Here is a 55,405-nt window from a genome sequence, read left to right on the forward strand (position 1 = left end):
CGAAGGCGCGAAAGGCTTTGTTCATAAGGGCGCGGCTTTCAGCAAATCCATAAACACAACCTAGACTCCGGGCGCGGGTTCCCGAAGCGTTTACACAGCTTATGGTTGCCAAAAGTTTAATATGTCTCTTTTTCGTGACGGCTCAGCGGCCGGTCTCGATCCAGCGCCAGTCGCGCATCCGGCCGCGAAAGAAGCTGCGCTGCGCCTTGGCATATTGCCGGGTGGCGGTGATCGCCCGCTCTGCCGCCTCGTCGAGGCCGAGCGCGCCTTGCAGATGCGCCACCAGCTCGGGCGCGCCGATGGCCTTGGCCCAGAGCGCGTCGGGGTTCCAATGCGGCAGCATCGCCCGCACCTCCTCCAGCGCGCCCTGGTCGAGCATCAGGCGAAAGCGCCGGGCGATGCGCCCGGCCAGCCAGTCGCGATCGGATTGCAGCACCAGCCGATGCGCGGCGTCAGGCGCGATCAGTGGCGGCGGCGTTTCCGCCTGCCATGCGGCGATGCCGCGGCCGGTGGTCCTGAGCACCTCCCAGGCGCGCTGCACGCGCACCGGGTTCTGCAGGTCGATACGCGTTCGGGTCGGCGAATCGAGCCCGGCGATCATCTGCGCCAGCCCGTCGGGTTCGCGCAGAAGCGCGTCGGCGCGGGCGCGGATCTCGGGCGGGGTGGGCGGGATGACGGCCAGCCCGCGGGTCAGCGCGTTCAGGTATAGGCCGGTGCCGCCGACCACGATCAGCCGGCCGCGCAGCGCAGCGACCTCGGCCAGCCATTCGCCCACGGAATAAAGCCGCCCCGGCGCGACATGGCCGTAGAGCGCATGCGGCGCGCGGGCCTCGTCCTCGGCCGGCGGACGCGCGGTCAGCACCCGCCAGCAGGACCAGACCTGCAGCGCATCGGCATTGACCACGGTGCCGCCCTGCGCCTCGGCGATCTGCAGCGCCAGCGCGGATTTGCCGCTGGCGGTCGGCCCGGCGATCAGCACATGACGCGCGGGATCGAGCTCGGCCAGGATCTGGTGACGCAGGGTCATTTCGGCATCCGTCGGCGGCGGTTGAACATGGGGCCTGTTTGCGACATTTTGCGCGCCGATGAAACTCCCGCGAAAAAGGTGAACCCATGTCGGAAAGCGCGTCCAAGACCCCCGGAAGCTATTCGCGCGTCATGCTGAAGATTTCGGGCGAGGCGCTGATGGGCGACCAGGGCTACGGCCTGCATCCGCCGACCGTCGCCCGCATCGCGCAGGAGGTCAAATCCGTCCATGACATGGGCATCGAGATCTGCATGGTCATCGGCGGCGGCAACATCTTCCGCGGGCTGCAGGGCAGCGCCCAGGGCATGGAGCGGGCGACCGCCGACTACATGGGCATGCTCGCCACGGTGATGAACGCGCTGGCCATGCAGGCGGCGCTGGAGGCGCTGAAGATCCACACCCGGGTGATCTCGGCCATCCGCATGGACGAGGTCTGCGAGCCCTATATCCGCCGCCGCGCCGTCCGCCACCTGGAAAAGAAGCGCGTCTGCATCTTCGCTGCCGGCACCGGCAACCCCTATTTCACCACCGACACCGCCGCCACCCTGCGCGCCAACGAGATGAATTGCGAGGCGATCTTCAAGGGCACCAAGGTCGACGGCGTCTATGACAAGGACCCGAACAAGTTCGCGGATGCCAAGCGCTACGAGGACGTGACCTATGACGAGGTGCTGCAGAAGCATCTGGGGGTCATGGACGCTTCGGCCATCGCGCTGGCGCGCGACAACGACCTGCCGATCATCGTCTTCTCGCTGGACGAGCCGGGCGGTTTCCGGGGGATTCTGGCCGGCAGCGGCACATATACGCGCGTGCACGGGTAAAATCCCCGTATAGGCTTTGCCATGCGGGCGTGGCTCGGCTAAAAGCCCTGAAAACCACAGCACAGAGGCCATGACCGAGCATGTCCGACGAGATCGAGATCGATACCGACGACCTGGAACGCCGCATGAAGGGCGCGATGGAATCCCTGCGCCATGAATTCGCGTCGCTGCGCACCGGCCGCGCCTCGGCCAGCATGGTCGAGCCGATCATGGTCGATGCCTATGGCTCGCCCACGCCGATCAACCAGATCGGCACGGTGAACGTGCCCGAGCCGCGCATGGTCACGATCAACATCTGGGACAAGGCGCTGGTCGGCAAGGCCGAGAAGGCGATCCGCGAATCGGGCCTGGGCATCAACCCGCAGCTCAACGGCACCATCATCATGCTGCCGATCCCCGAGCTGAACGAGGAGCGCCGGCGCGAGCTGACCCGCGTCGCCGCGCAATATGCCGAACATGCCCGCGTCGCCATCCGCAACGTGCGCCGCGACGGCATGGATCAGATCAAGAAGGCCAAGTCCTCGGGCATGTCCGAAGACGACCAGAAGTTCTGGGAAACCGCGGTGCAGGAGCTGACCGACAAGATGATCGCCTCGGTCGACCAGGCGCTCGAGGCGAAGCAAGCCGAAATCATGCAGGTCTGATCGCATGGCCGAGATCGCAGCCAGCCTGGCGAAGTCCGAGGGACAGGGACAGCGGCCCCGTCACGTCGCCATCATCATGGATGGCAACGGCCGCTGGGCCAAGAACCGGGGCTGGCCGCGCCTCGTCGGCCATCGGCGCGGCGCCGAGCGCGTCAAGCAGATCGTCCGCGCCTGCCCCGATCTCGGGGTGAACTGGCTGACGGTCTATGCCTTCTCGACCGAGAACTGGAAACGCTCGACCGAGGAGGTGCTGGGCCTGATGGCCATCTTCGCCCGCTATATCGAGCGCGAGGCCGACGGGCTTTCCGCCGAGGGCGTGCGCATGCGCTTCATCGGCGGGCGCGAGCGGCTGGAGCCCAAGCTGCAGCGGCTGATGAACGGGATCGAGGCGCGCACCGCCGGCAACACCCGGCTGAACCTGACCGTGGCGATCAATTACGGCGGCCGGGACGAGCTGACCCGGGCGGCGGCGCGGCTGGCGGCCCGCATCGCCCGCGGCGAGATCGCCGAGCCGACCGAGGCCGATCTGGCCGATTGCCTGGACACCGCCGGCCATCCCGATCCCGATCTGGTGATCCGCACCTCAGGCGAGACGCGGACCTCGAATTTCCTGCCCTTCCAGGCCGCCTATTCGGAATATGAGTTCACGCCGACGCTCTGGCCGGATTTCACGCCCGACCACCTGGCCGAGATCCTGGACCGCTACGGGCTGCGCGAGCGGCGCTTCGGCGGCGCATGAGCGGCAAGGGGCCACAGCCGGGCCGGTTGCGCGGCGCCCTGCAGCGCGGGCGCGACAAATGGGCCGACCTCTGGCCGCGCGTCCTGTCGGGCGCGGTGCTGGCGGTGCTGGGGCTCTTGCTGCTGCTGTCCTCGGGGCTGTGGATCCGGCTGGGCGTCTCGGCCGTCATCGGCGTGATGATGTGGGAGCTGGCGCGGCTGACCGGCTGGCGCCACCCCGAGTTCCACAGCCCGCGCCATCCGGTGCTGATCGGCATCTTGTCGGGGCTGGTGATGCTGGCGATGCTGGTGCTGCCCGGCGACTGGCCTATGGCGCTGGCGCTGGTGCCGATGCTGGCCGGCTGGCACGGCACGCATGAGCACGAGCGGCCGGCCTATCTGCTGTTCACCCTGGCGATCCTGGGCTCGGGCTATGCGCTGGTGGTGATCCGCGAGGTGATGGGCCTGCCCACCCTGGCCTGGATCGTCGGCACCGTGGTGCTGTCCGACCTGCTGGGCTATTTCGCCGGCCGCAAGCTGGGCGGGCCGCGCTTCTGGCCGGCGATCAGCCCCAAGAAGACCTGGAGCGGCACCGTGGCCGGCTGGGCCGGGGCGCTGGCTCTGGCGCTGGCGCTGGTGCTGGCCGGGCAGGCGCCCTGGCCGGTGCTGATCCTCGGTCCGCTGATCGCGGTGGCCGGGCAGTTCGGCGACATCGCGGAAAGCTGGCTCAAGCGCCGGGTCGGGGTCAAGGACAGTTCCGAGCTGATCCCCGGCCATGGCGGCGCCATGGACCGGTTCGACGCCATGGCGGGGGCGCTGCTGGTGGCGCTGGTTCTGCTGGTCGTCAATCTCTTGCCAGTGATCGGAGGCTGAGACGATGCGCAGCATATCGGTGCTGGGCGCGACCGGGTCGGTCGGCGAAAGCGCGTTCGATCTGTTGATGCGGGCCGGCGGGCCGGAGCGATTCCGCACCATCGCCCTGACCGGCGGCGGCAATGTCGCGCGCCTGGCCCAGATGGCCCGGGCGCTGCGGGCCGGGATCGCCGTCACCGCCTGGCCGGAATGCCTGCCCGCGCTGCGCGCGGCGCTGGCCGGCAGCGGCATCGAGGCCGCGGCCGGGGCCGACGCCGTCGCCGAGGCGGCCGCCCGTCCGGCCGACTGGACGCTGTCCGCCATCGTCGGCGCGGCGGGCCTGCCGCCGGGGCTGGAGGTGCTCAAGCGCGGTGGCACGCTGGCGCTCGCCAACAAGGAAACCCTGGTCGCCGCCGGGCCGCTGGTCATGGCCCGCGCCCGCGAGACCGGCGCGCGCATCCTGCCGGTCGATTCCGAACATTCCGCGATCTTTCAGGCGCTTCAGGGCGAAGACCTCGATTCCGTCGAGCATGTGACCATCACCGCTTCGGGCGGCGCCTTCCGCGACTGGCCGCTGGAGCGGCTGGCACAGGCCACGGTGGCCGAGGCCAGCCGGCATCCGAACTGGGACATGGGCCAGCGCATCACCATCGACAGCGCCAGCATGTTCAACAAGGCGCTGGAGGTCATCGAGGCGCATGAATTCTTCGGCCTCGGCATCGACCGGCTGCGGGTGCTGGTGCATCCGCAATCGATCATCCACGCCATGGTCACGCATCGCGACGGCGGCAGCATCGCGCATCTGGGGGCGCCGGACATGCGCCACGCCATCGGCTATGCGCTGAACTGGCCGGCGCGCGCCGCCCTGCCGGTGCCGGCGCTGGATCTGGCGGCGCTCGGCAGCCTGACCTTTGCCGAGCCGGACGAGGCGCGCTGGCCGGCGCTGCGCCTGGCGCGCGAGGCGATCACCGCCGGCGGCGCCGCCGGAGCGGTGCTGAACGCCGCCAAGGAGCAGGCGCTGGACGACTTCATCGCCGGCCGCATCCGCTTTACCGACATGGCCCCGGCGGTCGAGCACGCGCTGGAACAGGCCGCGCGCGAGCCCGGCTTCGCCCGAAGCCCGCGCGATCTCGGCGAGGTGCTGCACTGGGACGGCTTCGCCCGGCGGGCGGCGGCGCAATGGCAGGGGGCGGCATGAGCCTGGCTCTGGACATGATGGGCGGTTTCCTGTGGACGGCGGCGGCCTTCATCGTGGCGCTGTCGGTCATCGTCACCGTGCACGAATACGGCCATTACATCATCGGCCGGCTCTGCGGCATCAAGGCCGAGGTGTTTTCGCTGGGCTTCGGGCCCCGGCTCGCCGCGCGGCGCGACCGGCACGGCACGGTCTGGCAGGTGGCGGCGATCCCGCTGGGCGGCTATGTGCGCTTTCTGGGCGATGCCGATGCGGCCAGCGCCGGCTCGGTGCCGGTCGAACCGGCCCGCGCGCGTCAGAGCCTGACCGGCGCGCCGCTCTGGGCGCGCTTCGCCACCGTGGCGGCGGGGCCGGCGTTCAACTTCGCCCTGTCGATCCTGGTCTTTGCCGGCATGGCGATCTGGCAGGGCCTGCCGGTCGACGAGGTCGAGGTCGGCCGCCTGCACCCGACCCCTCCGGGGGTCGAGATGCAGCTGCAGCCCGGCGACCGCATCCTGGCGCTGGACGGCCGGCCGGTCGCAAGCTGGCGCGATCTGGGCGCGGCGGCGGCCGATCTGCCCTCGCGGCCCGTCCATGACTGGACCGTGCTGCGCGACGGCGCCGAAATCACCGTGCCCGGCCCCGATCCCATGCCGCCGCTGGTCACCGGCATCGCGCCGCGCAGCCCGGCGGCCTCGGCGGGGCTGAAGCCGGGCGACGTGATCCTGGCCATTGACGGCGCGCCGGTTTCGCGCTTCGACGAGCTGCGGGCGCATGTGGCCGAGGCCGAGGGCCGGCCGGTGCTGCTGAAGGTCTGGCGCGAGGGCGAGGGCGTGGCCGATTATACCCTGGCCGCGCGCGAGCAGGACCTGCCCACGGATGAGGGCTATACCCGGCGCTGGCTGATCGGCGTGACCGGCGGCGGCACCTATTTCGAGCCGGCGACCCGTCCGGCCGGCCTGGCCGAGGCGCTGGGGATCGGCGCCGCGCGCACCTGGGACATCATCGCCTCGTCGGTCTCGGGGCTCTGGGCGATGATCAGCGGGCAGATCGGCAGCTGCAACCTCGGCGGCGCCATCTCGATCGCCGAGACCACGGGGCAGGCGGCCTCGGCGGGCGGCGGCAATTTCATCTGGTGGATCGCGGTGCTGTCGGCGGCCATCGGTTTCCTGAACCTGCTGCCGGTGCCGGTGCTGGATGGCGGGCACCTGATGTTCTATCTCTACGAGGCGGTGGCGGGCCGGCGGCCGTCGGACCGGGTGATGGACATCCTGTCGGCTCTGGGGCTGGCGGCGGTGCTGTCGCTGATGGTTCTGGGCCTCACCAACGATCTTTTCTGCCCCTGACCGGCCCTGACCTTTTGACAGTCCCGCCCGCTTCGCTGTATCCATCGGGGCAAATCCGGTGGGGCCAACCCGCCGGGCAACGCATTACTCGCGAGGGGCGGCGATGACGGACAGGAAACTCGGCAAAGGCGCACTGGCGCTGATCTCGGCGCTGGCAGTGGCCGCGCCTGTCGCAATGACGGCCGTGCCCGCCTCGGCCTATGTCTTCAGCAACGTGCGGATCGAGGGCAACCAGCGGATCGAACCCGCGACCATCCTGTCCCATCTGGACCTGCCGCGCGGCCAGGACGTTTCGGCGGGGGCGCTGAACGACGCGCTGCAGCGGCTGCAGAATTCCGGCCTGTTCGAGACGGTCGAACTGGTGCCCTCGGGCGGCACGCTGGTCGTGCGGGTGGCGGAATATCCCACCATCAACACCATCGCCTTCGAGGGCAACAAGCGGCTCAAGGACGAGAACCTGGCGGAAATCGTCAGGTCGCAGTCGCGCCGGGTCTATTCGCCCGCCCAGGCCGAGGCCGACGCCGCCGCGATCAGCCAGGTCTATGCCTCGCAGGGGCGCTTGGCCGCCCGGGTCGATCCGCGCATCATCCGCCGCGGCAGCAACCAGGTCGATCTGGTCTTCGAGATCCGCGAAGGCGACGTGACCGAGATCGAGCGCATCGGCTTCGTCGGCAACCGGGCCTTTTCCGACCGCCGGTTGCGCAACGTGCTGCAGACCAAGCAGGCGGGCATCCTGCGCACCTTCATCCGCCGCGACACCTTCGCCCCCGACCGCATCGCGCTGGACGAGAAGCTGCTGACCGATTTCTACCGCTCGCGCGGCTATGCCGATTTCCGCGTCCAGGCCGTGGCGCCCGAGCTGGCGCGTGAACGCGACGCCTTCTACATCACCTTCCAGATCCAGGAAGGCCCGCGCTATACCTTCGGCAATGTCACCACCGTCAGCGAGATTCCGGGCGTCGATGCGGCCGAGTTCGGGGCCCAGAACCGGGTCAAGCGCGGCGCCGTCTACAACCCCACCGTGATCGACACCACCATCCGCCGGATGGAGGCGCTGGCGCTGCGCAAGGGGCTGGATTTCGTCAATATCGAGCCGCGCATCACCCGCAACGAGCGCAACCAGACGCTGGACCTGACCTTCGCCCTGACCCGCGGCCAGCGCGTCTTCGTCGAGCGCATCGACATCGAGGGCAACACCACCACGCTTGACGAGGTGATCCGCCGCCAGTTCACCACGGTGGAGGGCGACCCCTTCAACCCGCGCGAGATCCGCAATTCCGCCGAGCGGCTGCGGGCGCTGGAATATTTCTCGGACGTGCAGGCCGAAAGCCGTCCCGGATCGTCGCCCGAGCAGGTCATCGTCGACGTGAACGTCGAGGAGCAGCCGACCGGCAGCCTGAGCTTCGGCGTCAGCTACGGCGTGGCCAGCGGCGTGGGCTTCAACGCCGCGCTGTCGGAAAAGAACTTCCTGGGCCGCGGGCAGGAGGTGAGCCTGTCCTTCGCCACCGGCTCGGGCACGCAATCCTCGGGCCTGACCTTCATCGAGCCGTATTTCCTGGGCCGCAACCTCAAGGCGCGGGCGCAGGTCTGGTACAACACCACCGACCGGCTGAATTCGGATTACAACACCCGCACCGTGGGCGTGCTGACCGGGATGGAGTTCCCGATCTCGGAAAACGGCCGGCTCGAACTGCGCTACAAGCTCAGCAAGGACACGCTCTTCGACGTGGACCCGATCCATGTCGATCCGGAAAGCGGCCGCATCGTCGGCTCGTCGCCGATCCTCTACAACGAGCAGGGCGGTTTCTTCACCTCGGCGGTCGGCTATACCTACAGCTATGACAGCCGCATCGCCGGACTCGATCCGCTGACCAGCTATCGGCTGCGCTTCAGCCAGGATTATGCCGGCCTGGGCGGCGACGTGAAATCGGTCACCAGCACGCTTTACGCCGGCGTCGAAAGCCGGGCCTGGCGCGAAAGCGTGACCATGCTGGCCGAGTTCGAGGCGGGCGCCGTGCATATGCTGGACGACCAGAGCAGCCGGTTCATGAACCGCTTTACCGGCAACAGCAAGGTCCGCGGCTTCGAGCCGAACGGCTTCGGCCCGCGCGACCTTGAGGCGCCGAACCAGGACGCGCTTGGCGGCAACTATTTCTGGGCGCTGCGCACCGAGCTGCAGTTCCCGCTGGGCCTGCCCGAGGAATACGGCATCACCGGCGGCCTGTTCGCCGATGCCGGTTCGGTCTGGGGGCTGGACAACCGCATCGGCGCCAATGGCGTCGAGGTCGACGACGGCATGAAGATCCGCGCCGCGATCGGCGCCTCGGTCTTCTGGACCACGCCGATCGGGCCGCTGCGCTTCAACTTCGCCAAGGCCCTCAAGAAAGAGGACTATGACGAAGAGCAGGCCTTCGACCTGACCATCTCGACCCGGTTCTGATGTTCCGGCGGCGGGGCATCGCGGCGTTCCTGGCGCTGGCTGCCCTGCTGGCAGCCGGGCCCGGCGCTCTGGCCCAGCAGCAGGGCGCATCGCCGCCCCCTGCCGACTCTCCCGGCCGCTCGGTGCCGCCCATCGTCGTGGACACGCCGCCGCCCAACGGCGATGCGGTGCTGCCGGTGCTGACGCTGGACCAGGATACGCTTTACCTGCGGTCGCAATGGGGCCAGCGCGTGCAGGACGAGCTGGAGCAGCGCGGGCGCGAGATCGCGGCCGAAAACGACCGTCTGGCCGATCAGTTCTCGGCCGAGGAGCAGCAGCTGACCGCCCTGCGCCAGACCCTGCCGCCAGACGAGTTCCGCCAGCGCGCCGACGAATTCGACAAGCGCGTGGTCGAGGTCCGCCGTGCCCGCGACGCCGCCGCCCGCGAATTGCAGGCCGAGGCGGATGAGGAACGCCAGGCCTTCTTCCGTGCCGCGCTGCCGGTGCTGGCGGCGCTGATGCGCGAGCGGGGCGCGGTGGTGGTTCTGGACCAGCGCGCGATCTTCGTCGCCGCGCAAGCCATCGACGTCACCGAGCTGCTGATCGAGCGCATGGATCGCGAGGTGGGGCCGGGCCCCTTGGATGAGCCGGCCGAAAGCGAGGCGCCGGACCCCGCCACGCCCGGCGAAGCGCCTGCCGAGTCCCCGGCCGAAGCACCTGCGGAAGCGCCCGGGGAGGGTGGCCCGCAGCCGGAGGCGCCGGATACGCCCGAGGCGGCGGAGCAGTAGGCGGCGGATCTTCAGCCTCGCCGCGACGGCTGCGGCCGGAACCGACCGGCAGGCCGGGGCAATGGCGAGGCGCGGATTTTCTGCCGCATCCCGGCCCCGGGGGCGGCAGGCCCCCGGAACGCGGACCTAGCCGACGCGGCGGTCCAGCGCGCCGATGCGTTCCGTCAGCAGGGAAAAGAAGCCCTGCGGCTCGACATCGCGGATGAAGGTGGCGTTCGGGGTCCGTCCGCTGACCCGCCACCAATCGGCGACGGTCATGCCCAGCGTGTATTCGCCCTGAGTCTCGATCTCGACATTGATGTAGCGGCCCGAGAACAGCTCGGGCTGCAGGAGCCAGGCGATGGTGCAGGGGTCGTGCAGGGGGGCGCCCTCGCTGCCGTATTTCTCGCGGTCGAAACGCTCGAAGAAATCGGTCCAGCTGGCGACCGCCTGGCCGACCCGGCCCATGGCGCGCATGCCCTCGACCCAGGCGCGGCTGGTCAGGGCGCGGTGCGTCACGTCCAGCGACATCACCGTCAGCGGCGCGCCGCTGGCAAAGACCAGTTTTGCCGCCTCGGGATCGACATAGATGTTGAACTCGGCGGTGGGGGTGATGTTGCCGACCTCGAAATAGGCGCCGCCCATCAGCACGATCTCCTGCACGCGCGGGACAATGTCGGGCGCGCGCCGGAAGGCGGTGGCGATATTGGTCAGCGGGCCGATCGGCACCAGGGTGACGCTGCCCGGCTTCTCGCGGCGCAGGGTCTCGATCAGGAAGTCCACGGCATGGCCCGGGGCGAGGGGCATGGCCGGCTCGGGCAGGGTGACGCCGTCGAGCCCGGTCTTGCCGTGCACGTGCTCGGCGGTGACCAGCTTGCGGCTGAGCGGCGCGTCACAGCCGGCATGGACCGGCAGGTCCGGGCGGCCGGCCAGCTCGCAGATCATCCGGGCGTTCCGCTCGGTGTGGTGCAGCGGCACGTTGCCGGCGACCACGCTGAGGCCCAGCACCTCCAGCTCGGGGCTGGCCAGCGCCAGCAGGATGGCGACCGCGTCGTCCTGGCCCGGATCGGTGTCGATGATGATCTTGCGCGCCATGGGTTTCCCTTTGCTGCGTTTGCGGGGGCAGGGAAGCCCGGCCGGAGCCGGGATGCAAGCCCCCTGTCTAGCCGCCGGCCGGCCGCAGATGGGTGATGCCCGCAGCCGCCGCCCGCGCCAGCGCCGGGTCGAGCGACATCACCACATATTCGCCGCGCCGCCACAGCTCGGCCATGTCGTCGTAATGGCGCGAGAGCGGATGGCCGGACTGCCCGGTCGAGATGATGAAGACCGAGCTGTCGGGATCGGCCAGGTCATAGACCCCGCGATAGGCCGCGCCCGTCACGTTCAGCCAGGGATTGCGGCCATGGCCGAGGAACCCGGCCTGGGCGATGGTGGAACTGCCGCCCGAGGTCGGCTGGATCAGGTTCACGATGTAAGAGATGCCGCGCATGTCCCCCAGCGCCGGATGGACGTGCCGGGCCCGGTGCAGGTCGCCCCAGCGCCAGCTGGCGAGGTCGGGCCCGAAGCGCGCGACCAGATCCAGCAGCGCCGCGTCGAGCGCCTGCCGGGCGATCTGGGTGCAGGTCTCGACCGGGGCGGATTGCCGGATGTCGCACCAGGCCGAGGCGCCTCCGATGTCGCGGAACACCCGGTCGATGAAATCGGGATAGAGCTGGGTCAGCGCGTCGGCCAGCGGCCCGAGATCGTCGCGCACCAGCCGGTCCTGCAGCGCCCGCATCCAGGCGGCATAGATCATCGGCTCGGGCAGGTGCTCGCTCATGGCGCCGTCCCAATTGGCCAGCAGCGCCAGCGCGTCCTGGCGCAGCCGTTCGGGCGTGCCCTGGGCGGCGGGCTCGCCGGTGAACCACAGCTCGGCGCCGACCAGCGGCAGCAGGGCGCGGGCGACCGGGCTGACGATGTCGTTCTGCGCGGCGATGAAGCTGTCGCGGGAATGCACCTCGCGCGTGTCGATCAGGTGGCGCAGCCGGTTCAGCCGGTGGCCGTCGCCCCAGTCATGGCCAAGCCCGCCCGCGCCCGGCGGCGCCGCGCCGGTCGCGGCCACGATGCCGCTGTCCGGGCTGAGCCGGGTCAGCTCGGCGGGGGCGGGGCTGAGCCCCTGCCAGCGGTTCTCGGCGATCCAGCCCGGCGCGGGGAGGCGTCCCGCCGTCTGGTGGCCCGGCGGGCGATGCGGCACGGCGCCGGCCAGGACCTCGCCCACGCCTTGCGCGTCGGCCAGCGTCACCGTCAGGGCCGGGGCGATCATCTCGTGCAGCGCCCCGGCCGCCGCCTGCCGGTCCTGCGCCCGCATCAGCCCGACCAGCGCCGTCATGCTGCGGTCGTTGCCATAGCCGCCGGTCCAGGCCAGCGCCGCGACATGGCCGGCGGGCAGGATGGTGGCGATGTCCAGATGCGCGCCGGGAATGACCGGGCCGTTTTCGGTCTCGCGCAGGGTGATGGTCTGCGGCTCGGCGCCGCGGATGCGCAGGGTCTCGCGCCGGGTGGTGAATTCGGTCCAGCCGCTCGCGCCGCGATAGCGGTTCGGGTCGCCGGGCTGCACTTCCTCGATATAGAGGTCCTGGTCGTCGATCTGCGCCGGGGTGATGCCCCAGGCAAGGCCGGTGTTGCGCCCGGACAGCACGGCGGGAATGCCGGGGATGGTGCCGCCGATCACCCCGCCCGAGCGAAGCTCGATCCGCGCCAGATACCACAGGCCCGGCGCGGTCAGGGCGAATTGCGGGTCGTTGGCCAGAAGCGCGCCGCCCGCCGCCGTGCGCCCGGCCGCGGCGGCAAAGCCGTTGGCCGAGGCGCCCGCCGCCGGCGCGAGGTAGCCCGCCAGCGTCGCGGTCCAGTCCCGCGGCCCGGTGCCGCGTTCCGGCGCGGCGAATCGCGCGCCGGGGAATAATGTGGCATAGGCCGGCAGGGGCGGCTCTCCGCGCATCGCGACCAGCTCCTGCCCGCGTTCGGGGACGGCCAGAGACAGCCGCGCCCGCAGCACCTCGCGCCGCATCTGCACGCTGGACGAGGCGGCCAGCAGCTTCAGGATCGCCAGCGAATCCGCCGGTTCCCAATAGGCGATATCCTCGGGATAGAGGAAGAATTCCGGCGCGCCGCGCCCGCGCGCGCCCAAGTTGACCTGTTCGATCCAGGCATTGACGCCCGCGGCATAGGCCTGCAGCGCCTCCAGCACCTCGGGGTCCTGCGCCTGAAGCGAGGCGCGGGCATTGCGGTAAAGCCCCAGCCGCCGCGCCAGGTCGTCGGCCGAAAGCGCGCCGATGCCATAGATCTCGGCCAGCCGGCCCTGCGCGGCGCGGCGCAGGACGGTCATCTGGAACAGCCGGTCCTGCGCATGGGCAAGGCCAAGCGCGAAGAACACGTCGCGGTCGCTTTCCCCGAAGATATGCGGCACGTCCTCGGTGGTGCGCACGATCTCGACCGGGGCCGAAATGCCCTCGACCGCATAGCTGCCGTCGTAATCGGGCAGCGAGCGGATGGCGAAATACCAGGCCAGCGCCACCAGCGCGACGGTCAGAAAGATCAGCCCGACCGTCAGGCGCACAAGCCAGCGGAAAAGTGTCACCATGAAAAGGCGCGGTCCCGAGCTTGGGCGCGAGAGGTTGACCCCCGCGCCGGGTGATGAAATTCATCGGGGTGAATAGGGCAGGGCGCGTGCCGGATCAACGCGCCTTTACGAGATGAGGGAGAGAATCTGATGGCACGCGTGGCATTTCTGGGACTTGGGGTGATGGGCTTTCCCATGGCGGGGCATCTGGCCGCCGCCGGGCACGAGGTGACGGTCTGGAACCGCAGCCCCGCCAAGGCCGAGGCCTGGGCCGGGCGCCACAAGGGCCGTGTGGCGGCCACCGCCCGCGAGGCGGCCGAGGGCGCGGAATTCATCATGGCCTGCGTCGGCAATGACGACGACCTGCGCCAGGTCTGCCTGGGCGAGGCCGGCGCCTTTGCCGGCATGGGCAAGGGCGCGGTCTTCGTCGATCACACCACGGTTTCGGCGTCGGTGACGCGCGAGCTTTCGGCGCTGGCGGCTGAGGCGGGGCTAGGCTTCGTCGACGCACCGGTCTCGGGCGGGCAGGCGGGGGCCGAGAACGGCCAGCTTTCGGTGATGTGCGGCGGCACGCCGGCCGATTACGCCCAGGCCGAGCCGGTGATCGCTGCCTATGCCAAGATCTGCAGGCTCATGGGCCCTTCGGGCGCCGGGCAGCTGACCAAGATGTGCAACCAGATCGCCATTGCCGGGCTGGTGCAGGGCCTGTCGGAATCGCTGCATTTCGCCGAGAAGGCGGGGCTGTCGATTCCCGAGGTGGTCGAGGTCATCAGCCAGGGCGCCGCCGGCAGCTGGCAGATGGCGAACCGTCACCAGACCATGGCCGAGAACCGCTTCGACTTCGGCTTCGCGGTGGACTGGATGCGCAAGGACCTGGCCATCTGCCTCGCCGCCGCGGACGAGACCGGCGCCAGCCTGCCGGTGACGGCGCTGGTCGACCAGTTCTACAAGGAGGTGCAGGCCATGGGCGGCGGGCGCTGGGACACCTCGTCGCTGATCGCGAGGCTGCGCAAGTGACGCCCGCGCTTGCCAAGGGCGCGGGGATCGCGCTATCAGCCGGCTCGGGGGCGGTTAGCTCAGTTGGTAGAGCGTCTCGTTTACACCGAGAATGCCGGGGGTTCGAGTCCCTCACCGCCCACCATTCTCCCGGAGCCCGGCCATGAGCGGAACCCTGTCCAGCCTGCGCATCGTCGAGATCGCCGGCATCGGCCCCACGCCCTTTTCGGCCATGTGGCTGGCCGATCACGGCGCGCAGGTGGTCCGCATCGCCCGGCCCGGCTCGCCGCAGATCTTTCCGATGAAGCGGGACGTGCTGGATCGCGGCCGTGACTGGCTGGAGCTGGACCTGAAATCGCCGGAGGGCCGCGGGATCGCGCGCGGCCTGATCCTGCGCGCCGATGCGGTGATCGAGGGCATGCGCCCCGGCGTGATGGAGCGGCTGGGCCTCGGCCCCGGGGATTTCCCGGAAAACCCGCGGCTGGTCTATGGCCGGATGACCGGCTGGGGGCAGAGCGGCCCGCTGGCGCATTCCGCCGGCCACGACCTGACCTATCTGGCGATCACCGGCGCGCTTTCCGCCATCGGCCCGCGCGATCACCCGGTGCCGCCGCTGAACCTGGTCGGCGATTTCGCCGCCGGCTCGATGTATCTGGTCGCCGGTATGCTGGCGGCGATCCTGCGGGCGCGCGAGACCGGGCGGGGACAGGTGGTCGATGCCGCCATCACCGACGGGGTGGCGCATCTGATGGCGATGATCTCGGGGCTGCGCGTCAACGGGCTCTGGCGCGACGAGCGCCAGGCGAACCTGCTGGACGGCGGCGCGCCCTATTACAGCTGCTATCCCTGCGCCTGCGGCGGCTTCCTCGCCGTCGGCGCCATCGAGCCGCAGTTCTGGGCCGAGCTGGTCCGGCGGCTGGGGCTTTCCGAAGCCGATCTGCCCGACCGTAGCGATCCGGCGAACTGGACCGCGCTGCGCGAGATCCTGGCGGCGCGGATCGTCACACGCAGCCGCGACGACTGGGCGGCCGAGCTGGAGGGGACGGATGCCTGCGCCGCTCCGGTGCTCTCCATCGCCGAGGCGCCGAGCCATGCGCATAACCGGGCGCGCGGGGCCTATCTGGGCGATGATCCGCGCCCGGCGCCGCTTTTGTCGCGCGAGCCGGGCAGCCCGCGCGAGGGGCGGCGGCTCTCGGCGGAGGAGGCGCGAGATCTGTGGCGCTGAGCCGCCATTCCTGTTGACTTGCCCGGCCGAATCCGCGATATACCCGCGACCGGCCGGGCGCATGTCCGTTGCCGGCATCATATTTTGAATCTCACCCGGGAATGGGTGCGCTGTCCGAAGGCGGGGCCTGCCCCCATCAACATCCGCGATGCGGGGCCGAAGGACGCGGCAGAGCAAGGAAAGACGGAATGTTCGCAGTTCTCAAGACGGGCGGCAAGCAGTACCGGGTTCAGGCCGGCGACGTGCTGCGCGTCGAAAAGCTGAACGCCGAAGCCGGCGACAAGGTCCAGTTCAACGACGTGCTGATGATCGGCGCCACCGTGGGCGCGCCGCTGGTCGCGGGTGCGGCCGTGCAGGCCGAGGTCATCGACACCATCAAGGCCGACAAGGTCATCACCTATGTCAAGCGCCGCCGGAAGCATTCCTCGCAGCGCACCCGCGGCCATCGCCAGCAGCTGACGCTGGTCCGCATCACCGACCTGCTTGAAAAGGGCGGCGACAAGACCGATGTGAAACCTGCCGTCGGCGCCCGCACCAAGCTCGCGGCGGCCGAACAACCGGCGAAAGCCAAGAAGTCGAAAGCCGAAGCCTCGGCCGAAGACGCCAACTGAGGCAGAAGGAGACTGAGCCATGGCACATAAGAAAGCAGGCGGTTCGTCCCGCAACGGCCGCGATTCGGCCGGTCGTCGTCTCGGCGTGAAACTCTATGGCGGCCAGCAGGCCGTCGCCGGCAACATCATCGTGCGTCAGCGCGGCACCACCTGGTGGCCGGGCCAGAACGTCGGCATGGGCCGCGACCATACGCTGTTCGCGCTGACGGACGGCCAGGTGACCTTCAAGAAGGGCCTCAAGGGCCGCACCTTCATTTCCGTGCTTCCCGCCAATGTCGAGGCCGCCGAGTAAGCCGATTTTAACACTCGGGTGCTAAAAGGGGATCGGCCGTAGCCGGTCCCCTTCGCGTTTTCGGAATCCGCACCCATATCATTGCGAGTAATTGGGGGAGAATAGAGACATGAACGAATTGATTGCCTCGGATGCGCGGCAGATCGAGATCGTGACCGAGCGTTTCGTCCTGCGCCCGCTTCGGGCGTCGGATGCGGGGCTCATCGCGCATTACACTGCCGATCGACGCGTGGCCGAGGGAACCCGTTCGATCCCGCACCCCTTGCCGCCCGGCGCGGCCGAAGCCTATGTCCGCCGCGCCATGTCGGCCGACCGGGACGAGGATGTCTGGGCCATCGACGGTTCGGCCAACAAGCTGGCCGAGCTGCTGGGCGTGGTCTCGCTGACCCGGATCGACAAGGAACAGTCCGAACTGGGCTTCTGGATCGGCGCGGGGTTCTGGAACACCGGCTTCGCGACCGAAGCGGTCTCGGCCCTGGTCGAGGCGAACCCGCACCGCTCGCGCACCCTGTTCGCCGAGGCGTTCCAGGACAATCCCGGCTCGGCCCGGGTGCTCACCAATTGCGGCTTCGAATATCTCGGCGATGCCGAAAGCTGGTCGGTGGCACGCGATGCGCGGGTACCGACCTGGACCTATCTGCGCAAGATGTCCTGACCGCCAAGCCCGCGTGGCGCGCGCAGAAGCCTGCCCGCGCCGCGAAGGCCGGGTCGGGCAATTGCCCCGGCCTTGCGAGCAGGGCCGGGGCGCGTGCGGCTGTCCGCACGGGCTTTCCGGCCCGGATATCGGGGAGCGGGCCGCCTTGGGGCTGGCCGCTGCCGAAGGGGCATCCCCTTATCCAGGACGATCCGAAGTCCGGTGATTGTTCTCTCGCCCTTCGGCATCTGAAGAGCGCGGATCCCCAGCGGAGCTTTCTTCCACCCTTCCGTCGCAGCAGCGCGTCTCAAGACAGCCTCTGCCCTCGCGCCCGCAAGGCCCCGAAGCGCACCGACCGGAGGAGGCTGTCCCGCAATCGCTATAACCCTCCACTGCGGTGCCCCCCTGCCGGCGCCATTGCCCCGAGCAACTGCGCGTGCCGGCCTCCGCCGCAGCAGCGCGAAACGAGCAATCCTGCATCACCCAGGGGCGTCCGGCCGTTTCACCCCAGCCCGCCCGCTGTCCCCGGGGAAGGCCAGGTATCAAGACCGGCAGGGCCTGCCGGCATCCGCCTTGTCCCTCGCCGCACCCGAAATCGGGCCCGCCATCTGGCCTGACCCGGACGGTCCGTCAAGGCTTCGATCAGACCGGCTCGGCCCCGCCGGAAGCCCGCCGTCCCAAGCTGCGGCGCAGTTGGGCCCCCACCCGGGCTTTCTCTGTTTCATAAATACCCATGTCGCGACCGCGCCGCAAAACCCGCGGCTGCCGGTGTTTCCGGCTCCGCAGCCCGCCCCGTCTGTGACCCTCAGCGCCGCAGGCTTACGGAATTGCTCGCGCCCGAGATCACCACCTCGCGCAGATCCGGCAGGACGGCATTCGGAATGACCAGCGCCACCGTTGCCGCATCGGCAAGCGGATTGGCCGGGTTGGCCGCGGCGAAGGTGTCGGGTTGCGGCGGCTTGCCGACCAGGCGCAGGCGCAGCACGCCGTTCTCGTCCGGGCGGATGCGTCCCTTGGGCATGGGAACCTCGGTCACCAGCGCCAGGTCCCACCAGCCCTTGCTGGCGGCCAGCCCGGTCACGACCAGCATCCGCCCCTCGTAGAGCGGCTCCCACCTCGCTCCGGTGACATGGGCCAGCGGCACGCGGCCGTCATTCACCGTGGTCGGATAGCCACCCTCGGGCTCCAGCGTCTGCGTCTGCGGCGCGCTGCCGAACCAGCGCATCGGGTTCCAGCTGCTGTCTCCCATGCGGCCGCAGCCCGCCAGCACCAGCGCCGCACAGGCAAGAATGCCCAAGGTTCCTGACCGCATGAAGCCTGCCCCCGTTTTCCCGCTTCTTTGCGGCAGTGATAGGCCAAGATGCGCGGGGGCGAAAGCCTCTTTGACCTCGCCGAGCCATCGCGCTATGCAAGATCGCCCGACGCGAGAGGATGCCCCGATGGCCACGCCCGCCTTTGAAGAGATCGCCGAGACCTTCGATTTTCTCGAGGACTGGGAAGAGCGCTATCGCCATGTCATCGAACTGGGCAAGGCGATGCCGCCCATGGACCCCTCGCTGCAGGTGCCCGCCACCAAGGTCGAGGGCTGCGCCAGCCAGGTCTGGATCATGCCCCGGATCGAGGGCGGCCATTTCGATTTCCAGGGCGACAGCGATGCGCTGATCGTGCGCGGGCTGATCGCCATCCTGCACGCGCTTTATTCCGGCGTGCCGGTGCGCGAGGTGCCGGCGATCGACGCCAGCGCCGAGCTTGGCCGGCTGGGGCTGGAGGAACATCTTTCGGCGCAACGGTCCAACGGGTTGCGCGCCATGGTCGAGCGCATCCGGCTGCTGGCCGCGGCGGCCTGAACCCGACTGTCAGCCGCCGCGCCGGTGCGAGATCCAGCCGCCGCCCAGCACGCGGCTGCCCTCGGTGGCATAGAACACGCAGGCCTGGCCGGGGCTGACGCCTTCTTCCGGGGCCAGCAGTTCGACCTCGGCGTGCCGCTCGCCGGTCACGCGTAGAAGGGCCGGCCGCGGCGGCCGGGTCGAGCGGATGCGGGCGGTGATGGCGATCTCGCCCTCGAAGGGCGCGTCGCCCAGCCAGTTCACCTCGGTCACCGGCACGATCTTCGTCGCCAGCGCCTGCTTGGGGCCGACGACGACCCGCCGCGTCTCGGGCTCCAGCCGCAGGACATAGAGCGGATCGCCGAGGCCGCCGATGCCCAGGCCGCGGCGCTGGCCGATGGTGTAATGGATCACGCCGCGATGCGTGCCCAGCACATTGCCGTCCATGTCCACGATCTCGCCCGGATCGGCCGAGCCGGGGCGCAGCTTCTCGATCACGCTGGCGTAATTGCCGTCCGGCACGAAGCAGATGTCCTGGCTGTCGGGCTTGTCGGCGACCGACAGCCCGTATTGCGCCGCCAGCGCCCGGGTCTCGGCCTTGCTGGCCAGGCCGCCCAGCGGGAAACGCAGGAAATCCAGCTGCTCCTGGGTGGTCGAGAACAGGAAATAGCTCTGGTCGCGGGCGGGATCGGCGGCCATGTGCAATTCGGCGCCCTTCGGGCCGTCGAAGCGGCGGATGTAATGCCCCGTCGCCATGCAATCGGCATCGAGTTCGCGCGCGGTCTGCAAGAGGTCGCGGAACTTGACCCGCTCGTTGCAGCGGATGCAGGGCACCGGGGTGGCGCCGGCCAGATAGGCGTCGGCGAATTCCTCGATCACCGATTCCCGGAACTTGTTCTCGTAATCCAGCACGTAATGCGGAAAGCCGATGCGCTCGGCCACCCGGCGGGCGTCGTGGATGTCCTGCCCGGCGCAGCAGGCGCCCTTTTTCGCCAGCGCCGCGCCATGGTCGTAAAGCTGCAGCGTCACGCCGATCACGTCATAGCCCTGCGCCGCCAGCATCGCCGCCACCACCGAGCTGTCGACGCCGCCGGACATGGCGACGACCACGCGCGTCTGCGCCGGGGGCTTGGCAAAGCCCAGCGAGTTCACGGTCGAATCGGGTGCGGCCGGGCGCAGAGAGGAAGCTGGCGCTGTCATGGATCGTCCTTTCGCGGGGGCGCATGTCGTCCGGGCCCCGCAGTTCCCAACATTTATAGGAAAAATCCGGCAATTCTCAAGGGCGGGGAGCGGAAAAACCCGGGGTGACTTCACCTCGACTTAAGAAGTTTGCGGCAGAACGGGGCAAGGAAGACAAGGACTTGCCGATGTTTCTGAAGAAAACCCCCGGCCCGCGCACCGCGATCCTGCCCGATGGCAGCATTCTGTCCCTGGCCGACCTGCCCGATCCGCAGACCCGCTGGGTGGCCAGCCGCAAGGCGGCGGTCGTGGATGCCGTGCAATATGGGCTGCTGGCGCGGGAGGAGGCGATTCGCCGCTACGGCCTGACCGAGGAGGAGTTCGACGCCTGGGCCAGCGCCTTTCGCCGTCACGGACGCAATGCGCTGAAAATCACGCAGTTGCAGAGATTCCGGCAACCGTAAGTTGAGACATATTTGATGATTTATCCGGTAACGTGATATTAACCTTTTGCGGAGAAATTTTACCAGTCGTCTGGTTAGCAAGAGGAAAAGACATGCGAATCCTTCTCGTGGAGGATGATCCGACCACGGCCCGCAGCATCGAGCTGATGCTGACTCATGCGAGCTATAATGTTTATCGCACCGATATGGGCGAGGAAGGCATCGACCTGGCCAAGCTCTATGACTACGACCTGATCCTGCTGGATCTGGACCTGCCGGACATGCACGGGATGGAGGTGCTGCGGCAGATTCGCATGTCGCGCATCGATACGCCGATCCTGATCCTGACCGGCTCGGACGATACCGAAAGCAAGCTGCGCGGCTTCGGCTTCGGCGCCGACGACTACATGACCAAGCCCTTCAACCGCGACGAGCTGATCGCCCGCATCCAGGCCATCATCCGCCGCTCCAAGGGGCACAGCCAGTCGGTGATCCGCACCGGCGATATGGTGGTGAACCTGGACGCGCGCTCGGTCGAGGTGGGCGGGCGGCCGGTCAACCTGACCGGCAAGGAATACCAGATCCTGGAACTGCTCAGCCTGCGCAAGGGCACGACGCTCACCAAGGAGATGTTCCTCAACCACCTCTATGGCGGGATGGACGAGCCCGAGCTGAAGATCATCGACGTCTTCGTCTGCAAGCTGCGCAAGAAGTTGGCCGCGGCGATGAACGGCGAAAGCCATATCGAGACTGTCTGGGGCAGGGGCTATGTCCTGCGCGATCCGGTGGTCGAGACGCCGAATCCCGAACGCATGGCGCTGCGCGCCTGACGCGGCCCGCGCGGCCGGGTGCTGGACAATCCGGCCCCGGCCCCGCTATCACCTTTCCCCGGATCATGGCCCGCAAGGGCCGGCAGGCAGGCGGAGGGCAGGATGGCCGGAGAAGACGAGGAGCAGGCTGTTCCCGCAGCGGAATCGGCCCGGCCACCGGTCTCCGGTCTGGATGCAGGGGCAGCGGCCGAGGAGCATGGGCGGCTGAGCGAACTGGTGGCGCGCGCCAACCTGGCCTATTACCAGCAGGACGCGCCCTTCATCAGCGACGCGGAATACGATGCCGGCAAGCGCCGGCTCGAAGAGATCGAGGCGCGCTTCCCCCGGCTTGCGCATCCGGCCAGCCCGACGGCGCAGGTCGGGGCCGCGCCCGACACCCGCTTCGCCAAGATCCCGCATCGCCTGCCGATGCTGTCGCTGGAAAACGGCTTCAGCCAGGGCGATGTCGAGGCTTTCGTGCAGCGGGTGCGCTCGTTCCTGAACCTCGCGCCCGGCACGGTGCTGGAGATCACCGCCGAGCCGAAGATCGACGGGTTGTCGCTGTCCCTGCGCTACGAGGGCGGGCGGCTGATCCAGGCCGCCACCCGCGGCGACGGCGCGGTGGGCGAGAACGTGACCGCCAATGCCCGCACCATCGCCGACATTCCCGAGCGGCTTGCCGGCGACGGCTGGCCCGAGGTTCTGGAGATCCGCGGCGAGGTCTATATGTCGCATGCGGATTTCGAGACGCTGAACCAGTCCGACAGCGGCCGGGTCTTTGCCAACCCGCGCAATGCGGCGGCGGGCTCGCTGCGCCAGCTTGACCCTGCGGTGACGGCGGCGCGGCCGCTGCGCTTCTTCGCCTATGCCTGGGGCGAGGTCAGCGCGCCCTTCGCCGGCACGCAGATGGAAGCGGTGCGGCGGATGCAGGATTTCGGCTTCCAGACCAATCCGCTGACCCGGATCTGCGCCTCGGTCCAGGACATGCTGGCCGCCTGGGCCGAGATCGAGCAGATGCGCGCGACGCTCGGCTATGACATCGACGGCGTGGTCTACAAGGTGAACGACCTCGGCTATCAGGCGCGGCTCGGCATGCGCTCGACCACGCCGCGATGGGCGCTGGCGCACAAGTTCCCGGCCGAGCGCGCCTGGACCCGGCTGGAAGCCATCGACATCCAGGTCGGCCGCACCGGCGCGCTGAGCCCGGTGGCGCGGCTGCATCCGGTGACAGTGGGCGGCGTCGTCGTCTCGAACGCCACGCTGCACAACGAGGATTACATCGCCGGCCGCGGCGCCGACGGCAGCGAGATCCGCGGCGGCAAGGACATCCGCATCGGCGACTGGGTCGAGGTCTATCGCGCCGGCGACGTGATCCCCAAGGTCGCGGACGTGGACCTGGCCAAGCGCCCGCCCGAGTCGGTTCCCTATGCTTTCCCCGAGACCTGCCCGGAATGCGGCTCGCCCGCCATAAGGGAAGAGGGCGACTCGGTCCGGCGCTGCACCGGCGGGCTGATCTGCCCGGCCCAGGCGGTCGAGAAGCTGCGCCATTTCGTCTCGCGCGCCGCCTTCGACATCGAGGGGCTGGGCGCCAAGCTGGTCGAAGAGCTGTTCCGCGACGGCTGGATCGCCGAGCCGGCCGACATCTTCACCCTGCAGGACCGCTACGGCCCCGGCCAGCTGACCCAGCTGAAGAACCGCGAGGGCTGGGGCGAGAAAAGCGCCGCCAGCCTGTTCCAGGCCATCGGGAAGCGCCGCGAGATCCCGCTGGCGCGGCTGCTTTTCGCCCTTGGCATCCGTCATGTCGGCGAGGTTGCGGCGCAGGATCTCGCCCGCCATTACGGCAGCTGGGAGGCGCTGGAGGCGGCGCTCGACACCGCGCGTCCGGCGGCTGTGGCGCATCGCCTGGCCGAAGAGGCGGCCCAGGCCGAGCGCGCGGCGGCCGCGGCCGAAGGCCGCCGTGCCCGGCCGTCCGAGGCGCGCGCCGCGGCGCTGGCGCAGGTCGATCTGCCGCCCGAGGCCAGCGCGGCCTGGGCCGGGCTGATCGCCGCCGACGGCATCGGCCCGGTGCTGGCCATGTCGCTGTCGGACGCCTTCGCCAATGCGCGCGAGCGGGCGGCGATCGACCGGCTGGTCGGCTTCCTGACCGTGCTGCCGCCCGAGAAGCGCGCCGCCGACAGCGCCATCACCGGCAAGACCCTGGTCTTTACCGGCACGCTGGAAAAGATGACGCGGGCCGAGGCCAAGGCGCGGGCCGAGGCGCTTGGCGCCCATGTCGCGGGCTCGGTCTCGGCCAAGACCGACCTGCTGATCGCCGGCCCCGGCGCCGGGTCGAAGGCGAAGAAGGCCGCCGAACTGGGGATCAAGGTTATCGACGAGGACGAATGGCTGGCGATCGCCCAGGGGTGACGCCGGGCCGCCCGCCGGCGCTGTTTCCACTGTTCGCGGGTGTCGAGACCCTGCCCGGAGTCGGCCCGCGGGCGGCCGAGGCCTTTGCCCAGATGGGCGTGACGCGGCTGCGCGACCTGATCCTGACCCTGCCGCATTCCGGCATCCGCCGCCGCCCGATCGCCCGGCTGGCCGATGCCCGCCCGCCCGAGATCGTCACCGTGGCGATCACCGTGCAGCGCCACAGCCCGCCCACGGCCAAGGGCCGGCCCTGGCGGGTGCATTGCTCGGACGGCAGCGCCGACCTGCAGCTGGTCTTTTTCCATCCGCGCAAGGACTGGATCGAAAGCCAGCTGCCTTTGGGTGCGCGGCGGCTGGTTTCCGGCAAGATCGAGCTGTTCGACGGCATGGCGCAGATGGTGCATCCCGACCATATCGGCGCCGAAGGCTCGGTGCCGCCGCCGGATTTCGAGCCGGTCTATCCGCTCTCGGGCCGGCTGACTCAGGGGGTGGTGCAAAAGGCGGTGCAGGCGGCGATGGGGCGGCTGCCGCAGGCGGGGGAATGGATCGACGCCTCGGTCCTGGCGCGCGAGGGCTGGCCGGCCTGGGCCGAGGCGCTGGCCCGCGCCCATGCGCCGGAAGGGCCGGCCGGCCTGTCGCCGACCGATCCGGCACGCGCCCGGCTGGCCTATGACGAGCTGTTCGCGCATCAGATGACTCTGGCGCTCTTGCGCCGCGACCGGCGGCGGCAGGCAGGGCTGGCCACGCAGGGCGACGGGCATCTGCGCGCCAGGGTGCTGGCCGGGCTGCCCTGGCCGCCGACCGGGGCGCAGGCCCGCGCGGTCGAGGAGATCGCCGGTGACATGGCCGCGCCGCGGCGGATGAACCGGCTGCTGCAGGGCGATGTCGGGGCCGGCAAGACGCTGGTCGCCTTCCTCGCGCTGCTGGTCGCGGTCGAGGCGGGCGGGCAGGGCGTGCTGATGGCCCCGACCGAGATCCTGGCCCGCCAGCATTTCCGCGCGCTGGAGCCGCTGGCGCGGCTGGCCGGCATCCGGCTGGAGGCGCTGACCGGCCGCGACAAGGGCGATGCCCGCGCCAATATCCTGACCGACCTGGCCGAGGGGCGGATCGATATCCTGGTCGGCACCCATGCGGTGATCCAGAAATCGGTCGAATTCCACGACCTGCGGCTGGCCATCGTCGACGAACAGCACCGCTTCGGCGTCAACCAGCGCATGGAACTGGGCGCCAAGGGCGGGCATCTGCCGCCCGACATGCTGGTGATGACGGCAACGCCGATCCCGCGATCCTTGGCGCTGGCGCAATTCGGCGACATGGACCTGTCGGTGCTGGACGAAAAGCCCGCTGGCCGGCAGCCGATCCGCACCACGGTGGTCTCGGACGCGCGCATGGCCGAAGTGGTGGAGCATCTGGCCCGGGCGCTGGACTCCGGCGCCCGGGCCTATTGGGTCTGCCCGCTGGTCGAGGAGAGCGAGGCCATCGACCTGACCGCCGCCGAGGCGCGCTTCCAGGAGTTGCGGGCGCGGTTCGGCGAGCAGGTGCGGCTGGTCCACGGCCAGATGCCGCCGGAGGAACGCGACGCGGCGATGGCCGATTTCGCCGCCGGCCGCGCGCGTATCCTGGTCGCGACCACGGTGATCGAGGTCGGCGTCGACGTGCCCGAGGCGACGATCATGGTGATCGAGCGCGCCGAAAGCTTCGGCCTGGCACAGCTGCATCAGCTGCGCGGCCGGGTCGGGCGCGGCTCGGGCGCTTCGAGCTGCCTGCTGATGTATCACGAGCCGCTGTCCGAGACCGGGCGGCGGCGCCTGACCATCCTGCGCGAGACCGAGGACGGCTTCCGCATCGCCGAGGAGGATCTGGCGATGCGCGGCGCCGGCGACGTGATCGGCACCGCGCAATCCGGCCTGCCGCGGTTCCGTATCGCCGACCTGGAACGCCAGGCCGGGCTGATGGCGCTGGCGCGCAAGGACGCGCAGAGCTTCCTGGAGCGCGACCCGGCCATGGAGAGCGGGCGCGGCCAGGCCGTGCGGCTGCTGCTGTGGCTGATGGAGCAGGATCGCGCCATCCGACTGATCAGCGCTGGATAGATGTTCGCATGATGTTCCTAAAAAGTTCTTTACTTTGTTCACGACTCGTGAGAACAAACCATAAACGAACTGTGGAGAGACCTCATGACCCGCGAATCCCTCTCTGACCTGCTCGGCACCGTCGCGATTTCGGTGACCGCGATCATCCTGTTTTCGCTGCCCTCGATCCTGGCGGCCTGATCCTCACTGCCCCGCGCAATCGACGGCCCTTCGCCTGGGGCCGGAACCTTCTCCCGGACGATCATGCGCGCAACTGCCGGTCCCTTGCGGGCCGGCTTTTCTTTTTCGCCTCCGGCGGGAGTATTTGGAAAACGGTGAAGGCGGGCGGGACGCGCTTCCGGCGGGGGTATTGGGGGGAACGAAGAAGCCGGTCAGGCCGAGGCGTCGATGGCGCCGAGCAGCGCCTCCCAGGCCAGCAGGATCGAGGCGTGGCGGTTCGGGAAGTCGCGGGCGGGCAGCAGGGCTTCCAGTTCCTCGAAGGGCGGCGTAGGGGCGGGGCCGTCGGATTTCAGCATGGCCTGCAATGCGTCGCGGGCGCGGGCGATCTCGTCGCGGGTGCGGCCGAGCGCGGTGCGGCCCAGAACCCCGGCAGAGGCCTGGCCCAGGGCGCAGGCCCGCACCTCCTGCGCGAATTCGGCGATGCGGCCGTCCCGCATCACCACATGCGCCGTGACCGAAGAGCCGCATTGCGGCGAGCGGCGATGCGCGCTGCCCGTCGCATGGTCGAGCTTGCCCAGATGCGGGATGTCCGAGGCCAGCGCCAGGATGCGCCGCGAATAGAGCTGCATCAGGTCGCTGTCAGACATGGTCTTTTCCCTTGCTGCCGTCGGGTCTAGATAGGTGCGGTGCAGCCGAAAGGAAAGCCGATGTTCGACCCTGCCAGCCTGAAATATGACGCGAACGGGCTGATTCCCGCCATTGCGCAGGATCATCGCAGCGGCGAGGTGCTGATGATGGCCTGGATGAATGCCGAAGCCGTCCGACAGACGCTGGAGAGCGGGCGGGTGACTTATTGGTCACGCTCGCGCCAGGGCTTCTGGGTCAAGGGCGAAAGCTCGGGCCATGTGCAGAAGCTGGTCGAGCTGCGGCTGGATTGCGACCGCGACTGTCTGCTGCTGCTGGTCGACCAGCATGGGCCGGCCTGCCACACCAACCGGCGCAGCTGTTTCTATACCGCCATCCGCGAGGGGAAAGAGGTCGAGATCATGGCGCCGTCAGAAGCCTAGCTGGCGGCGGATCTGCGCGGCGCTGGTGCCTTCGTTGCGGAAAAGCTTCAGCGCGCGGGCGTCGTCCCGCTTGGCGAGGCGCTTGCCCTGCTCGTCCCGGATCAGCCGGTGGTGGTGGTAGCGTGGCGTCGGAAGCTCCAGCAGTTTCTGAAGAATGATGTGAATATATGTTGAATCCAAAAGATCTTTCCCGCGCGTCACCAGGGTGATGCCTTGGGCGGCATCGTCCACCACCACCGCCAGGTGGTAGCTGGTGCCCATGCCGCGCCGCGCCAGCACCACGTCGCCGATCCCGGCGACGAAGTCCCGCGCGGTGAGGCGATGCGGCAGCCCGGGGGCGATGTTCTGGTCGAGAAAGATGATCTCGTCGAGCCCGAGATGGTCGAGCGCCCGGGCGGCGTTCAGGCGGATGGCGTCGTCCGGCCCGGCCTCGGCCATAGAACGGTGGCGGCAGGTGCCGGGATAGACCGGGCCGTCAGGGCCGATCACGGCCGGGCCCTCTTGCGGGGCCGAGAGCGCGGCGCGGATGTCGGCGCGGCGGCAGCGGCAGGGATAGGTCAGGCCCAGCTCCGCCAGCCGGTCCAGCGCCGCCTGATAGGCGGGCAGGCGTTCGGACTGGCGCATGACCGGCTGCGGCCAGTCGAGGCCCAGCCAGTGCAGGTCCTCGGCGATCAGCGCCTCGTATTCCGGGCGGCAGCGACTTTGGTCGATATCCTCGATGCGCAGCAGGAACTGGCCGGGATCGGCAAGGCGCGCGGCGGTCAGGGCCGCGAAGGCATGGCCCAGATGCAGCGGCCCGGTCGGCGAGGGGGCGAACCGCGTCCGGTTCAACTTTGCCCTGCAAGCCATTGCCGAAAATCGACTTTCGCGCGGTCGGTATAGGCCGGGTAGCGGTCCTTGCGCCCCTTGCGGCCGCCGCGCATCGCGTCCAGCGGCGGGTAGAGGCCGAAATTCACGTTCATCGGCTGGAAGGTCCTGGCATCCGCGCCGCCGGTGATGTGGTTGACCAGCGCACCCATCGAGGTGGTGGCCGGCGGCGGCGGCAGGTCGCGCCCCAGCGCCTCGGCCGCGGCCATGCGGCCAGCGAGCAGGCCCATGGCGGCGGATTCGACATAGCCCTCGACCCCTGTCACCTGGCCGGCGAAGCGCAGGTTCGGGCGCGCGCGCAGCCGCAACCGGTCGTCGATCAGCCGCGGCGAATTCAGGAAACTGTTGCGGTGGATGCCGCCCAGCCGCGCGAAGCTGGCATTCTGCAACCCGGGAATCCGGCGGAAAACATCCACTTGCGCGCCGTATTTCATCTTTGTCTGGAAGCCGACGATATTGTAGAGCGTCCCCAGCGCATTATCGCGGCGCAGCTGCACCACGGCATGGGGCTTTTCGGCCGGGTTATGGGCGTTGGTCAGGCCCACGGGTTTCATCGGACCGTGGCGCAGGGTTTCGCGGCCGCGTTCGGCCATGATCTCGATCGGCAGGCAGCCGTCGAAATAGCCGGCCGTTTCCCCCTCGTGGAACTCGGTCTTGTCGGCGGCGAGCAGGGCGTCGATGAAGCCCTCGTAATCCTCGCGCGTCATCGGGCAGTTGATATAGGCGGTGCGCTCTTCCTCGGTCTCGCCCTTGTCGTAGCGGCTTTGCCGCCAGCAGATCGACATGTCGATGCTGTCGGCATGGACGATGGGGGCGATGGCGTCGAAGAAGGCGAGCGAGCCCTCGCCGGTCAGGTTGCGGATCGACTGGCCGAGCGCCTCGGAGGTCAGCGGGCCGGTGGCGACGATCCAGCGCCCCTCGCGGGGCAGCTCGCGGATCTCGCCCGGCGCGAATCTGACCAGCGGCTCGTCGCGCAACGCCCGGGTCACGGCCTGCGAGAAGGCGTCGCGGTCCACGGCCAACGCGCCGCCGGCGGGCAGGCGGTGACGTTCGGCCATGGCCATGATGAGCCCGCCCGCGGCCCGCATTTCCCAATGCAGCTGGCCCACGGCGTTCATGCGGTCGTCGTCCGAGCGGAAGCTGTTCGAGCAGACCATCTCGGCGCAATCGCCGGTGCGGTGGGCGAAGGTCGCGACCTGGGGCCGCATCTCGTGCAGCACCACGGGCACGCCCGCGCGGGCGATCTGCCAGGCGGCTTCGGACCCGGCAAGGCCGGCGCCGATGATATGGATCGGTTCCATGCGTTTCCCCTTCGCGTCAGGCGCGATGTCCTAGCAATCGCCGGGCCCGGCGGCAAGAGAAAGGGCGGCGCCCGCAGGGGTGCCGCCCGATGTGATTCGCAGCTGAAGCCGGCGATCAGGCCTCGGTGGCCTCGTCTTCGGCGGCTGCGGCTTCCTCGTTATCGGCCGAGCGCAGGCCCGAGGGCGCGGCGATGTTGGCGATGACGAAGTTGCGGTCGATGGTCGGCTTCACGCCGGCCGGCAGCACCACGTCGTTGATGTGGATGGTGTCGCCGATCTGCTTGCCGGTCAGGTCCACGGTGATCTGCTCGGGGATGTCCGAGGCGGTCACGACCAGCTCGACCTCGGGGCGCACCACGACCAGCGTGCCGCCGCGCTTGAGGCCGGGGGCGGCGTCGTGATTTTCAAAGTTCACGTGGATGAACAGGTTCACGCGGGTGTTGCGGTGCAGGCGCATGAAGTCGATATGCGTCGGCAGGTCCTTGACCACGTCGCGCTGGACGCCGCGGCAGACGACGCGCACGTCGTCCTGGCCCTCGACCTTCAGGTTCCACAGCGTGGACATGAAGCGGCCGGCGCGCAGTTTGGTCAGCAGCGAGTTGAACTCGATTTGGATCGGCTGCGGCTCCTTGCCGTCGCCATAAACGATGCCGGGCACCTTGCCTTCGCGGCGAGCTTGGCGGGCGGCCCCCTTGCCTGTCCCCGCGCGTGCCTCGGCCACCAGATCCGGGATCTCTTTGGCCATGATGGTATTCCTTTGCTAAGCGTTCGCGGCCATCCTCCAAGGGTGCATGGCCGAAGCCGCGCCTATAGCGCGACGTCATTCGGATGTGAAGCGAAAAAACAGTTGCATGCCGCGGGAAAAATGCTTGTCAGATAGTCCTCGCTGGTTGCAAAGCTTGCGCCAGTGGGGGTCGGGGTTTTCGCGTTGCACCGTATTCATTCGCTGGACTATCTCAAGCTGGGATTGGCGGTCCTGGTCGCCTTTGCGCATACCTACTGGTTGCAGACCAACATGACGCCGCGGCTGTTCATGATCGGCAACGGGCTGATGCGGGTCATGGTGCCGACCTTCTGCATCGTGGCGGGCTATTTCCTCTATTCGGCGGTGGCGCGCGGCAAGGGCGTCAAGTGGCTGTGGCGCGTCGCGGCGCTCTACCTGTTCTGGATGGCGGTCTATCTGCCCTTCTGGCTGGATCAGGTGCATGGGCTCGGCTCGCTGGTCAAGACCTTGGCCTGGGGCTATTTCCACCTGTGGTTCATGGCCGGCATCCTGGTCGCGGGGGCGGTGATCCTGCTTCTGCGCGGCTTTGCCCGCAAGCTGGCGCCGGCCTATGAATACCGCATCCTGCTGGCGGCGGTGGCGGTCTGCGCCGTGATCGGGCTGGTGCTGCAATATGTCGCCCTGTCCGGGGTCATGCAGATCGGCGTGAAGAAATTCTCGAACGGGCTGTTCATGTGCTTCCCCTTCGTGGCGATCGGCTATCTCTGCGGCCGCCGCGTGGCCCGGCTGGGGATGGAGGGGCTGCCGCCGCGCTGGCTGGTGCTGGCCTGCACCCTTGGCGGGGCCGGGCTGCTGATGATCGAGGCCTGGCTGGTCCAGGCCTGGCGCAGCGATCAGGTGATGCTGGACATCCCCGTCAGCGCCTATGTCGCGGCGCCGGCGCTGTTCATGGCGACGCTGGGCACCGCCATGCCGCCGCCGCCGATCCGGCTGGATCCGATCTCGGCCATGATCTATTTCATGCATGTGATGGCGCTGTTCCTGGCCAATGCTCTGGGGGTGCGGGACCTGGTCGGGCTCATGCTGTTCGGCGTCGGGCTGCCGACCCTCGCGGCGCTGCTGCTGGGCCGGCTGCCGATCCCCGGCTTCGGCAAGGACAAGCGGCAAAGGCAGGGGCATCATCCCGCCCGGCGCTGAACGGGTTCAGGCCCAGGGCTGCAGGAAATCCGGCGGCACCAGCAGGTTGTGGCGGCCGAGGGCCTTCACGTCCCGCTCGCCGCACAGCGCCATGGTGATGTCCAGCTCCTTGCGGATCACCTCGAGTGCCGCGGTCACGCCCGCCTCGCCCATGGCGCCCAGCCCGTAGACGAAGGCGCGGCCGATATGGGTGGCATGCGCCCCCATCGCCAGCGCCTTCAGCACGTCCTGGCCCGAGCGGATGCCGCTGTCGAGATGGATCTCGACCCGGTCGCCCACCGCCTTGACGATCTCGGGCAGCATGCGGATCGAGCTGACCGCGCCGTCCAGCTGCCGGCCGCCATGGTTGCTGACGATGATCGCATCGGCGCCGAAATCGGCGGCCATGCGGGCGTCCTCGGGATCGTTGATGCCCTTGAGGATCAGCTTGCCGCCCCAGAGGTCGCGGATGCGGGCGACCTTGCCCCAGTCGAGCTGCGGGTCGAACTGCTCGGCCGTCCAGGCGATCAGCGACGAGGGATCGCCCACGCCCTTGGCATGGCCGACGATATTGCCGAAGAAGCGGCGCTTCGTGCGCAGCATCTCGATGCCCCAGCGCCATTTCGTCGCCAGGTCCAGCAGCACCGGCAGGGTCAGCCGGGGGGGCGCCGACAGGCCGTTCTTCAGGTCCTTGTGGCGCTGGCCGAGGATCTGCAGGTCCAGCGTCAGCACCAGCGCCGAGCAATGGGCGCGCCGGGCCCGCTCGATGATCGCCTCAAGGAATTCCTGGTCGCGCATGACGTAGAGCTGGAACCAGAACGGCGCCTGCACCGCCTCGGCCACGTCCTCGATCGAGCAGATCGACATGGTGGACAGCGTGAAGGGCACGCCAAAGGCCTTCGCGGCGCGCGCCGCCTTGATCTCGCCATCGGCGCATTGCATGCCGGTCATGCCGACCGGGGCCAGGGCCACCGGCATGGCGACCCGTTCCCCGATCATCGTGCTTTCGGTGCTGCGCCCCGTCATGTCCACCGCGACGCGCTGGCGCAGCTTGATGCGCTGGAAATCCGTGCAGTTCTCGCGGAAGGTGCTCTCGGTATAGCTGCCGCTTTCGGCATAGTCGTAGAACATGCGCGGCACGCGCCGGCGATAGATGGCCTTGAGGTCGTCGATGCAGGTGATGACCGGCATGGGCTCTCCTTAATCCGGCGCGCAACCGGCGTCGCCCTCGGGGCAGTCGCCGGACAGGGATTGTTGCGACAGCGCCGTGGCGCGGGCGCGCAGCGCCTCGGCGCGGCGCCGCAACTCGGCGTCGTTGGCCACCGGCCCCGCGGCAGAGCGGCCCGCCAGCGCCCGCCCGCGCGCGTCCAGCGCGCCGCCGACCGCCGTCGGGTCCTGGGCGGCGTCTGCGGCATGGCCGGGCAGGGCGGGCTCGGCCAGCAGCCGGTCGGTCGGCATCAGCGCGGGATAGTCGCCGCCGGCATCGCCGCAGCCGGCCAGCATCGCCAGCGCCAGCACGCCCCAGATCCGCCCCATGCCGTTCCTCCGCCTTTCCATGCGCCGGACCATAGGCCCAGGGCGGCGGCGGGGGCAAGATGCGGTCTTTACCTTGCCGCGGGTCGCCGCCTAGAAGGCGGCATGGCAAGGACCCAGGGCTCAAGGGCAGAGATCACCGGACCGCTGATCCGCGACACGGCGCGCAAGCTGTTCGCGCGCCACGGCTATGCGGCGGTCTCGATGCGGCAGATCGCGGCCGAGGTGGGGGTGCAGGTCGGCGCGCTTTACGCCTACACGCCCGACAAGCAGGCGCTGCTGGCCGACCTGCTGCGGGTGCATATGGAGGAGCTGCTGGCCGCCTGGCGCGACGATCCCGCGCGGCCGGCGCTGGACCGGCTGGAAACCTTCCTGCGCTTTCACATCCAGACCAGCCTGGAGCGTCCCGAGGCGGTGTTCCTGTCCTATATGGAGCTGCGCAACCTGACGCCCGAGAACCGCGCCGGGATCGCCGCCCTGCGCCGCCGCTACGAGGACGCGCTGGAGGCGATCCTGATCGCCGGCGAGGCCGAGGGCGCGATGGCGGTGCCCGACACGCGGCTGGCCACCATGGCGCTGATCGCCATGCTGACAGGCGTCACCAACTGGTATCGCGAGGGCGGGCGGCTGGACCAGGAGCGGGTGGTCGCGGTCTATTGGGACCTGGTGCGCGGGGCCGTCGGTGCGAATCCCCTTTTCAACCGGCGGTCCTGATCCGATATAAGACGGCATGAGCCTGCCGCCCCAGTTCCTCGACGAAATCCGCGCCCGCGTGCCCTTGTCGCGCGTGATCGGCCGCAAGGTGGTCTGGGACCTGCGGCGCTCGAATCAGGCCAAGGGCGACTGGTGGGCGCCCTGTCCCTTCCACGGCGAAAAGACCGCCTCCTTCCATGTCGACGACCAGAAGGGCTTTTATTACTGCTTCGGCTGCCACGCGAAAGGCGACGCGCTGACCTTCCTGCGCGAGGCCGAGGGCATGGGCTTCCTGGAGGCGGTCGAGTTGCTCGCCTCCGAGGCCGGCCTGCAGATGCCCGAGCGCGACCCGCGCCAGGTGCAGCGCGCCGACCGCCGCACGGAACTGGTCGAGGTGATGGAACAGGCGGTGCGCTGGTTCCGCCTGCAGCTGGGCATGGGCGTGGCGGAAGCGGCGCGCGCCTATCTGGCCCGCCGCGGCCTGGACGAGGCTGCCTGCGAACGCTTCGGCATCGGCTTTGCCCCGGACCAGCGCCAGGGCCTGTTCAACGCCCTGCGCGCCAAGGGCATCGCCGAGCAGCTGATCGTCGAGGCCGGGCTGGCGGCCAAGCCCGACGACGGCGGCGCGCCCTTCGACCGCTTCCGCGGCCGCATCACCTTCCCGATCCGCGACGGGCGCGGGCGCTGCATCGCCTTCGGCGGCCGGGCGATGGACCCGAACGCGCGGGCGAAATACCTGAACTCTCCCGAGACGCCGCTCTTCGACAAGGGCCGCAACCTCTACAATATCGGCCCGGCACGGGCGGCGGTGGCCAAGGGCAGGCCGCTGGTGGTGGCCGAGGGCTACATGGACGTGATCGCCCTGGTCCGCGCCGGGTTCGAGGGGGCGGTGGCGCCGCTGGGCACCGCCATCACCGAGGACCAGCTGCGGCTGATGTGGCGCATCTCGCCCGAGCCTGTGATCGCGCTCGATGGCGACGAGGCGGGGCTGCGCGCGGCGATGCGGCTGATCGACCTGGCGCTGCCGATGACCGGGCCGGGGCAGGCGCTGCGCTTTGCCTTCCTGCCGCAGGGGCTGGACCCCGACGACCTGATCCGCGCCCGCGGCGCCGGCGCCATGGCGGCGGTGCTGGACGAGGCGCGGCCGCTGGTCGACCTGCTCTGGCGGCGCGAGACCGAGGGCCGGGTCTTCGACAGCCCCGAACGCCGCGCGGCGCTGGACAAGGCGCTTGGCGAGGCGGTGGCGAAGATCCCCGACAAGGACACCCGCGACCATTACCATGCGGTGCTGCGCAACCTGAAATGGCAGCTCTTCGGCAACCGCCGCCGCGATGCCGCCCCGGCGCGCCCGCCGCGCGAGGGCTGGCAGGGGCAGGCGCGCAATCCGCGCTTCCAGCCCGTCGCGCCGGCGGCGCCGACGCGCGCCTCGCGCCTGTCCTCGCCCGAAGCCGGCGAGCACGAGGCGGAACGGCTGATCGAGGCCATGGTGCTGGCGATCTGCGCCACCCATCCCGGCCTGATCGCCCCGGTCGAATCGCGGCTGGAACGGCTGGAGCCGCAGGATGCCGACCGGGCGGCGCTGATCCACGACCTGCTTTCCGGCACCCAGTCGCAGGCGGGGCAGCGCGCCCTTGAAAGCATCATGGCCGACCCCCATGTGAGGGCGGCTCCGGCCATCCTGCGTCCGCATGACGGCGATGCCGCGGCGGGCATCCTGGCCAACGCCCTTGACCGGATCGAGGCCCGCCGTGCCGCGCGCGAGGAAATCGCCCGCGCCGAGGCCGAGATCGAGGGGCTGGCGGATGAGGGGCTGACCTGGCGCATGGCGCAATCCGCCCGCGCCCGGCAGCAGGCCGATCACCCGTCGCTGGCCGATCTGTCGGATCTGGGCGAGGACAGCGACAGCTACAGGGCCATCCTGGACGCGGCCCTGAAGAACGAGATCTGGCGCAAGCCGCGCCGCTGACAGGCGCGAATCGCCGGCGCCGAATCACCTTGGCCGGGGCCGGGCCGCGGGCTTTGAATCCCCCCGCGATTCGGATAGAACCGGCCGATAGCCGATCCCGATTCGCTGATTCGCGAATCACCGCTTCAAGGGAGCCAGCATGGCAGCCAACGACGACGACCAGAAGCCCGACACCAAGGACGACGATCATTCGCTGGACATGTCGCAGGCTGCGGTCAAGCGCATGATCGCCGAAGGGCGTGAGCGCGGCTTCATCACCTACGACCAGCTCAATGCCGTCCTGCCGCCCGAACAGGTCAGCTCGGACCAGATCGAGGACGTGATGTCCATGCTGTCCGAAATGGACATCCGCGTGGTCGAGACCGACGAGGAGGCCGAGGAGGCCGAGCAGGGCGGCGAGCTGGCCACCACCGGCTCGGGCTCGCGCGAGATCGCCGTCGCCACCGCCGAGACCGAGAAGCTGGACCGCACCGACGACCCGGTGCGCATGTATCTGCGCGAGATGGGTTCGGTCGAGCTTCTGTCGCGCGAGGGCGAGATCGCCATCGCCAAGCGCATCGAGGCCGGCCGCAACACCATGATCGCCGGGCTTTGCGAAAGCCCGCTGACCTTCAAGGCCATCACCATGTGGCGCCAGGAGCTTCTGGACGAGGACATCCTGCTGCGCGACGTGATCGACCTCGAAACCACCTTCGGCCGCTCGATGGACGAGGAGGGCGAGGAAGAGGAGGTGCTGCCGACCGACACCCGCCCGGCCGCCAATTCCGGCGGCGCGCCCCGCGAAGAGGAAGAACTGGACGCCGACGGCAATCCGATGGGCCGGGGCGAGGATGACGAGGATGACGACGACGGCCAGAACCTGTCGCTGGCCGCGATGGAAGCCTCGCTGAAGCCCAAGGTGCTGGAGACGCTGGAGGCGATCGCCCGGGGCTACGAAGAGCTGGCGCATATGCAGGACAACCGCATGTCCGCCACGCTGAACGAGGACGGCACCTTCTCGGCCGCGCAGGAGAACGCCTATCAGGAACTGCGCTCGCGCATTGTGGCGCTGGTGAACGAGCTGCACCTGCACAACAACCGCATCGAGGCGCTGGTCGATCAGATCTACGGCATCAACCGCCGCATCGTCACCATCGATTCCAACATGGTGAAGCTGGCCGATGCCGCCCGCATCAACCGCCGCGAATTCATCGACGCCTATCGCGGCAGCGAGCTCGACCCGACCTGGGTCGACCGGATGATGGAGCACAAGGGCCGCGGCTGGCAGGCGCTGTTCGAAAAGTCCCGCAGCCAGGTGGAAAACCTGCGCGCCGAGATGGCCATGGTCGGCCAGCATGTCGGCGTCGATATCGAGGAATTCCGCCGCATCGTCAGCCAGGTCCAGCGCGGCGAGAAGGAATCGCGCCAGGCCAAGAAGGAAATGGTCGAGGCGAACCTGCGGCTGGTGATCTCGATCGCCAAGAAATACACGAACAGGGGCCTGCAATTCCTTGATCTTATTCAGGAAGGCAATATCGGCCTGATGAAGGCCGTGGACAAGTTCGAGTATCGCCGCGGCTACAAGTTCTCGACCTATGCCACCTGGTGGATCCGCCAGGCGATCACGCGCAGCATCGCCGACCAGGCCCGCACCATCCGCATCCCGGTGCACATGATCGAGACGATCAACAAGCTGGTGCGCACCGGCCGCCAGATGCTGCACGAGATCGGTCGCGAACCCACGCCCGAGGAACTGGCCGAAAAGCTGCAGATGCCGCTGGAAAAGGTCCGCAAGGTGATGAAGATCGCCAAGGAGCCGATCTCGCTCGAAACCCCCATCGGGGACGAGGAGGACAGCCAACTCGGCGATTTCATCGAGGACAAGAACGCCGTCTTGCCGCTGGACAGCGCCATTCAGGAGAACCTGAAGGAGACCACCACGCGGGTGCTGGCATCGCTGACGCCGCGCGAGGAGCGGGTGCTGCGCATGCGCTTCGGCATCGGCATGAACACCGACCACACGCTGGAAGAAGTCGGCCAGCAGTTCAGCGTCACGCGCGAACGTATCCGCCAGATCGAGGCCAAGGCGCTGCGCAAGCTCAAGCATCCCAGCCGGTCGCGCAAGCTGCGGTCGTTCCTGGACCAGTAATCGCCGGGATCAGGGAAAAGGCCGCGCCCTCGGGGCGCGGACTTTTCATGTCGGGCTCAGCCGTGCTTCTCGATCCAGTCCGCGAAGGAATCGACGAAGCCTTGCAGGAATTTTGCGGTCTTTTCGTCGGTGACGCTGCCATCGGCGCCGTAGGCATCGGCGTTCCACTGGATATAGGCCTCGGGCATGCTCATCATCACCGTGCCGACATGGAGCAGGTCGTTCTTCAGCCGCGCCTGCGCCAGCGCCGCGCCGATCACCCCGGGCGAGGTGCCAGTCACGGCCGCGGGCTTGCCCTTCCACGAGTTCTGGCCATAGGGCCGGGTGCCCCAATCGATGGCGTTCTTGATCACGCCGGGATAGCTGCGGTTGTATTCCGGCGTGATCGCCAGCACCGCGTCGGAATGCTCGACACGGTCCTTGAGCCGCAGCACCGATTCGGGCGGCTCGGCCCAGAGATCCTCGTCGTAATGCGGCAGATCGCCGATATGCAGCAGGTGGAACTGCAACCGACCCTCCGCCAGTTTCTGCAATGCCTTCATCAGCCTGTGGTTGAGCGATTCCTTGCGGAGCGAGCCCACCATGACGGCGACGGTCTTGACCATGCCGGTTCTCCTCTTGCGGTTTTCCGGCGCAGGCTAGGGGCGCGATCCGGGCAAGGAAAGAGGGCGGCGCGCTTGCATTCTGGGGGGAAAAGGTGAACAGTGACGGCCAAGCGGCGCATGACCGCGGACCGGAAAGGCGCAAGGGCCGATGGGCGAGGCGGAAAACATGCAGGCATGGTTGGCGGATGCGGGCAATCTGCGATTGTTGCTGATCGCGGCGCTGGCGGCCTTGGCCTGCTGCCTTGTTGCGCTGTGGCGAACGCGGCGTTCGGCAGAAGCGGCCGCCACGCTCGCCCGGGGGCGCGAGGCCGAATTGCAGGCGCGTCTTGAGGCCGAGGCGGCCGAGCTGCACGGCCAGCGGCTTGCCGTCGGCCGGCTGGAGACGCGGGCGGAATCGCAGGCGCTGCGTTTGCAGGAGCTGATCGAGGAGCGCGACGGGCTGACCGATGCGCTGCATCGCGAACGCCAGCAGGTCTCGCGCCTCGAACGCGAGCTGGCCGAGACCCGGCTCGCAGCACAGAAGGACCGCGAGGCGGCCGAGCGCGACATCGCCACCCTGCGCGAGCTGCGCGAGGAGATGACCGGACAGTTCCGCCTGCTGGCCAACGAGACGCTGAAATCCCAGGGCAGCGAGATGCAGAAGGCGCATGGCGAGCAGCTTTCGGCGCTGCTGACCCCGTTCCGCGATCAGGTGCACCGCTTCCAGACCGAGCTGCAGGCCCGCAACAAGGCCACCGACGAGGAGCGCGCCCGGCTGCGCGAGCAGATCGAATACCTGCACAAGCGGTCCGAGGACATCTCGCGCGAGGCGGTGGCGCTGACCCGGGCGCTGAAGGGCGACAGCCAGAAGCGCGGCGCCTGGGGCGAGATGATCCTGGAACGCATCCTGGAGGATTCCGGCCTGATCGCCGGCACGCATTACGACACGCAGTCGAGCCATCGCGACGCCGACGGCAAGCTGTGGCGGCCCGACGTGATCGTGAAGATGCCGCAGAAGAAGCTTCTGGTGATCGACAGCAAGGTCTCGCTGAACGCCTATGAAGAGGCGGTGAATGCCGAGGACATGCCGACCCGCGACGCCGCGCTGCGCCGGCATGTCGCCTCGGTCCGCGCCCATGTCGCCGGGCTGGCGGCCAAGGGCTATCAGGCGATCGACGAGGGCTCGGTCGATTACGTGCTGATGTTCATTCCCGTCGAAGGCGCGTTTTCCGAGGCGCTGCGCGTCGATCCCGACCTGGCGCGGCATGCGATGGAGAACCGGGTGGGGCTGGCGACGCCGACCACGCTGATGCTGACGCTGCGCACCGTCGACCACATCTGGACGGTCGAGCGGCGCGAATCGAACGCCATGCAGATCGCCGCCCGCGCCGGCCAGCTTTACGACAAGCTGCACGGCTTCGTCTCGGCCGTCGAGGATGTCGGCACCGCGCTGGAGCGGGCGCAGAAAAGCCATGCCACCGCCATGGACCGGCTGACGCGCGGCCCGGGCAATGTGATCCGCCAGGCCGAGATGCTGCGCGAACTGGGCGCGCGCACGCAGAAGCGCATCGGCCTGGACCATGACGGCGCCGCGCTGCTGGAAGCGCCCGGCGAGGCGGCGGAATGAATAGAAAGGACAAAAGAATGCAAACTGCGGACTGGGCACCGTGGCGGAAAGACGAGCGTGCATATAGAGACGGCGGCTTGCTGGAAAGGTTCGGTTGCAGCTTGCAGAGTTGGTGGCCGGCGATCATTGCCCCGTTTGTCATGTGCGGCTTTGCCCTCAACGGCTTTTCGGGATCTCCGCCCGGTTCGGGGCAAGGGGCGTTTTACATACGGCTGTTCGTATTTGGCGGATTGCTGATCTTTTCTGCGATTGGCACTGGCTGGCTGATGGCGGTGTCGGCATCATTGCCGCCGCGCTGGTGCTCATGGCGAAACTGGCGTGGCTGGATCATAACGCCGCCGCTGGTGGCGGTGGTCATCGCATGGGCTTTGGTGGTGGGTGAAACCTTCGACAGCTTTTCTAGGATGGTGGAGGCTACGGTTTTTCTGCTGAAGACCTCACCAATTCCGAACCTGTAATAGAATGCAGCATGTCTTCGCCATCCAGACCCGCGGCCCGGCCTGCCACGACTTCACTGCCGAGGTCACCGGCTGGCTGCGCGGCATCGGCGCGGTGGACGGGGTGGTGACGCTGTTCGTGCGCCATACCTCCTGCTCGCTGCTGGTGCAGGAAAACGCCGACCCGGATGTGCAGCGCGATCTTCTGGCCTGGCTCGACCGCATCGCGCCTCCGGCCGATCATCCCGCGATGCATTACCTGACGCATCGGGCCGAGGGGCCGGACGACATGCCGGCGCATCTCAAGGCGGCGATCCTGCCGGTCAGCCTGCAGATCCCGGTCGCGCATGGCCGGATGGAACTGGGCAGCTGGCAGGGCATCTATCTGGTCGAGCATCGGGCACGCCCGCATCGCCGCGAGGTGGCGGCGCATTTCCAGGCGGCCTGAGGCCGGCTCGCCGCGCCGCAGGAAAACCCTTTTCCTCGCGGCGCGGATATGGAAACCTGCCACCCCAAGCGACAGGGATTCACAGGGCGGGGCATGGCGTCAGGAAACCGATCTCAGACGGCTCAGGGCCTGACTCTGATCGCGCCGCCGCTGGCCTATGCCGTGCTGGTGCTGGCGGCGCCCTTGCTGACCATCCTGGCCTATTCCTTCTTCAAGGACGGCTATCTGACGGTGATCCGCGAATTCACGCTGGAGAACTACCGCGCCGTCTGGGCCGATCCGATCTTTCACCGCATCATGCTGCGCTCGCTGGTGGTGGCGGCGCTGGTCACGCTGGCGACGGTGGTGCTGGCCTTTCCGGTGGCCTATTTCCTGTCCTTCGCCGTCGCGCCGCAGAAAAAGGCCATGTGGCTGTTTCTGATCACCATCCCGTTCTGGACCAGCTACCTGATCCGGGTTTTCCTGTGGAAGGTGATCCTGGGCTATAACGGCGTCATCAATTCTGGCCTCAAGACGCTGGGCATCATCGAGCAGCCGCTGACCTTCATCCTCTACAACGTGAATTCGATGGTCATCACGCTGGCCCATGCCTATGCGCCCTTCGCCATCCTGCCGATCTTCATCGCGCTGGAAAAGATCGACCGCTCGCTTCTGGAGGCCGGGCGCGACCTGGGCGAAAGCCGGGCCATGACCTTCTGGCGCGTCACCCTGCCGCTGGCCATGCCCGGCGTGGTGGCGGCGGCGCTGATCGTCTTCATCCCGACCATCGGCGATTATGTCACCCCGGCGCTGATCGGCGGCGGCAAGATCCCGATGATCGCCAATATGATCCAGGCGCAGATGCTCGACCTCGACAACCGGCCGATGGGCTCGGCGCTGGCGGTGACCGCCATGCTGATCGTGGCGGTCATCAGCCTGGTCTTCATCGCCCTGAACCGCCGCTTCCTGAAGGTGCGGCAATGAAGGGCGGGGGGCTGCGCGCCTATGCGCTGATCTATCTGCTGTTCCTTTACGCGCCGATCCTGCTTCTGCCGATCTTTGCTTTCAATTCCGGCACGATCATCGCCTTTCCGCTGCGGGGCTTCACCACGGAATGGTTCGCGCAGATGTGGGGCAACGCCTCGCTGCGCCGGGCGCTGACCAATTCGCTGACCATCGCCGTCAGCGCCTCGATCCTGGCGACCTGCCTTGGCATCTTCGCCGCGCGCGCCTCGACCCGGTTCGAGTTTCCGGGCAAGGGGCCGATCATGGGGCTGATCATGCTGCCCCTGGTGCTGCCCGAGATCATCGTCTCGATCTCGCTTCTGGTGGTGCTCTTGTCGCTGGGGGTCAAGCTCAGCATCCTGACGGTGATCATCGGCCATACGCTGATCTGCATGCCCTATGCGATGGTGATCCTGTCCACCGCCTTCAACTCGCTCGACCGGTCGCTGGAGGAGGCGGCCTATGACCTGGGCGAGACGCGGATCAGCGCCTTCCGGCTGGTGATCCTGCCGCTGGTCATGCCGGGCATCATCTCGTCGCTGCTGATGAGCTTCACCATCAGCCTGGACGAATTCATCATCGCCTTCTTCCTGGCCGGGAACGAGCCGACGCTGCCCACCTATATCTTCAGCCAGCTGCGCTTTCCCAAGCAGATCCCGATGATCATGGCGCTGGGGACGGTGCTGGTGGTCATGTCGATCCTGCTTCTGACCGTCGCCGAATATTTCCGCCGCCGCGGCATCGCGAAAACCGGCGCCAAGGATACCGGAGGTTTCCTGTGACGACCCAAAACCCGGGCCCGAAAACCACCGCCGCCCATCGCGCCGCCATGGCCGGCGCGAAGCCGATGATCGAGATCCGCGAGGTGCAGAAGCATTACGGGGATTATCACGCCCTGCGCGGCATCGACCTGACCATCCGGGCGGGCGAGTTCTTTTCGCTGCTGGGCCCCTCGGGCTGCGGCAAGACCACTCTTCTGCGCACCATCGCCGGGTTCGAGGATATCTCCTCGGGCGTGGTGTTGATCGACGGGCAGGACATGCAGGACGTGCCGGCGAACCGGCGGCCGACGAACATGGTGTTCCAGTCCTATGCCATCTTCCCGCATCTGACCGTGGCCGAGAATGTCGGCTTCGGGCTACGCCGCGATCCGCGCCCGCGCGCCGAGAAGGCGGCGGCGGTCGAACAGGCGCTGGAGATGGTGGGCCTGAAAGGCTATGGCGCCCGCGCCAGCCATGCGCTGTCCGGTGGGCAGCGCCAGCGGGTGGCGCTGGCCCGGGCGCTGATCCTGAAGCCCAAGGTGCTGCTGCTCGATGAGCCGCTTTCGGCGCTGGACCGCAAGATGCGCGAGCAGATGCAGGTCGAGCTGATCAAGCTGCAGCGCCAGGTCGGCATCACCTTCGTCCTGGTCACCCATGACCAGGAAGAGGCGCTGGTCATGTCCGACCGCATCGCGGTGATGTTCGAGGGCCAGATCGCCCAGCTCGACGGGCCCGAGGCGCTTTATGCCCGCCCCACCAGCCGCCGGGTGGCGAATTTCATCGGCGTGATGAACTTCCTGCCGGCGCGGGTGCTGGGCGAGACCGGCGAGGCCGTGCAGATCGAGGCGCCCGGCCTGGGCCGCGTCGATATTCCCATGGCCAATGTCAGCCGCGCCGATCCGGGCGACGACGGCCCCTCGATCGGCTTCCGGCCCGAGGCGGTCTCGCTGGTGGCGTCCGGCGCGCAGGGCACGAACCGGGTGGCCGAAGGGGTGATCGACGAGGTCGTCTATTACGGCGACATGACCTATTACGACGTGCGGCTGGACGGCTCGGGCTCGTTCGACGGCCAGGCCCGCCCGGTGCGCATCGCCATGCGCAACGTCTTCGGCCGCGAGGTGCAGGATGTCGGCACCCGCGCGAATGTGAGCTGGTCTCCGGGCTCGCTGGTGCTTTTCCGCTGATCCGGCGGGAAGGCGGCCGCGGCATTCCGCCGACCCGGTTTGCGGCTCCGGCTGGGGCGTGCCACAGTCCCGGCACACGCAACAGACGGAGATCGAGATGATCGCACGTTTCGCAATTCTGCCCGCCCTGGCCCTTGGCCTGACCGCAGGCGTCGCCCTGGCGCAAGAAGCGCCTGCCCCGGCCGATCCCGCCGCCCCGGCGACGACCGAGGCGCCGGCCGCCGTGCCCGCGCAGGACGATGGCGCCGCCTATGAAAGCGCGCGCAACCAGCTGGGCGTCCTGGGCTATTGCCAGGAGAAGGGCCATATCGACGGCAAGGCGGTCGAGATCCAGACCAAGCTTCTGGCGATGATCCCGGCGGGCGACGCGGCCCGGGGCGATGCGGCCGAAGCCAAGGGCAAGGAAGGCACCGTCGCGGCCATGGGCGTCGAGCGCACGCTGGCCGATGCCGCGGCCGAGCAGAACACCACCGAAGAGGCGCTGTGCCAGCAGATGGAGGCGCTGCTGCAGCAGCTGGCCTCGCAGGTTCCGGCCTGACGCCTGGCTTTCGGCGGGGGCCAGTCGCTCGGCCCTTGCCTCTGGCCGGTTCCCTTGCCCTTGCGGGAAAGGGAGCCGGCCGTTTTCGTCACAAGGGCGGCAGCGCGGCCTGGACCTTCTTCGGCAGCTTGCCGCGCACCAGCCGGTAGGAATGGCGGATGCGGTGCGCCAGCTCGTCCGGGGCCGAATCGAGCGGCAGGGCGACCCAGCTGCGATGCAGATAGGCCGCGCGCTCGGCCACGCCGGTCTCGATCAGGAATTCGGCCATCTCGACGCTGTCGGTCTTGACCGAGACATGGGTGCCGACGGTGCCGGTCACCGCGAAGGTCTTGCCGCCGATCTTCCAGCAATCATGGCCGCCGCCCCAGGGATCCGACCATTCGGACCCGGGCTGCGCGGCGCAGATCTCGTTGACCAGTTCGCGGCTCATGGCCCGAGTTTTGCAGCCTCTCTTGGCATAGGCAAGACAATGCGTTATGGCAGGCGCATGAAGGCAGGAACCGCCACCATCCGCTGCATCATTACCGGCTGAAATTTCAGGCGGGCGGTTCACGGTGACCAGTTGACGCCCGCAAAGGGGAAGTCATGGTCGAGATCAGGCTGACGAATACCAGGACGCGGCGGAAAGAGACGTTCCGGCCCATCGACCCGCAAAACGTGCGGCTCTATCTCTGCGGGCCGACGGTCTATGACCGGGCGCATCTGGGCAATGCCCGGCCGGTGGTGGTGATCGACGTGCTGGTGCGGCTGCTGCGCCATGCCTACGGCGCGGATCATGTCACCTATGTGCGCAACTTCACCGACGTCGACGACAAGATCAACGCCGCTGCCCTGGCCCGCAAGGAGGCCGGCGCCCCCGGCACGCTGGAGGCGCTGATCCGCGAGCGCACGCAGGAAACCATCGGCTGGTATCATGCCGACATGGATGCGCTGGGGGCGGAGCGTCCGGATCACGAGCCCCGCGCCACCGATTACATCGCCCAGATGATCGCCATGATCGAGACCTTGATCGCCGGCGGCCATGCCTATGCGCGCGACGGCCATGTGCTGTTCCGGGTGCGCAGCTTTGCCGATTACGGCCAGCTCTCGGGGCGTTCGGTCGACGACATGATCGCCGGCGCCCGGGTCGAGGTCGCGCCCTTCAAGGAAGACCCGATGGATTTCGTGCTGTGGAAGCCCTCGGACGACGAACTGCCGGGCTGGGACAGCCCCTGGGGCCGGGGCCGCCCGGGCTGGCATATCGAATGCTCGGCCATGTCCTACGAGCTGCTGGGCGAAAGCTTCGACATCCATGCCGGCGGCATCGACCTGCAATTCCCCCATCACGAGAACGAGATCGCGCAAAGCTGCTGCGCCCATCCGCACGGGGATTTCGCCCGCGTCTGGCTGCATAACGAGATGCTGCAGGTCGAGGGCAAGAAGATGTCCAAGTCCCTGGGCAATTTCTTCACCGTCCGCGATTTGCTGGATCAGGGCATCCTGGGCGAGGTGATCCGCTTCGTGCTGCTGTCCACGCATTACCGCAAGCCGATGGACTGGACGGCCGAGAAGGCGCGCGAAGCCGAGGCGGTGCTGCGCAAGTGGCGCGGGCTTGTCGCGGGGATCGACCCCGCGCCAAGCCCGGCCCCCGCCGTCCTCTCCGCGCTTGCCGACGACCTCAATACCGCGGGGGCGATCGCGGCGCTGCACGAGCTGGCGGGGCAGGGCGACGCGCCCGCGCTGCTTGCCGGCGCCCGGATGTTGGGGCTGCTGACCGAGGATCTGGGCGGATGGATCGCCGAGGGCCCCAACCTGTCGCCCTGGGCCGAGCGCATGACGGCCTTGCGGGCCGAGGCCAAGGCCAGCAAGGATTTCTCGGCCGTCGATGCGCTCAAGCAGCGCCTGCTTTCCGCCGGGGTCGAGGTCCGCATGGGGCCGGCCGGGGTCGAGCTTCTGCCCGGCCCGGATTTCGACGCCGCCAGACTGCCCGAATAACCGCATACCAGCCAGCCGAAGGGGCCGCCCCGATGACGCGCCAGCGCCTTTACCTTTACGACACCACGCTGCGCGACGGGCAGCAGACCCAGGGCGTGCAGTTTTCCGCCGCCGAAAAGGCCGAGATCGCGCAGATGCTGGACCGGTTGGGCGTGGATTACATCGAGGGCGGCTGGCCCGGCGCCAACCCGACCGACAGCGATTTCTTCGCCCAGGCGCCCACGACCCGCGCCACCATGACCGCTTTCGGCATGACCAAGCGGGCGGGACGTTCGGCCGAGAACGACGACGTGCTGGCAGCGGTCTTGAACGCCGGCACCCGTGCGGTCTGCCTGGTCGGCAAGACCCATCCCTTCCATGTCCGCGAGGCGCTGGGGATCTCGCTGGAGGAGAACCTCGAAAACATCCGCGCCTCGGTCGCGCATCTGGTGGCGCAAGGGCGCGAGGCGTTGTTCGATGCCGAGCACTTCTTTGACGGCTACGACGAGGACGCGGATTATGCGCTGGCCTGCCTGCATGCGGCGCGGGAGGCGGGCGCGCGCTGGATCGTGCTGTGCGACACCAATGGCGGCAACCTGCCCGAGCGGGTGGGGCAAGTGACCCGTGCGGTGATCGCCGGCGGCATCCCGGGCGAGCGGCTGGGCATCCATTGCCATGACGATACCGGCAATGCCGTGGCCTGCACCCTGGCCGCCGTCGATGCCGGCGCGCGCCAGATCCAGGGCACGCTGAACGGGTTGGGCGAGCGCTGCGGCAATGCCAGCCTGACCAGCATCATCCCGACCCTGCTGCTGAAGGAGCCCTATCGCTCGGCGCTGGAAACCGGGATTTCGGCCGAGGGGCTGGCTGGCCTGACCCGCATCTCGCGCCGGCTGGATGAGATCCTGAACCGCGCGCCCAGCCGCGGCGCGCCCTATGTCGGCAGCTCGGCCTTCGCCCACAAGGCCGGGCTGCATGCCAGCGCCATCCTGAAGAATCCCGCGACCTACGAGCATGTCGATCCGGCTACCGTGGGCAACGAGCGCATCATCCCGATGTCGAACCAGGCCGGGCAGTCGAACCTGCGCGCCCGTCTGGCCGAGGCGGGGATCGAGGTCGGCCGCGACGATCCGGCGCTGGCGCGCATCCTCGATCTGGTCAAGGCGCGCGAGGATGCCGGCTATGCCTATGACGGCGCGCAGGCCAGTTTCGAGCTGCTGGCCCTGGCCGAGCTGGGCCGGATGCAGCATTACTTCTCGGTCGAGCGCTACCGCGTCACCGTCGAGCGGCGCCGGAACGCGCTGGGGAAGCGCATCTCGGTTTCCGAGGCGGTAGTGGTGGTGCAGATCGGCGGCGAGCGCATGCTCTCGGTCAGCGAGAGCATGGATGCCGAGGGGCATGACCGCGGCCCGGTCAACGCGCTGTGGCGGGCGCTGGCCAAGGATCTGGGCCCCTACCAGGCCGCCATCGACGACATGCATCTGGTGGATTTCCGCGTCCGCATCACCGGCGAAGGGGTCGAGGCGACGACGCGGGTCATCATCGACAGCGCCGACGGCCATGGCAACCGCTGGTCCACCGTCGGCGTGTCGCCCAACATCGTCGATGCCAGTTTCGAGGCGCTGGTCGATGCGATCCGCTGGAAGCTGATCCGCGACAGGGTGGCGTCGGCATGAGCCTTGACGACTGCGCCCAGGCATTGCGCGACCACGATCCCGACCGTTTCGGCATCTGCCTGCTGGTGCCGGCCGAGGCGCGCCCGAAGCTCATGTCGCTTTATGCGCTGAACCTGGAACTGGCGCGGGCGCCGCTCGCCTCGGCCGAGCCGCTGATCGCCGAGATGCGGCTGCAATGGTGGATCGAGCGGCTGGAGGAGATCGGCGCCGGCAAGCCGCAAGCGCATGAATTGCTGACGCCGCTGGCCGAAGCCTGGGGGCCGCGCGCTGCCGCCTTCGCCGTGCTGGCCGAAGCCCGCCGCCGGGATGCGGCGCGCGAGCCGCTGGTCGGGCCGGATGCCGTCGCCGGTTATGTGCGGGATACGGCGGTGCCGCTGGCGCAATTCGCGGCCGAGGCCCTGGGCCGGGGTGGCGCCGGGGGCTTCGCGCCCCCGGACCCCCGCGGGATATTTGGGCAAGAAAGAAATGCAGGGCCCGCGGCAAGGGTGGTCGCCGCCCAGGCCGAAGGGGTGGGGCTGGCGCATTGGCTGGCCGCGCTGCCGGCCTTGCAGGGGCTGGGGCTGGGGCTTTGGGATCCCTCGGCCGAGGTGTTGGGGCAGATTGCCGGCCAGGCCCGCGCGAAACTCGCCGAGGCGAAGGCGCAGCGCCGCCATGTGCCGCGCCGGCTGGCACCGGTGCTGTTTGCTGGCGCGGGGACCCGGGCGGTGCTGCAGGCGGCGCCGCGGGGGATCGAGGCGCTGGCCGGCGCCGGGCCTTCGGAATTCCGCCGCCGGCTTGCGCTTGGCGCTTTTGCGCTGACGCATCGCTGGTGGATATGAAAAGGGCGGCCAGCGGGGCCGCCCTTCGTCATTCGGGTGTCGCGGGGCTCAGCCGCGCAGGATGGATTTCCCGGCATATTCGGCGGTGGCGCCGAGCATTTCCTCGATGCGGATCAGCTGGTTGTATTTCGCCAGCCGGTCCGAGCGCGCAAGCGAGCCGGTCTTGATCTGGCCGCAATTCGTCGCCACCGCCAGGTCGGCGATGGTGGCGTCCTCGGTCTCGCCCGAGCGGTGCGACATCACCGAGGTATAGCGCGCGCGGTCGGCCATGCGCACCGCGTCCAGCGTCTCGGTCAGGGTGCCGATCTGGTTGACCTTGACCAGCAGCGAGTTGCCGCAGCCCTTGGCGATGCCTTCGGCCAGCCGCGCCGGGTTGGTCACGAAGAGGTCGTCGCCGACCAGCTGCACCCGGCCGCCCAGCGTGTCGGTCAAGAGCTTCCAGCCGTCCCAGTCGTCCTCGGCGCAGCCGTCCTCGATCGACAGGATCGGGTAGTCGTTGCAGAGCGCCTCAAGGTAGGCGACGTTCTCGGCCGGGCTCAGCGACTTGCCTTCGCCGGCCATCTCGTATTTGCCGCCCTTGAAATATTCGGTCGAGGCGCAGTCCAGCGCCAGCATGATGTCGTCGCCGGGCTGGTAGCCGGCCTTCTCGATGGCTTTGAGGATGAAGTCCAGCGCGTCGCGGGTGCTGGAGAGGTTCGGCGCGAAGCCGCCCTCGTCGCCGACGCCGGTGGCGAGGCCCGCCGAGGACAGCTCCTTCTTAAGCGTATGGAACACTTCCGAGCCCATGCGCACGGCCTCGCGGATGTTCTCCGCCGCCACCGGCATGATCATGAATTCCTGGATGTCGATCGGGTTGTCGGCATGTTCGCCGCCGTTGATGATGTTCATCATCGGCACCGGCAGCACGCGGGCGCCCGCGCCGCCGACATAGCGGTAGAGCGGCTGCGAGCAGGCCTCGGCCGCGGCCTTGGCCACCGCCAGCGACACGCCGAGGATGGCGTTGGCGCCCAGCCGGCCCTTGTTCGGGGTGCCGTCCAGTTCGATCATCATGCGGTCGATGGCGACCTGCTCGGTCGCATCCTCGCCGATCAGGTTCTCGGCGATCTCGCCGTTGACGGCGGCGACGGCCTCCAGCACGCCCTTGCCCAGATAGCGCGCCTTGTCGCCGTCGCGCTTTTCCACCGCCTCATGCGCGCCGGTCGAGGCGCCCGAAGGCACCGCGGCGCGGCCCATGGTGCCGTCTTCCAGCGTCACATCGACCTCGACCGTCGGGTTGCCCCGGCTGTCCAGTATCTCGCGCGCGAATATGTCGATGATGGCCGTCATGTCTGCGTCCCTCTTCCTGACAGGTGTTGGCGGCTGTTTAGCCGACGGGGCCGGGACGGGAAAGCGTCATTCTGTCCCGGCAATCCCATCCTGGCCGGGAATGCGCGAGGTGATGCGCGCCGGGTGATAGCCGCAGGGCACCTCCTCATGCGCGTTGACCGCCAGGTCGGCCCAGACCGGCAGATGGTCAGAGGCCTGCCGCGCGGTCTCGTTGTCGAGGACGCCGCAATCCAGCACCTCGATGCTGCGCGAGACGGCGAAGCGGTCATAGCGCAGGCGCGGGAAGGGCGCGGGCCAGCTGGGGCCCGGGGTGACGACGCGCAGCGCCTCCAGCGCCTCGAGCCCGCGCGAATCGTGCCATTCGTTGAAATCGCCGGTCAGCGCCATCCGGTCGTGGCCGATACGCCGGGCCTGGGCGATGATGCGCGACAGCTGCGCGCGGCGCGACGAGCGGATCAGCCCCAGATGCACCGCCACCACCGTCAGCCCCGGCAGGCGCAGCACCAGCGCGCCGCGCGGTTCGATCCCCGGCAGCGGCAGGCGGCGGATCGCCGCCTTGTCGCGCAGTTCCGGGCGCAACAGGATGGTCTGCCCGTGCCAGCCCAGCGAATTCTCGCCGGTGCCGATGAACGGGGCGGGCACCATGCCGGTGGTCTTTTCGATCAGCTTGCGCGGCAGCGCCTCGGGCCGGGCGCCGAAGCGGAAATCCACCTCTTGCAGGGCGATCACGTCGGCGCCCAGTTCGGCGATGACGGCAAGGTTGCGTTCGGGTGCGTGCGGGCCGGTCATGCCGCGGCACTTGTGCAGGTTGTAGCTGGCCAGTCTCAGTTGGTCGGGGCTTTTCGGCATGGGGCCTTTCGCTGCTGCTCAGGTGCCGCAGAAGGTGCGGCGGACGATCTCCTCGGGCGCCGGGGCCAGCGCATAGGGCTCCCATTCCGGCCGGTCCTCGAAGGGCGCGCGCAGCGCCGCGTCGAGCGCGTGGAAGGGCGCGTAATCGCCCTCGCGTCCGGCGGCGATGGCTTCCTCGATGCGGTGGTTGCGCGGGATGCGGCGCGGATTGGCGCGGGCCATGACCGCTGCGGCGTCCGGCAGGTCGCGGATGCGCGCCTGCCAGCCCTCGGCCCAGGCGTCGAACTGCTGGGGCGCGGCGAATTCCTCGCGCGCGCGGCCATCCGCCAGCCCGGCGAAGCTGCGGGTGAAATCCGCCTCCTCGGCCGCCATCAGCGTCAAGAGCCGCTCGATCAGCGCGCGATCCTCGGGGCGCGGCGCGGCGATGCCCAGCTTGGCGGCGAAGCGTTTCAGCCATTCGGCCTGATAAAGGTCCGGGAAGCTGTGGACGATGCGCGTCGCCTCGGCCACCGCCGCGTCGTCATTGCCCATCAGAGGCACCAGGCAGCTGGCGAATTGCGCCAGGTTCCAGACCGCGATGTTCGGCTGCTCGTTCCAGGCATAGCGGCCATGGGCGTCGATCGAGCTGAATACCTTGTCGGGCCGGTAGCCGTCCATGAAGGCGCAGGGGCCGTAGTCGATGGTCTCGCCCGAGATCGACATGTTGTCGGTGTTCATCACCCCGTGGATGAAGCCGAGCGCCATCCAGCCGGCGATGGTGGCCGCCTGCCGCTCGACCACGCGCTGCAGCAGGTCCGCCGCGCCGGATGCCTCGGGATAGTGCCGGGCGATGACGTGATCGGCCAGCAGCTGCAGCCGCTCACGGTCGCCGCGGGCGGCGTAGAATTCGAAGGTGCCGACGCGGATATGGCTGGAAGCGACGCGGGTCAGCACCGCGCCGGGCAGCAGCGTCTCGCGGATCACCGTCTCGCCGGTAGTGACGGCGGCCAATGCCCGCGTCGTCGGGATGCCGAAGGCCGCCATGAACTCGCTGACCAGGTATTCGCGCAGCACCGGGCCCAGCCAGGCCCGCCCGTCGCCGCGGCGCGAGAAGGGCGTCGGGCCCGCGCCCTTCAGCTGGATGTCGAAGCGCGCGCCGTCCGGCGCCACCACCTCGCCCAGCAGAACCGCGCGCCCGTCGCCCAGCTGCGGCACGAAGCCGCCGAACTGGTGGCCGGCATAGGCCTGGGCGATGGGCTCGGCCCCTTCGGGCAGGTCGTTGCCGGCCAGCATCGCCACCCCTTCGGGTCCGGCGAGCCAATCGGCATCAAGGCCGAGACGCTCGGCCAGCGGCCGGTTCAGCGCCACCAGCTTCGGGTCGCGCACCGGCGTCGGTCGGGTGCGGGTGAAGAAACCTTCCGGCAGTCGGGCATAGCTGTTGTCGAAGTGGATCATCGCGCCCTCCATTCGAACATTATCTAGACCCGATTGCCGGAATGTTAAGGGCGGATCGGGTTCAATGCGTCACGCTGCCCGAGAACAGGTTCACGATGACGACACCCGCGACGATCATGGTCAGCCCGACCACCGCCGCGAAATCCAGCCTCTGGCCAAAGACGAAAAGCCCGATCAGCGACACCAGCACGATCCCCAGCCCGCTCCAGATCGCATAGGCGATGCCCAGCGGCATGGCCCGGAGCGCCAGCGACAGGAAATAGAACGATGCCGCATAGCACAGCCCCATCAGCAGCGTGGGCACCAGCCGGGTGAACTGTTCGCTGCGTTGCAGGAAGGTGGTGCCGACAACCTCCAGGGTGATGGCGGTGAAAAGCGTGGCATAGGTCAGGACCGGCATGGCGTCTCCACAGGTTCGTCGCCGGCCCATCTAGCCAGAGGCACGAGGGAAAGTCACGCCGTCCCGGCCGCGCGCCCTTGAACCGAATGGCCCAAGCGCGTATCCCACCCTCTGCCCCGTTTCCGCCGCAAGGATGCCGCCCCGTGAAATTTCTCGATCTCGCCAAGGTCTATGTCCGCTCGGGCGGCGGGGGCGCGGGCTGCGTGTCCTTCCGCCGCGAGAAATTCATCGAATATGGCGGGCCGGACGGCGGCGACGGCGGCAAGGGCGGCGATGTCTGGGCCGAGGCGGTGGATGGGCTGAACACGCTGATCGACTTCCGCTTCCAGCAGCATTTCTTCGCCAGGTCCGGCGGGCACGGCATGGGCGCGCAGCGCACCGGCGCCAGCGGGGACGATATCGTGCTGCGTGTCCCGGTCGGCACCGAGATCCTCGAGGAGGACCAGGAGACGGTGATCGCCGACCTGACCGAGCCCGGACAGCGCGTGCTGCTGGCCAGGGGCGGAAATGGCGGCTTCGGCAACCTGCATTTCAAAAGCTCGACCAACCGGGCGCCGCGCCACGCCAATCCCGGCCAGCCGGGGGTGGAGCGCACGCTGTGGCTGCGGCTGAAGCTGATCGCCGATGCCGGGCTGGTGGGGCTGCCGAATGCCGGGAAATCGACCTTCCTGTCGGCGGTGTCGAACGCCCGGCCCAAGATCGCCGACTATCCCTTCACCACGCTGCACCCGAACCTGGGCGTGGTCGGCGTGGACGGGCATGAATTCGTCATGGCCGACATCCCCGGCCTGATCGAGGGGGCAAGCGAGGGCAGGGGGCTGGGCGATCAGTTCCTGGGCCATGTCGAGCGTTCGCGCGTGCTTCTGCATCTGGTCGACGGCACCGCCGAGGACGTGGCGCAGGACGCCCGCACCATCCTGACCGAGCTTGCGGCCTATTCCCCGACGCTGGCGGAAAAGCCGCGGGTGACGGCGCTGAACAAGATCGACGCGCTCGACCCCGAGACGCTGGCCGAGCGCAAGGCGGCGCTCGAGGCCGAGATCGGCGGCCCGGTCCTGCTGATGTCCGGCGTCTCGCGCGAAGGCGTGACCGAGGTCCTGCGCGCGCTCTGGGCGCGGATCGCTCCCTCGCGCAAGCCGGCCGAGGATCGGGAAGACAAGCCGTGGCAGCCGTGACGCCGGAACTGGGCCGCGCGCAGCGGCTGGTGGTCAAGATCGGCTCGGCGCTTCTGGTGAACGGCGCGGGGCTGCGCGTCGAATGGCTGCGCGCGCTTTGCGACGACGTGGCCCAGGCGCGGGCGCGGGGCACGGATGTGGTGCTGGTCTCCTCGGGCGCCATCGCACTGGGGCGGCAGGTGCTGGGCCTGTCCGCCGGCCCCCTGCGGGTCGAGCAGTCGCAGGCAGCGGCGGCGGTGGGCCAGATCAAGCTGGCCCGCGCCTATGAGGAGGCGCTGGCCCCGCATGGCGTCAAGACCGCGCAGCTGCTGGTGACGCTGGACGACACCACCGACCGCCGCCGTTACCTCAACAGCCGCGCCACCATGCAGACGCTGCTGGGCCTCGGGGTGGTGCCGATCGTGAACGAGAACGACACCGTGGCCACCGACGAAATCCGCTTCGGCGACAACGACCGGCTGGCGGCGCAGATCGCGGTGACCTGCGGGGCCGACCAGCTCTTGCTGCTGTCGGACGTGGACGGGCTCTACACCGCCAATCCCAAGACCGACCCCTCTGCGCGCCACCTGCCGGTGGTCGAACAGATCACGCCGGAGATCGAGGCCATGGGCGGCGACCCGATCTCGGGCGTCAGCAAGGGCGGCATGAAGACCAAGCTCTTGGCGGCGCGCACGGCGGTGGCCGGCGGCTGCGCCATGGCCATCGCCGAGGGCTCGGTCCTGAACCCGCTCTCGGCCGTCGCGAATGGCGCGCGCGTGACCTGGTTCCTGCCCGATACCGACCCGCAGGCGGCGCGCAAGCGCTGGATCGCGGCGATGAAGCCCAAGGGCGAGATCACCGTCGACGCCGGCGCGGCGCGGGCGCTGGGGCAGGGCAAGTCGCTGCTGCCGGCCGGCGTGGCCGCCGTCTCGGGCCGCTTCGGCCGCGGCGATCCGGTGGTGGTGCAGGACGGCAAGGGCGCGCGTCTGGCCTGCGGCCTCGTGCGCTATTCCTCGACCGAGGCGCGCGCCATCGCCGGCCACCGCAGCGACGAGATCGAGGGCATCCTGGGCTATCCCGGCCGCGCCGCGCTGATCCATCGCGACGACATGGTGGTGTGAGCCCCGTTTTCGCACCAAGCTTGGGCGTCACGGTCGCAGGAGTATTTGGGAAACGGTGAAGGGCATTGGCGCAGCACCGCTTTTCACCGTTTCCCAAATACTCATGCGAGTTTTCAGTCCCGGCGGCGTCGCCCCTCACTCGATCGGGCGCGGCTTGGCGAGCGCGTGGCGGCGCTGGAACAGGCCGCGGATCTGCGACATGCGCACGGCGTTCTGGCCCGGCGCGGGCAGGGCCAGAACTGCGTCCCGCAGCAGCGCGATGCCGTCCTCGCTGCGGCCGGGCAGCGACGCGGCCGGGATCGGGGGGCCGATGGTCACACGGAAGGGCTGGCCCGCCTTGTTCAGCACCTCGTTGAACAGCGTCACGTCGCGCAGTGTCGGGTGGATCGCGTCGAGCAGGTAGAACAGCGCCGAGTTCCGGGCGCGGATGCGCAGCGGGATGATCGGCGCGTCGAACTTCTTCGCAATCATTGCCGCGCTGGCCATCCAGGGCCGCTCGTGCAGCGTCAGGCCGCGGCGCTTGGCCAGCCGGCCCGAGGGGAAGATCAGGCCGATCCGCCCGCGTCCCAGCGCCTCGCGCGTGTAATCCATGGTGGCGCGGGTCTTGGCGTGGCTGCGCTT

54 protein-coding genes and 1 tRNA gene (2 of these 55 running past the window's edge) are annotated in these 55,405 nt (G+C 68.9%); 36 read left to right on the forward strand and 19 right to left on the reverse strand.

Annotation, left to right across the window (positions count from 1 at the left end; translation table 11 throughout):
• Together L632_RS0106025 and miaA are read right to left on the reverse strand one after the other, a co-directional pair.
• Positions 1–25, reverse strand: the 5' end (the start) of a protein-coding gene (locus tag L632_RS0106025) for an AraC family transcriptional regulator (RefSeq protein WP_028711256.1). It extends 1,058 nt beyond the left edge of the window; 25 of the gene's 1,083 nt are visible here — the first part of the coding sequence; it begins with the start codon at positions 23–25; its stop codon lies beyond the left edge, outside the window.
• A gap of 117 nt (positions 26–142) precedes the next feature.
• Complete coding sequence (miaA, locus tag L632_RS0106030; protein WP_028711255.1) at positions 143–1,027, reverse strand: tRNA (adenosine(37)-N6)-dimethylallyltransferase MiaA; 885 nt, start codon at positions 1,025–1,027, stop codon at positions 143–145.
• Positions 1,028–1,113: 86 nt separating this feature from the next.
• On the opposite strand from miaA, the gene pyrH reads away from it, so the two are divergent.
• From pyrH to L632_RS22150, 8 genes are all read left to right on the forward strand, one after another.
• A complete protein-coding gene (gene pyrH, locus L632_RS0106035; protein ID WP_028711254.1) occupies positions 1,114–1,848 on the forward strand; it encodes a UMP kinase in 735 nt (244 codons plus the stop codon).
• Positions 1,849–1,928: 80 nt separating this feature from the next.
• A complete protein-coding gene (frr, locus tag L632_RS0106040; protein ID WP_024844454.1) occupies positions 1,929–2,492 on the forward strand; it encodes a ribosome recycling factor in 564 nt (187 codons plus the stop codon).
• 4 nt (positions 2,493–2,496) lie between these two features.
• Complete coding sequence (uppS, locus tag L632_RS0106045) at positions 2,497–3,231, forward strand: polyprenyl diphosphate synthase (protein ID WP_028711253.1); 735 nt, start codon at positions 2,497–2,499, stop codon at positions 3,229–3,231.
• Positions 3,228–4,082 (forward strand): phosphatidate cytidylyltransferase, encoded by an 855-nt coding sequence (locus tag L632_RS0106050; protein ID WP_051416110.1) that lies wholly within the window; start codon positions 3,228–3,230, stop codon positions 4,080–4,082. The genes uppS and L632_RS0106050 overlap by 4 nt, the downstream gene beginning before the upstream one ends.
• Positions 4,083–4,086: 4 nt before the next feature.
• Complete coding sequence (dxr, locus tag L632_RS0106055; protein ID WP_028716483.1) at positions 4,087–5,259, forward strand: 1-deoxy-D-xylulose-5-phosphate reductoisomerase; 1,173 nt, start codon at positions 4,087–4,089, stop codon at positions 5,257–5,259.
• Positions 5,256–6,581: an RIP metalloprotease RseP gene (rseP, locus tag L632_RS0106060; protein ID WP_028711250.1), complete on the forward strand. Its 1,326-nt coding sequence runs from the start codon at positions 5,256–5,258 to the stop codon at positions 6,579–6,581. The genes dxr and rseP overlap by 4 nt, the downstream gene beginning before the upstream one ends.
• 103 nt (positions 6,582–6,684) lie before the next feature.
• Positions 6,685–9,021, forward strand: coding sequence for an outer membrane protein assembly factor BamA (bamA, locus tag L632_RS0106065; RefSeq protein WP_028716484.1), 2,337 nt, complete (start codon positions 6,685–6,687; stop codon positions 9,019–9,021).
• Positions 9,021–9,788, forward strand: a complete 768-nt coding sequence (locus L632_RS22150) for an OmpH family outer membrane protein (protein ID WP_051416109.1) — start codon at positions 9,021–9,023, stop codon at positions 9,786–9,788. The genes bamA and L632_RS22150 overlap by 1 nt, the downstream gene beginning before the upstream one ends.
• A gap of 126 nt (positions 9,789–9,914) precedes the next feature.
• Here L632_RS22150 and L632_RS0106075 read toward each other — a convergent pair whose 3' ends face one another.
• Entirely contained in the window at positions 9,915–10,862 is a 948-nt protein-coding gene (locus L632_RS0106075; RefSeq protein ID WP_028716485.1) for a nucleoside hydrolase, read from the reverse strand.
• Positions 10,863–10,929: 67 nt separating this feature from the next.
• Positions 10,930–13,386, reverse strand: a complete 2,457-nt coding sequence (locus tag L632_RS0106080; RefSeq protein ID WP_028716486.1) for a penicillin acylase family protein — start codon at positions 13,384–13,386, stop codon at positions 10,930–10,932.
• A gap of 129 nt (positions 13,387–13,515) precedes the next feature.
• On the opposite strand from L632_RS0106080, the gene L632_RS0106085 reads away from it, so the two are divergent.
• The 6 genes from L632_RS0106085 (at position 13,516) to L632_RS0106110 (ending at position 17,144) form a co-directional block, all read left to right on the forward strand.
• Entirely contained in the window at positions 13,516–14,382 is an 867-nt protein-coding gene (locus L632_RS0106085) for an NAD(P)-dependent oxidoreductase (RefSeq protein ID WP_028711246.1), read from the forward strand.
• A 48-nt stretch (positions 14,383–14,430) separates the two neighbouring features.
• Positions 14,431–14,506: transfer RNA gene (locus tag L632_RS0106090), tRNA-Val, on the forward strand.
• An 18-nt stretch (positions 14,507–14,524) separates the two neighbouring features.
• On the forward strand, positions 14,525–15,586 hold the full coding sequence (locus L632_RS0106095; RefSeq protein WP_028711245.1) for a CaiB/BaiF CoA-transferase family protein: 1,062 nt from the start codon (positions 14,525–14,527) through the stop codon (positions 15,584–15,586).
• 188 nt (positions 15,587–15,774) lie between these two features.
• Positions 15,775–16,197, forward strand: a complete 423-nt coding sequence (gene rplU / locus L632_RS0106100) for a 50S ribosomal protein L21 (RefSeq protein WP_028711244.1) — start codon at positions 15,775–15,777, stop codon at positions 16,195–16,197.
• A 19-nt stretch (positions 16,198–16,216) separates the two neighbouring features.
• On the forward strand, positions 16,217–16,489 hold the full coding sequence (gene rpmA, locus L632_RS0106105; RefSeq protein ID WP_028711243.1) for a 50S ribosomal protein L27: 273 nt from the start codon (positions 16,217–16,219) through the stop codon (positions 16,487–16,489).
• Positions 16,490–16,598: 109 nt separating this feature from the next.
• Complete coding sequence (locus L632_RS0106110) at positions 16,599–17,144, forward strand: GNAT family N-acetyltransferase (RefSeq protein WP_028711242.1); 546 nt, start codon at positions 16,599–16,601, stop codon at positions 17,142–17,144.
• Positions 17,145–17,928: 784 nt separating this feature from the next.
• Here the strand turns inward: L632_RS0106110 and L632_RS0106115 are convergent.
• Complete coding sequence (locus L632_RS0106115) at positions 17,929–18,420, reverse strand: hypothetical protein (protein WP_232220954.1); 492 nt, start codon at positions 18,418–18,420, stop codon at positions 17,929–17,931.
• Positions 18,421–18,562: 142 nt separating this feature from the next.
• Between L632_RS0106115 and L632_RS0106120 the strand changes: the two genes are divergently transcribed.
• Complete coding sequence (locus L632_RS0106120) at positions 18,563–18,970, forward strand: SufE family protein (protein WP_028711240.1); 408 nt, start codon at positions 18,563–18,565, stop codon at positions 18,968–18,970.
• Between the two features lie 9 nt (positions 18,971–18,979).
• Here the strand turns inward: L632_RS0106120 and mnmA are convergent, their stop codons facing one another.
• Positions 18,980–20,149: a tRNA 2-thiouridine(34) synthase MnmA gene (gene mnmA / locus L632_RS0106125; protein ID WP_036697449.1), complete on the reverse strand. Its 1,170-nt coding sequence runs from the start codon at positions 20,147–20,149 to the stop codon at positions 18,980–18,982.
• A 167-nt stretch (positions 20,150–20,316) separates the two neighbouring features.
• Between mnmA and L632_RS0106130 the strand changes: the two genes are divergently transcribed.
• From L632_RS0106130 to recG, 4 genes are all read left to right on the forward strand, one after another.
• A complete protein-coding gene (locus L632_RS0106130) occupies positions 20,317–20,592 on the forward strand; it encodes a DUF1153 domain-containing protein (RefSeq protein ID WP_028716488.1) in 276 nt (91 codons plus the stop codon).
• 92 nt (positions 20,593–20,684) lie between these two features.
• Entirely contained in the window at positions 20,685–21,401 is a 717-nt protein-coding gene (ctrA, locus tag L632_RS0106135) for a response regulator transcription factor CtrA (RefSeq protein ID WP_028711237.1), read from the forward strand.
• 102 nt (positions 21,402–21,503) lie between these two features.
• Positions 21,504–23,786, forward strand: coding sequence for an NAD-dependent DNA ligase LigA (gene ligA / locus L632_RS0106140; protein WP_036697451.1), 2,283 nt, complete (start codon positions 21,504–21,506; stop codon positions 23,784–23,786).
• On the forward strand, positions 23,762–25,876 hold the full coding sequence (gene recG, locus L632_RS0106145; protein WP_036697453.1) for an ATP-dependent DNA helicase RecG: 2,115 nt from the start codon (positions 23,762–23,764) through the stop codon (positions 25,874–25,876). Before ligA ends, recG begins: the two co-directional genes overlap by 25 nt.
• Positions 25,877–26,247: 371 nt before the next feature.
• On the opposite strand, the gene L632_RS0106155 is transcribed toward recG, so the two are convergent.
• A complete protein-coding gene (locus tag L632_RS0106155; RefSeq protein WP_028711234.1) occupies positions 26,248–26,682 on the reverse strand; it encodes an iron-sulfur cluster assembly scaffold protein in 435 nt (144 codons plus the stop codon).
• A gap of 60 nt (positions 26,683–26,742) precedes the next feature.
• On the opposite strand from L632_RS0106155, the gene hisI reads away from it, so the two are divergent.
• Positions 26,743–27,102, forward strand: coding sequence for a phosphoribosyl-AMP cyclohydrolase (gene hisI / locus L632_RS0106160; RefSeq protein ID WP_028711233.1), 360 nt, complete (start codon positions 26,743–26,745; stop codon positions 27,100–27,102).
• On the opposite strand, the gene gluQRS is transcribed toward hisI, so the two are convergent.
• From gluQRS to L632_RS0106175, 3 genes are all read right to left on the reverse strand, one after another.
• Positions 27,091–27,933, reverse strand: coding sequence for a tRNA glutamyl-Q(34) synthetase GluQRS (gluQRS, locus tag L632_RS0106165; RefSeq protein WP_156929397.1), 843 nt, complete (start codon positions 27,931–27,933; stop codon positions 27,091–27,093). The two genes, hisI and gluQRS, sit on opposite strands and share 12 nt — an antisense overlap.
• Entirely contained in the window at positions 27,930–29,270 is a 1,341-nt protein-coding gene (gene trmFO, locus L632_RS0106170) for a methylenetetrahydrofolate--tRNA-(uracil(54)-C(5))-methyltransferase (FADH(2)-oxidizing) TrmFO (protein WP_028711231.1), read from the reverse strand. The genes gluQRS and trmFO overlap by 4 nt, the downstream gene beginning before the upstream one ends.
• 115 nt (positions 29,271–29,385) lie before the next feature.
• Positions 29,386–30,015 (reverse strand): 50S ribosomal protein L25/general stress protein Ctc, encoded by a 630-nt coding sequence (locus L632_RS0106175; RefSeq protein ID WP_028711230.1) that lies wholly within the window; start codon positions 30,013–30,015, stop codon positions 29,386–29,388.
• A gap of 183 nt (positions 30,016–30,198) precedes the next feature.
• On the opposite strand from L632_RS0106175, the gene L632_RS0106180 reads away from it, so the two are divergent.
• Complete coding sequence (locus tag L632_RS0106180) at positions 30,199–31,191, forward strand: acyltransferase family protein (RefSeq protein WP_028716490.1); 993 nt, start codon at positions 30,199–30,201, stop codon at positions 31,189–31,191.
• 6 nt (positions 31,192–31,197) lie between these two features.
• Here L632_RS0106180 and L632_RS0106185 read toward each other — a convergent pair whose 3' ends face one another.
• Both L632_RS0106185 and L632_RS0106190 read right to left on the reverse strand, forming a co-directional pair.
• A complete protein-coding gene (locus L632_RS0106185; protein WP_028716491.1) occupies positions 31,198–32,361 on the reverse strand; it encodes an alpha-hydroxy acid oxidase in 1,164 nt (387 codons plus the stop codon).
• A 9-nt stretch (positions 32,362–32,370) separates the two neighbouring features.
• Positions 32,371–32,706 carry a hypothetical protein gene (locus tag L632_RS0106190; RefSeq protein WP_028711227.1) on the reverse strand — a complete coding sequence of 112 codons (336 nt, stop codon included), beginning with the start codon at positions 32,704–32,706 and terminating at the stop codon, positions 32,371–32,373.
• A 102-nt stretch (positions 32,707–32,808) separates the two neighbouring features.
• On the opposite strand from L632_RS0106190, the gene L632_RS0106195 reads away from it, so the two are divergent.
• The 3 genes from L632_RS0106195 to rpoD all read left to right on the forward strand — a co-directional run bounded on the left by L632_RS0106195 (position 32,809) and on the right by rpoD (position 37,490).
• Positions 32,809–33,417 carry a TetR/AcrR family transcriptional regulator gene (locus tag L632_RS0106195; RefSeq protein ID WP_028711226.1) on the forward strand — a complete coding sequence of 203 codons (609 nt, stop codon included), beginning with the start codon at positions 32,809–32,811 and terminating at the stop codon, positions 33,415–33,417.
• Between the two features lie 16 nt (positions 33,418–33,433).
• Positions 33,434–35,362, forward strand: a complete 1,929-nt coding sequence (dnaG, locus tag L632_RS0106200; protein WP_028716492.1) for a DNA primase — start codon at positions 33,434–33,436, stop codon at positions 35,360–35,362.
• A gap of 139 nt (positions 35,363–35,501) precedes the next feature.
• Positions 35,502–37,490: an RNA polymerase sigma factor RpoD gene (gene rpoD, locus L632_RS0106205; protein WP_028711224.1), complete on the forward strand. Its 1,989-nt coding sequence runs from the start codon at positions 35,502–35,504 to the stop codon at positions 37,488–37,490.
• A gap of 56 nt (positions 37,491–37,546) precedes the next feature.
• Here rpoD and L632_RS0106210 read toward each other — a convergent pair whose 3' ends face one another.
• Positions 37,547–38,095, reverse strand: a complete 549-nt coding sequence (locus tag L632_RS0106210) for an NADPH-dependent FMN reductase (RefSeq protein WP_028711223.1) — start codon at positions 38,093–38,095, stop codon at positions 37,547–37,549.
• Positions 38,096–38,261: 166 nt separating this feature from the next.
• Between L632_RS0106210 and rmuC the strand changes: the two genes are divergently transcribed.
• The 7 genes from rmuC (at position 38,262) to L632_RS0106240 (ending at position 44,053) form a co-directional block, all read left to right on the forward strand.
• Positions 38,262–39,701: a DNA recombination protein RmuC gene (gene rmuC, locus L632_RS0106215; RefSeq protein WP_232215645.1), complete on the forward strand. Its 1,440-nt coding sequence runs from the start codon at positions 38,262–38,264 to the stop codon at positions 39,699–39,701.
• A gap of 17 nt (positions 39,702–39,718) precedes the next feature.
• A complete protein-coding gene (locus L632_RS24265; RefSeq protein ID WP_036713632.1) occupies positions 39,719–40,159 on the forward strand; it encodes a hypothetical protein in 441 nt (146 codons plus the stop codon).
• 4 nt (positions 40,160–40,163) lie between these two features.
• Positions 40,164–40,586 (forward strand): secondary thiamine-phosphate synthase enzyme YjbQ, encoded by a 423-nt coding sequence (locus L632_RS0106220; protein ID WP_028711221.1) that lies wholly within the window; start codon positions 40,164–40,166, stop codon positions 40,584–40,586.
• A gap of 93 nt (positions 40,587–40,679) precedes the next feature.
• Complete coding sequence (locus tag L632_RS0106225; protein ID WP_028711220.1) at positions 40,680–41,549, forward strand: ABC transporter permease; 870 nt, start codon at positions 40,680–40,682, stop codon at positions 41,547–41,549.
• On the forward strand, positions 41,546–42,352 hold the full coding sequence (locus L632_RS0106230) for an ABC transporter permease (RefSeq protein WP_028711219.1): 807 nt from the start codon (positions 41,546–41,548) through the stop codon (positions 42,350–42,352). Before L632_RS0106225 ends, L632_RS0106230 begins: the two co-directional genes overlap by 4 nt.
• Positions 42,353–42,417: 65 nt before the next feature.
• Positions 42,418–43,515 carry an ABC transporter ATP-binding protein gene (locus L632_RS0106235; protein WP_198019302.1) on the forward strand — a complete coding sequence of 366 codons (1,098 nt, stop codon included), beginning with the start codon at positions 42,418–42,420 and terminating at the stop codon, positions 43,513–43,515.
• A gap of 97 nt (positions 43,516–43,612) precedes the next feature.
• Positions 43,613–44,053, forward strand: coding sequence for a pore-forming ESAT-6 family protein (locus tag L632_RS0106240; RefSeq protein WP_028711217.1), 441 nt, complete (start codon positions 43,613–43,615; stop codon positions 44,051–44,053).
• An 88-nt stretch (positions 44,054–44,141) separates the two neighbouring features.
• On the opposite strand, the gene L632_RS0106245 is transcribed toward L632_RS0106240, so the two are convergent.
• Positions 44,142–44,483: an MmcQ/YjbR family DNA-binding protein gene (locus L632_RS0106245; RefSeq protein ID WP_028711216.1), complete on the reverse strand. Its 342-nt coding sequence runs from the start codon at positions 44,481–44,483 to the stop codon at positions 44,142–44,144.
• A gap of 155 nt (positions 44,484–44,638) precedes the next feature.
• Here L632_RS0106245 and cysS point away from each other — a divergent pair, with 155 nt between their 5' ends.
• Genes cysS through L632_RS0106260 form a run of 3 tightly spaced genes read left to right on the forward strand, consistent with a single transcriptional unit; the run spans position 44,639 to position 48,500 of the window.
• A complete protein-coding gene (gene cysS, locus L632_RS0106250; RefSeq protein WP_028716493.1) occupies positions 44,639–46,027 on the forward strand; it encodes a cysteine--tRNA ligase in 1,389 nt (462 codons plus the stop codon).
• A 32-nt stretch (positions 46,028–46,059) separates the two neighbouring features.
• The gene (cimA, locus tag L632_RS0106255; protein WP_028711214.1) at positions 46,060–47,682 is read left to right on the forward strand and encodes a citramalate synthase; all 1,623 of its coding nucleotides are present in this window, start codon (positions 46,060–46,062) and stop codon (positions 47,680–47,682) included.
• Positions 47,679–48,500, forward strand: coding sequence for a squalene/phytoene synthase family protein (locus L632_RS0106260; protein ID WP_028711213.1), 822 nt, complete (start codon positions 47,679–47,681; stop codon positions 48,498–48,500). Before cimA ends, L632_RS0106260 begins: the two co-directional genes overlap by 4 nt.
• A gap of 48 nt (positions 48,501–48,548) precedes the next feature.
• On the opposite strand, the gene eno is transcribed toward L632_RS0106260, so the two are convergent.
• The 4 genes from eno to L632_RS0106280 form a co-directional block, all read right to left on the reverse strand.
• Positions 48,549–49,826: a phosphopyruvate hydratase gene (eno, locus tag L632_RS0106265; protein ID WP_011750294.1), complete on the reverse strand. Its 1,278-nt coding sequence runs from the start codon at positions 49,824–49,826 to the stop codon at positions 48,549–48,551.
• 66 nt (positions 49,827–49,892) lie between these two features.
• Complete coding sequence (locus L632_RS0106270) at positions 49,893–50,675, reverse strand: endonuclease/exonuclease/phosphatase family protein (protein ID WP_028711212.1); 783 nt, start codon at positions 50,673–50,675, stop codon at positions 49,893–49,895.
• 18 nt (positions 50,676–50,693) lie between these two features.
• On the reverse strand, positions 50,694–52,109 hold the full coding sequence (locus L632_RS0106275; protein ID WP_028711211.1) for a YdiU family protein: 1,416 nt from the start codon (positions 52,107–52,109) through the stop codon (positions 50,694–50,696).
• Between the two features lie 61 nt (positions 52,110–52,170).
• The gene (locus L632_RS0106280) at positions 52,171–52,509 is read right to left on the reverse strand and encodes a multidrug efflux SMR transporter (protein WP_028711210.1); all 339 of its coding nucleotides are present in this window, start codon (positions 52,507–52,509) and stop codon (positions 52,171–52,173) included.
• A 143-nt stretch (positions 52,510–52,652) separates the two neighbouring features.
• On the opposite strand from L632_RS0106280, the gene obgE reads away from it, so the two are divergent.
• Positions 52,653–53,684: a GTPase ObgE gene (gene obgE, locus L632_RS0106285; protein ID WP_028711209.1), complete on the forward strand. Its 1,032-nt coding sequence runs from the start codon at positions 52,653–52,655 to the stop codon at positions 53,682–53,684.
• Positions 53,672–54,784, forward strand: a complete 1,113-nt coding sequence (proB, locus tag L632_RS0106290; RefSeq protein ID WP_028711208.1) for a glutamate 5-kinase — start codon at positions 53,672–53,674, stop codon at positions 54,782–54,784. Before obgE ends, proB begins: the two co-directional genes overlap by 13 nt.
• 135 nt (positions 54,785–54,919) lie before the next feature.
• Here the strand turns inward: proB and L632_RS0106295 are convergent, their stop codons facing one another.
• Positions 54,920–55,405, reverse strand: the 3' portion of a protein-coding gene (locus L632_RS0106295) for a 1-acyl-sn-glycerol-3-phosphate acyltransferase (RefSeq protein WP_371255961.1). The gene runs 402 nt beyond the window's last position; only the last 486 of its 888 coding nucleotides appear in the window; the start codon falls outside the window, past its right edge; it ends in the stop codon at positions 54,920–54,922.

Source organism: Paracoccus sp. J39, assembly GCF_000518925.1.
GTDB lineage: Bacteria > Pseudomonadota > Alphaproteobacteria > Rhodobacterales > Rhodobacteraceae > Paracoccus.

Excerpts from the sequence above, each read along its gene's own strand:
- miaA (WP_028711255.1), bottom strand. The coding sequence starts at position 1,027 with ATGACCCTGCGTCACCAGATCCTGGCCGAGCTCGATCCCGCGCGTCAT.
- pyrH (WP_028711254.1), top strand. The coding sequence starts at position 1,114 with ATGTCGGAAAGCGCGTCCAAGACCCCCGGAAGCTATTCGCGCGTCATG.
- frr (WP_024844454.1), top strand. The coding sequence starts at position 1,929 with ATGTCCGACGAGATCGAGATCGATACCGACGACCTGGAACGCCGCATG.
- uppS (WP_028711253.1), top strand. The coding sequence starts at position 2,497 with ATGGCCGAGATCGCAGCCAGCCTGGCGAAGTCCGAGGGACAGGGACAG.
- L632_RS0106050 (WP_051416110.1), top strand. The coding sequence starts at position 3,228 with ATGAGCGGCAAGGGGCCACAGCCGGGCCGGTTGCGCGGCGCCCTGCAG.
- dxr (WP_028716483.1), top strand. The coding sequence starts at position 4,087 with ATGCGCAGCATATCGGTGCTGGGCGCGACCGGGTCGGTCGGCGAAAGC.
- rseP (WP_028711250.1), top strand. The coding sequence starts at position 5,256 with ATGAGCCTGGCTCTGGACATGATGGGCGGTTTCCTGTGGACGGCGGCG.
- bamA (WP_028716484.1), top strand. The coding sequence starts at position 6,685 with ATGACGGACAGGAAACTCGGCAAAGGCGCACTGGCGCTGATCTCGGCG.
- L632_RS22150 (WP_051416109.1), top strand. The coding sequence starts at position 9,021 with ATGTTCCGGCGGCGGGGCATCGCGGCGTTCCTGGCGCTGGCTGCCCTG.
- L632_RS0106075 (WP_028716485.1), bottom strand. The coding sequence starts at position 10,862 with ATGGCGCGCAAGATCATCATCGACACCGATCCGGGCCAGGACGACGCG.
- L632_RS0106080 (WP_028716486.1), bottom strand. The coding sequence starts at position 13,386 with ATGGTGACACTTTTCCGCTGGCTTGTGCGCCTGACGGTCGGGCTGATC.
- L632_RS0106085 (WP_028711246.1), top strand. The coding sequence starts at position 13,516 with ATGGCACGCGTGGCATTTCTGGGACTTGGGGTGATGGGCTTTCCCATG.
- L632_RS0106095 (WP_028711245.1), top strand. The coding sequence starts at position 14,525 with ATGAGCGGAACCCTGTCCAGCCTGCGCATCGTCGAGATCGCCGGCATC.
- rplU (WP_028711244.1), top strand. The coding sequence starts at position 15,775 with ATGTTCGCAGTTCTCAAGACGGGCGGCAAGCAGTACCGGGTTCAGGCC.
- rpmA (WP_028711243.1), top strand. The coding sequence starts at position 16,217 with ATGGCACATAAGAAAGCAGGCGGTTCGTCCCGCAACGGCCGCGATTCG.
- L632_RS0106110 (WP_028711242.1), top strand. The coding sequence starts at position 16,599 with ATGAACGAATTGATTGCCTCGGATGCGCGGCAGATCGAGATCGTGACC.
- L632_RS0106120 (WP_028711240.1), top strand. The coding sequence starts at position 18,563 with ATGGCCACGCCCGCCTTTGAAGAGATCGCCGAGACCTTCGATTTTCTC.
- mnmA (WP_036697449.1), bottom strand. The coding sequence starts at position 20,149 with ATGACAGCGCCAGCTTCCTCTCTGCGCCCGGCCGCACCCGATTCGACC.
- L632_RS0106130 (WP_028716488.1), top strand. The coding sequence starts at position 20,317 with ATGTTTCTGAAGAAAACCCCCGGCCCGCGCACCGCGATCCTGCCCGAT.
- ctrA (WP_028711237.1), top strand. The coding sequence starts at position 20,685 with ATGCGAATCCTTCTCGTGGAGGATGATCCGACCACGGCCCGCAGCATC.
- ligA (WP_036697451.1), top strand. The coding sequence starts at position 21,504 with ATGGCCGGAGAAGACGAGGAGCAGGCTGTTCCCGCAGCGGAATCGGCC.
- recG (WP_036697453.1), top strand. The coding sequence starts at position 23,762 with ATGGCTGGCGATCGCCCAGGGGTGACGCCGGGCCGCCCGCCGGCGCTG.
- L632_RS0106155 (WP_028711234.1), bottom strand. The coding sequence starts at position 26,682 with ATGTCTGACAGCGACCTGATGCAGCTCTATTCGCGGCGCATCCTGGCG.
- hisI (WP_028711233.1), top strand. The coding sequence starts at position 26,743 with ATGTTCGACCCTGCCAGCCTGAAATATGACGCGAACGGGCTGATTCCC.
- trmFO (WP_028711231.1), bottom strand. The coding sequence starts at position 29,270 with ATGGAACCGATCCATATCATCGGCGCCGGCCTTGCCGGGTCCGAAGCC.
- L632_RS0106175 (WP_028711230.1), bottom strand. The coding sequence starts at position 30,015 with ATGGCCAAAGAGATCCCGGATCTGGTGGCCGAGGCACGCGCGGGGACA.
- L632_RS0106185 (WP_028716491.1), bottom strand. The coding sequence starts at position 32,361 with ATGCCGGTCATCACCTGCATCGACGACCTCAAGGCCATCTATCGCCGG.
- L632_RS0106190 (WP_028711227.1), bottom strand. The coding sequence starts at position 32,706 with ATGGGGCGGATCTGGGGCGTGCTGGCGCTGGCGATGCTGGCCGGCTGC.
- L632_RS0106195 (WP_028711226.1), top strand. The coding sequence starts at position 32,809 with ATGGCAAGGACCCAGGGCTCAAGGGCAGAGATCACCGGACCGCTGATC.
- dnaG (WP_028716492.1), top strand. The coding sequence starts at position 33,434 with ATGAGCCTGCCGCCCCAGTTCCTCGACGAAATCCGCGCCCGCGTGCCC.
- rpoD (WP_028711224.1), top strand. The coding sequence starts at position 35,502 with ATGGCAGCCAACGACGACGACCAGAAGCCCGACACCAAGGACGACGAT.
- L632_RS0106210 (WP_028711223.1), bottom strand. The coding sequence starts at position 38,095 with ATGGTCAAGACCGTCGCCGTCATGGTGGGCTCGCTCCGCAAGGAATCG.
- rmuC (WP_232215645.1), top strand. The coding sequence starts at position 38,262 with ATGCAGGCATGGTTGGCGGATGCGGGCAATCTGCGATTGTTGCTGATC.
- L632_RS24265 (WP_036713632.1), top strand. The coding sequence starts at position 39,719 with ATGCAAACTGCGGACTGGGCACCGTGGCGGAAAGACGAGCGTGCATAT.
- L632_RS0106220 (WP_028711221.1), top strand. The coding sequence starts at position 40,164 with ATGCAGCATGTCTTCGCCATCCAGACCCGCGGCCCGGCCTGCCACGAC.
- L632_RS0106225 (WP_028711220.1), top strand. The coding sequence starts at position 40,680 with ATGGCGTCAGGAAACCGATCTCAGACGGCTCAGGGCCTGACTCTGATC.
- L632_RS0106230 (WP_028711219.1), top strand. The coding sequence starts at position 41,546 with ATGAAGGGCGGGGGGCTGCGCGCCTATGCGCTGATCTATCTGCTGTTC.
- L632_RS0106235 (WP_198019302.1), top strand. The coding sequence starts at position 42,418 with ATGATCGAGATCCGCGAGGTGCAGAAGCATTACGGGGATTATCACGCC.
- L632_RS0106240 (WP_028711217.1), top strand. The coding sequence starts at position 43,613 with ATGATCGCACGTTTCGCAATTCTGCCCGCCCTGGCCCTTGGCCTGACC.
- L632_RS0106245 (WP_028711216.1), bottom strand. The coding sequence starts at position 44,483 with ATGAGCCGCGAACTGGTCAACGAGATCTGCGCCGCGCAGCCCGGGTCC.
- cysS (WP_028716493.1), top strand. The coding sequence starts at position 44,639 with ATGGTCGAGATCAGGCTGACGAATACCAGGACGCGGCGGAAAGAGACG.
- cimA (WP_028711214.1), top strand. The coding sequence starts at position 46,060 with ATGACGCGCCAGCGCCTTTACCTTTACGACACCACGCTGCGCGACGGG.
- L632_RS0106260 (WP_028711213.1), top strand. The coding sequence starts at position 47,679 with ATGAGCCTTGACGACTGCGCCCAGGCATTGCGCGACCACGATCCCGAC.
- eno (WP_011750294.1), bottom strand. The coding sequence starts at position 49,826 with ATGACGGCCATCATCGACATATTCGCGCGCGAGATACTGGACAGCCGG.
- L632_RS0106270 (WP_028711212.1), bottom strand. The coding sequence starts at position 50,675 with ATGCCGAAAAGCCCCGACCAACTGAGACTGGCCAGCTACAACCTGCAC.
- L632_RS0106275 (WP_028711211.1), bottom strand. The coding sequence starts at position 52,109 with ATGATCCACTTCGACAACAGCTATGCCCGACTGCCGGAAGGTTTCTTC.
- L632_RS0106280 (WP_028711210.1), bottom strand. The coding sequence starts at position 52,509 with ATGCCGGTCCTGACCTATGCCACGCTTTTCACCGCCATCACCCTGGAG.